A 45885-nucleotide genomic window follows, 5' to 3' on the forward strand; every position below is an offset into this window, starting at 1 on the left:
CCGTTTTCCGCAGGAAAACGGATCTGACCCCTTCTTTCTCCATCCGACATCAGAAACTGCTTTTGCCTTTGCCATCCGCATCACCTCATGAACCTGTCGAGGCCGGGGTGGTGTGGGCTGGCAGGGGTATCCGCGCCATGGATGGCGCGGCTAAGCCCCCAAGGACGGGTTTACGGCGTCCCCTGCCAGCCCACACCACCCCGGCCCAGCCCCAGCATCACAAGGCGCCAGCGCTTTGGCTTCGGCCGTTGCTGTTGCCGTTGCCGTTGCCGTGCGCCTCTGCCTGCCGCAGGCATCGGCCCTCCCACCACCCGCACCCGATACAATGGCCGTCTGCCGTAGCCCGGCATCCCGTCCCTGAGCCAAAGAGTTGCCCATGTCCATCGTCCGCATGACCGACCTCGACCTCTCCGGCAAGCGCGTGCTGATCCGCCAGGATCTGAATGTGCCGATCGAGAATGGCCGCATCACCTCCGAACAGCGCATCACCGCTTCGCTGCCGACGCTCAAGCGCGCGCTGGAGCAGGGCGCGGCGGTGATGGTCACCTCACACCTGGGGCGCCCGAAGGAAGGCGTGTGGAGCGAAGCCGATTCGCTGGCGCCGGTGGCCCAGCGCCTGTCCGAGCTGCTCGGTCGCGAGGTTCCGCTGGTGCGCGACTGGGTCGACGGTGTCGACGTGCAGCCGGGCCAGCTGGTGCTGCTGGAAAACTGCCGCATGAACGTCGGCGAGGGCAAGGACGATGAAGCCCTGTCGAAGAAGTACGCCGCCCTGTGCGATGTGTTCGTGATGGATGCCTTCGGCACTGCGCACCGTGCGCAGGCCTCGACCCATGGCGTCATCCGCTTCGCCCCGGTCGCTGCCGGTGGCCCGCTGCTGATGGCCGAACTGGACGCGCTGGCGCAGGCGCTGGATGCACCGGCCAAGCCGCTGTTGGCCATCGTCGCGGGCAGCAAGGTCAGCACCAAGCTGGAACTGCTGGCCAACCTGGTCGGCAAGGTCGATCAGCTGATCGTCGGTGGTGGCATCGCCAACACCTTCATCGCTGCCGCCGGCTACAACGTCGGCAAGTCGCTGTACGAGCCGGACCTGCTGGACACCGCGAAGAAGATCGTGGCCGATGCCAAGGCGCGTGGCGCCGATATCCCGCTGCCGGTGGACGTGGTCACCGCCAAGCAGTTCATGCCGGACGCGGTTGCCGAAGTGAAGGCGGTCGACGCCGTAGCCGAAGACGACCTGATCCTGGACATCGGCCCGCAGACCGCGGCGCAGTACGCGCAGCTGATCGGGAAGGCCGGTACCGTGGTCTGGAACGGTCCGGTCGGTGTGTTCGAATTCGAGGCCTTCAGCAAGGGCACCGAAGCGCTGGCCCGTGCCATCGCCAGTTCGCCGGCGTTCTCCATCGCCGGTGGCGGCGACACCCTGGCCGCGGTCGACAAGTTCGATATCGCCCAGCAGGTCAGCTACATCTCCACCGGTGGCGGTGCGTTCCTGGAGTTCCTGGAAGGCAAGACCCTGCCGGCGGTGGCTGCACTCGACGCGCGCGGCGCATGAGTGCCGATCGCAGCAAGGATGTCCTGTTCTTCGACCTGGACGGCACGCTGATCGATTCGCAGGTGGGTATCACCGCCTGCATCGCCTATGCGCTGCAGAAGATGGACCATCCGGTGCCACCGCAGGAGACCCTGCTGGGCTGGATCGGTCCGTCGCTACGCACCACCTTCGCGCCGCTGTTCGGTGAACCGGCGCGGGTGGAACAGGCGGTGGGCTACTACCGTGAGCGCTTCGACGTCGAGGGCTGGCGCGAGCACACGGTGTACCCGCAGGTGGAAGACACCCTTCGCACGCTGCATGGTCGTGGCCATCGCCTGGCGGTGGTCACTGCCAAGAACGAGCCGCACGCGCGCCGCATCCTTGCCCACCTGCCGTTCGGTGGGCTGTTCGAGGAGATCGTCGGTTCAACCCTCGATGGCTCGCGCAGCCACAAGCCGGAACTGGTCGGCGAGGCGCTGCGTCGGCTGCAGGTGCAGCCCGCGCAGTGCTGGATGATCGGCGACCGCCGCATGGACATTGAAGGCGCGCGTCACCATGGCCTGCGCAGCGTCGGTGTGCTGTGGGGCTTTGGCGGTGAGGCCGAACTCACCGAAGCCGGTGCCGGGCAGCTGGCCCGTGAGCCGGCGCAGCTGGAAACGCTGCTGGCGTGATGCGCCGTTGATCGGTAACGCCGGGCCATGCCCGGCGGCTTAACCCAGCACCCGCCGGGCATGGCCCGGCGCTACCGCCACCCTGCGCCAGCGTATGTCCGACCGATGTCCGTTCCATGACCCGCGAAGTCAGGCAGCACAAGGCTGTAACCGTATACATGCGGCGTGAAGGATGTGCTAATTTCCGTTCTTTATCGGGAGAGGCCCATTCACCATGTTCGAGCGTCAGCGTCGCACCAAGATCCTTGCCACCCTCGGTCCGGCCACTGATCCGCCGGGCGTGCTGGAGGATCTGTTCCGCGCCGGCGTCAACGTGGTGCGCCTGAACTTCAGCCATGGCGATCCCTCCGGCCAGGCCAAGCGTGCTGCCGAAGTGCGCGCTGCCGCGGCCCGCGTGGGCGTGGAAGTGGGCATCCTGGCCGACCTGCCGGGCCCGAAGATCCGCATCGAGCGCTTCGCCGAAGGCAAGGTACAGCTGAAGGCGGGCAACCGCTTCGACCTGATCGCCAGCACCGGCGCCGGCCCGGGTGACGCCACCCAGGTGGGCGTGAGCTACCTCGGCCTGCCGCAGGACGTGGGTCCGGGCGATGTCCTGCTGCTCGACGACGGCCTGATGCAGCTGCAGGTGGTGGAAGTGCAGGGCGAACGCATCATCAACACCGTACTGAACGACGGTGTGCTGTCCGACCGCAAGGGCCTGAACAAGCAGGGCGGTGGCCTGTCGCTGGGCGCGCTGACCGAGCGCGACAAGGAACTGATCGGCATCGTCGCCAAGATCGGTGTCGACTTCATTGCCGTGTCGTTCTGCCGCAATGCGCAGGACATGAACGACGCGCGTGAGATCGCCCGCTCGCACGGCTGCGATGCCGCGCTGGTGTCGAAGATCGAGCGCACCGAGGCGATCGAGAACCTGGAAGAGATCGTCGAGGCCAGCGACGTGGTGATGGTGGCCCGTGGCGACCTTGGCGTGGAAATCGGCGATGCCGAACTGCCGGGCCTGCAGAAGAAGATCATCAAGGCCTCGCTGGCGCAGAACAAGGTGGTGATCACCGCCACGCAGATGCTGCAGTCGATGGTCGAAAGCCCGATCCCGACCCGTGCCGAAGTGCTGGACGTGGCCAACTCGGTCATCGACGGTACCGACGCGGTGATGCTGTCGGCCGAGACCGCTGCCGGTGCCTGGCCGGTCAAGGCCGTGGAAGCGATGGCGCGCATCTGCCTGGGTGCAGAGCGCCAGTTCCAGACCGAGACCGACTTCAACGCTTCGCCGCGCAACCTGGAACGTGCCGACCAGGCCATTGCCATGGCCACCATGTTCCTGTCGCAGCACGTGGGCGTGCGCGCGATCGTGGCGATGACCGAATCCGGTGGCACTGCTCGCTACCTGTCGCGTTTCCGCGCCAAGGCGCCGGTGTTCGCGGTCACCCGCCACGACGGTGCACGCCGCCAGATGGCGCTGATGCGCGATGTCTACCCGATCAACTTCGACAGCCGTGGCCTGACCCCGCGTGAAGCCGCACGCGGCAGCATCCGCCTGCTGGTGGAAGCCGAACTGCTGCACGCCGGTGACCGCGTCGTGTTCACCAGCGGTGAGCACATGGAAACCCTGGGCGCGACCAACACCCTGCGCCTGCTGGAAGTGGGCGAAGACGGCCGCGCCAGCGGCCTGGGCGATCTGTAAACCCAGGCGGCCCCGGGTCGGAGCCGCTGCGCGGGTCCGACCCGGGGTCAGATCCCCGAAGGGGGCGTGACCCGGCGCAACAGGACATCGCCTGTCCGGTGCGGACATTGGAATCGTTTCCAGACTGCCCTGCACGTCGGTGCAACGGGCGGCGGGGCTATACTTACGTTTTTCCCGCACCCGCCACAGGAAGTACATGAGCATCGAACAGCTGGCTGAAACCGCCCAGGCCATGGTTGCCCCGGGCAAGGGCATCATCGCGATCGACGAATCCACCGCTACCATCGCCAAGCGTTTCGCTGGCGTCGGTATCGAGAACACCGAGGAGAACCGTCGTGCCTACCGCGAACTGCTGCTGACCACGCCGAAGCTCAACGAGCACATTTCCGGCGCCATCCTGTTTGACGAAACCATCCGTCAGTCGACCAAGGACGGCGTGCCGTTCGCCAAGTACATGGCCGACCACGGCATGATTCCGGGCATCAAGGTGGACAAGGGTGCGCACCCGCTGGCCGGCTGCCCGGGCGAGCTGGTGACCGAAGGCCTGGACGGCCTGCGCGAGCGCCTGCAGGAGTACTACAAGCTGGGTGCGCGCTTCGCCAAGTGGCGTGCGGTCATCAACATCGGCGAAAGCATTCCGTCGGGCACCTGCATCGAGTCCAACGCCCACGCGCTGGCCCGCTATGCCGCCCTGTGCCAGGAATGCGGCCTGGTGCCGATGGTCGAGCCGGAAGTGATCATGGACGGCGACCACGACATCGAGACCTGCTACGAAGTCACCGAAGCCACCCTGCGTTCGCTGTTCGATGCCCTGTACCAGCAGAACGTGCTGCTGGAAGGCACCATCCTGAAGGCCTCGATGGTCATCTCGGGCAAGGGCTGCGATGAGCAGGCCGACGTCGAGGAAGTGGCCGAGTCGACCGTGATGTGCCTGAAGAGCACCGTGCCGGCCATCCTGCCGGGCGTGGTGTTCCTGTCCGGTGGCCAGAGCGACGAGCAGTCCACCGAGCATCTGAACGCGATGAACCAGCTGGGCAACCTGCCGTGGCCGCTGAGCTTCTCCTACGGCCGCGCCATGCAGCAGGCCGCGCTGAAGCTGTGGGCCAAGGACATGAAGGGCAACTACGCTGCCGCCCAGAAGACCGTGTACGAGCGCGCCAAGGACAACGGCCTGGCCGCGCTGGGCAAGTGGAACGGTTGATCCGTCCCATCGCAGGATGAACAGGGCAACGCCGGCATCACGCCGGCGTTTGCTTTTGCGGGTATCTTTTCCGCCCCCACGCACCGGGCCGGTGTGCGGGACATACATGGAAGGCCAAGGAGAAAAAACATGCGTTTGGCAGCAATCACACTGGCCGTCGCCACGGTCCTGGTCGCCGGCGGTTGCAACCGTCTCGGCGGCGGTGGTGACGCAGGCAAGGCCGCGTCTCTCGATTTCGACAAGCCGGTGTCCGGCGAGATCACATCGCGCAGCGGCATCAACTACAACGACGGCAGCCACCACCAGCTCTACCAGATCAAGCTGGAAGACAAGCAGCTGGTTGGGTTGAAGCTGACCGGTTCGCTGAGCGGCTCGATCGCCGTGTTCAACAACGGCAGCCTGGTGGCCACCAGCAATACCGGTTACGAACGCGAAGGCGATGTCTCGCTGGCCTTCCGTGCCAACGGTGGCGGCACCTACCAGGTGGCGGTCAACGCCAACGGTCCGAGCGCCTTTGGTCCGTACCGCCTGCGCGCCGAGAAGCTGAAGCCGTACGACGGCAAGCCGCTGGTGGGCAGTGGTGAGATCGTCGATATGCTGGCCAGCAACTCGCAGGACTACACCCTGCAGGTGGAGAAGGCGGGCCTGTACGAGATCCGCCTCGTCTCGGATGTCTTCGATCCGGTGCTGAAGCTGTCCGGCCAGGGCGTGGATGCCGAGAACGATGACGGCGGCGACAGCACCAACTCGCGCCTGAACCTCTCGCTGAAGCCGGGCAAGTACACCCTGACTGCACGCGGCCTCGGCGACGGCGTCAATGGCATGTTCACCCTGTCGGCCACCCGCATCGAACTGCCAGGCAACCTGGTGGATCGCGATGGCACGGCACTGCCGAAGTCGGGCAGCGCGTACACCATGCTCGACAACGAAGGCCGCCGCCGCTTCCTGCTGACCCTGGATCGTCCGGCCGACGTGCGCCTGGACGCGATTTCCAGCCAGGTCGATACCGTGCTGCGCGTGGTCGGCGGCGACGTCGAGCTGACCGACGACGACGGTGGCAATGGCACCAATGCACGCCTGGAAGAGACGCTGCCGGCAGGTCACTACACCGTCGACGTGTCCAGCCTGAACAACGGTGCGGGCCTGGTGGAAGTGCGCGTGCAGGTCGAAGGTGCCAGCGCCGACGGTGCTGCCGCCTCGGCCGCACGCGCCGCTGCGGATGCAGCTGCTGCCGTGGCCGATGACGCCGCTGCTGCGGTGGAAGCAGCCAGCCGTTGAGGTGATCCACACGTAGCGTGGATGACCTCAAGGCCGCAACGGGAAAGGCCGGGCAATGCCCGGCCTTTCCTTTTACCGGAAGCGCTGCGGTTCAGTGCGCAGCGGCGAAGCCCGCATCGCCCAGAGGCGGCAGCATCGATCCACGCGGTTCGTTGTCCGTGCTTTGTCCCGCGGCGCTCAATGCCTGCTGGTAGGCCTTCGCCGTAGCAGTGTTGAACGCCACCAGCACGATGCGCATCGGCTGTGCATGGCTGCGCTGCCACGCCAGTGTTTCCGTCACTGCGATCTGCGCGGCCTGGTACAGCGGATAGCCATACACACCGCAGCTGATCGCCGGGAACGCGATCGACTTCACGCCCAGCGACTCGGCCAACTGCAGCGATTTCCAGTAGCAGTTGGCCAGCAATGCCGGTTCGTCGCGCTGGCCGTCGTGCCAGACCGGGCCCACCGTGTGCAGTACATGCCGCGCAGGCAATGCGTAAGCGTCGGTGGCGCGCACTTCGCCGGTTGGGCAACGCACGCCCGGACGCAGCTCCGGCAACTGCTCGCACTCGGCCAGCAATGCCGGCCCGGCCGCGCGATGGATCGCGCCGTCGACGCCGCCGCCGCCGAGCAGTGTTTCATTGGCCGCGTTGACGATCGCATCCACCGCCAGGGTCGTGATATCGCCCTGCCAAACTTCGATCTTCATGCGTCCGTCTCCTGCCTGTGAGGTGTTCCGCGCAGCATCTGCGCCGGCTGTTCCCACGGTAGGGGACAGGGCATCGATACTGCGTCATGACCGTCTCACGCGCTGCGATCCGACGGACTTCACGCACGATGGCGGGCGACGCCTTCACGCAGGCTGAAGCAGAAAGGGCTCAGAGCTTTTTCCCGCACGGAAAAGGCTCTGACCCCTGCGATCCATGGTTCTGGCAAACCGGGTCAGAGCCCTTTCCCTGCAGGAAAGGGATCCGACCCAATGCATCACGGCAGGCCGGCCAGCCAGTCGTCGTCGGAACCCTCATTCACATCGGCGAACAGCGGTGTGGAGAAATAGCGCTCGCCGGTATCGGGCAGCATTGCCAGGATCACCGAGCCCGGTTCAGCGCGGGCGGCCACGTCCAGCGCGCTCGCCACGGTGGCGCCGGCGGAAATGCCGACGAAGATGCCTTCCTCCGCAGCCAGGCGACGCGCGGTGGCGATCGCGCGGTCATCTTCGACCGAGACCAGTTCGTCCACCACATCGCGGTTGAGCACGTCCGGCACGAAGTCCGGGGTCCAGCCCTGGATCTTGTGCGGCTTCCAGTCATCGCCCTTCAGCAGCGCGGCGCCGGCCGGTTCGGTGGCGATGATGCGGGTCTGCGGGCGCGCGACCTTCAGCACTTCGCCCACGCCGGTAAGCGTGCCACCCGTGCCCCAGCCACTGACGAAGTAGTCCAGCCGCTTGCCGGCGAAGTCGCGCAGGATCTCGGCAGCGGTGGTGTTGCGGTGATAGGCCGGGTTGGCCGGGTTGGCGAACTGGCTGGCCAGGAACCAGCCGTGCTGCTCGGCCAGTTCGGCGGCCTTGCGCACCATGCCGCTGCCGCGCTCGGCGGCCGGGGTCAGGATCACCTTGGCACCATAGGCGCGCATCAGCTTGCGGCGCTCCACCGAGAAGGTCTCGACCATGGTGGCCACGAACTTGTAGCCGCGCGCGGCGGCGACCATCGCCAGTGCCACGCCAGTGTTGCCTGAAGTGGCTTCGACAATGGTGTCGCCCGGCTTGAGCAGGCCGCGTGCCTCGGCGTCGAGGATGATCGCCAGCGCCAGACGGTCCTTCACCGAACCGCCCGGGTTGAACGACTCGACCTTGGCGTAGACGCTGACCTGCGGGGGCGCCAGGCGCTGCAGCCTGACGATGGGGGTGTTGCCGACGGTATCGAGGATGGAGTCGTACAGGGCCATGGAAGCGCTCCGGAAACGGGGCCGCGCCGGGCTTCGGCGGGCGAAGGGGGAGGGCTGGCTGTTCAGGCCAGCGGCTGCCGGCTGACCGTAGCGCCGGCATATGACGCCCGGAAATGACCAGATACCTTTCTTAAACAACCTTTGGTTATAAGCTGGTGACGGCAATTGACCCTAGAGTGGACCTCCGCCCCACGCCGCCTGCCTCCCATGACGCTGACCCAGCTGCGCTACCTGGTTGCCATCGCCGACGCCGAGCTGAACATCACGCTGGCCGCCTCGCGCGTGCACGCCACCCAGCCCGGTCTGTCCAAGCAGCTCAAGCAGCTGGAGGACGAGCTGGGTTTCCTCTTGTTCGTGCGCAAGGGCCGCAGCCTGGAGTCGGTCACCCCGGCCGGCACCGAGGTGATCGCCCGCGCCCGCGCGGTGCTGGCCGAGGCCAACAACATCCGCACCTACGCGGCCAACCAGCGCCGCGAGAGCCAGGGCCAGCTGATCCTGACCACCACCCACACCCAGGCGCGCTTCGTGCTGCCGCCGGCGGTGGCAGCGATCAAGCAGGCCTATCCCCAGGTGAGCGTGCACCTGCAGCAGGCCGGCGAAGCCGACGCGCTGGACCGCTTGAACCAGGGTGATGCCGATATTGCGATCATCAGCACGGCTGGCGGTGAGCCCACCGATGGCATCGCGGTGCCGCTGTTCCGCTGGCGGCGCCTGGTGGTGGTACCGAAGGGCCACCCGCTGGACCGCGCCGGCCGCGCCCCAGACCTGGCCGCGCTTGCCCGCCAGCCATTGATCAGCTACGAATCCTCGACCCGGCCGAATTCCTCGTTGCAGCGCGCCTTCGCTGCGAACGGCCTGGTGCCGGATCTGGCGCTGACCGCGCTGGATGCCGACCTGATCAAGACCTACGTGCGTACCGGTCTGGGCGTGGGCCTGCTGGCGGAGATGGCGGTCAGTTCCAACGACGAAGACCTGAGGTCGTGGCCGGCCCCGGAGCCGATCACTGAGTGCATTGCCTGGGCGGTGCTGCCTCGCGATCGCGTGCTGCGTGATTACGCGCTGGAGCTGGTGCACGTGCTGGCACCGCAGATCGATCCGCGTGATCTGCGCAGGGTGCTGGATGGCAACCAGGCGGCGGCGTGGCCGGTGCCACCGACGTGGGAGTCACTGACCCAGACCATCACGGTGTGAGGGGTTGGTCGAGCAGGGCTTGCAGCCCTGCACCTGCTGCGGACAAAGGCAACAGCAACAGCAGAAGCGGCATTCCGTGGGTTGGCGGGGCGGTGTCGGAGTGCGGGGACGCTGCAAGTACGTCCCTGTAAGCTTGGCAGCCGCATCCATGCGGCTGACACCCCGCACTCCGACACCGCCCCACCTCTGACAGATCCTGGCGGCTGTTGGTAGGTGTCGACCTTGGTCGACACGGTAGATCCACGCCATGCGTGGATGCATTTCGATTCCAATTCGAAATATTCGATTCCGATGGAGATTCATCCACGCATGGCGTGGATCTACTGCAGATCGCAGAAATCTGTCGAAGGCGGGGTGGGGGGGGGGGGGGGGGGGGGGGGGGGGGGGGGGGGGGGGCGCGGGGGGGGGGGGGGGCGTCCGGTTGCGGGGGCGTGAGCCGCATGGATGCGGCGACCGAGCTTACATGGACGTACTTGCAGCGGCCCCCGCAACCGGACCCACCCCACCTACCCACAGGAAGCCAGCTTTTGATGTTGCTTCGGCTCTTGCCGTTGACGTGGCCTCTGCGGGTGCAGGGCGCAGCCCTGCCGAAAAACCCCTCCTGCGACGGTTCGTCGCACGGGCAACCCTGGACCCGGCTCTACACTAGCGGGGTGACCCGCCTGTCCCGCCCGCAGCGCCTCCTGCTCCAGCTCGCCGTCCTGGCGACGCTGCTGATGGTGCTTGCGCCACTGGTCAGCCGCGCGCTGCAGGCGCAGCCGATGGAGCATGCCGCGATGGCAGGCATGGACCACGCCGCCATGGGCCATGACATGCACGACATGGCCATGGCCGGGCACGATCAGCACGGCGCCGCGCCGGCCGCGCCCAGCCGCCCGCCCGACCCCCACGCCATGCACGGCGAAGCCTGCGAATACTGTGTGCTGGCCATGCGCCTGCTGCCGTGGCTGGCGGTGCTGGTGCTGCTGTTGCCGCTGCTGTGGCGGCCGCGGCTGGTGTTCCCGTGGTCGCAGCAGGTGCTGCCGGCGCTGCGTTGGCCGGCGCATGCCGCGCGCGGGCCGCCGCGCCTCTCCTTCGTCCGCTGATATCCCTATCGAATCTGCCGCACGACGCCTGACCGGGCGCCGTGCGCGCGTGCGTACTTTGGAGCTGTTCCGATGAAAATGACTTCCCGCCCCGCGGGCGCCTGCGCGCGCCTGCCGGTTGCCCTTGGCCTGGCCGTGGCCGCGTCACTGGCCCACGCTGCGCCTGCCGAAGAGGCACGTACCCTCGACACGATGGTGGTCACCGCCGCCGCACCGTCGTCCCCGCTGCACTGGGTGACCGACCCGCGCCTGCCGCGGCAGCCGGTGCCGGCCAGCGACGGTGCCGATTACCTGAAGACCGTTCCCGGTTTCTCCGCCATCCGCAACGGCGGCACCAACGGTGACCCGGTGCTGCGCGGCATGTTCGGTTCGCGCCTGAACATCCTCAGCAACGATGGCAACCTGATCGGTGCCTGCCCGTCGCGCATGGACAATCCGCTGTCCTACATCGCGCCGGAAAGCTTCGACCGGCTGACCATCATCAAGGGCCCGCAGAGCGTGCGCTGGGGGGCGGGCGCGTCGGCCGGCACCGTGCGTTTCGAGCGCGATACGCCGCGCTTCGAGGAGCCGGGCCTGCGTGCCGATGCCAGTGCGCTGGTCGGTTCGCGCAACCGCAACGACCAGGTGCTGGACCTGACCCTGGGTAACCCGACAGGCTACGTACGCGCCAGCGGCAACCGTTCCGAAGCCGATGACTACAAGGACGGCCACGGTGACGTGGTGCCATCGAAGTGGCGCAAGTGGAACGGCGACGTGGCCATCGGCTGGACGCCGGATGCCGACACGCTGCTGGAAATTTCCGCCGGTGCCGGTGATGCGATCGCGCGTTACGCGGGCCGTGGCATGGACGGTGCCGCGTTCGAACGCACCAGCTACGCGGCGCGTTTCGAGAAGCGCAACCTGCCGGGGGCATGGGACACGTTGCAGGCCAACGTGTACTACAACAACGCCGACCATGTGATGGACAACTACACGCTGCGCACGCCGAACCCGAACAGCATGATGCCGATGCCGATGGCGTCGAACGTGGATCGCCGTACCCTGGGCGGCCGGGTCAGTTCCGAGTGGCGCTGGCAGGATGTGCAGCTGGTGGCGGGTATGGATGGCGAAGACAGCCGCCATCGTGGCCGCATGGGCATGGGCCGCGACACCTACCGCCAGGCCGCCTGGGAAACCGATGCCAACTTCCGCCGCTATGGCGTGTTCACCGAGTTGACCCTGGGTGCGGGCACCGACCAGCGCTGGATCAGCGGCCTGCGCATCGACCGCGCCAGCGTCCGCGATGAGCGGCAGTCGGTGCGCGGGATGATGGGCAACCGACCCAATCCCACGGCCGGGCAAACGCGCAAGGAATGGCTTGGCAGCGGCTTCCTGCGCTACGAGCAGGACCTGGCCGATGGCCTGACCTGGTACGCCGGCCTCGGCCACAGTGAACGCATGCCCGACTACTGGGAGCTGTTCTCGCCCAACCACGGCCCGGCCGGTGCGGTGAACGCGTTCACCGGCGTGCAGCCCGAGCGCACCACCCAGCTTGATGTGGGCATGCAATACAAGGGGCCCCGTGTGCAGGCCTGGGTCTCGGCGTACGCCGGGCAGATCCAGGACTACATTCTGTTCACCTACCACGGCAGCGGCATGATGGGCATGAGCCAGGCCCGCAACGTTGATGCACGTATCGCTGGTGCCGAGGCGGGCCTGGAAGTGAGCGTGGCCGAGCAGTGGAAGCTGGGCGGCACGCTGGCCTATGCCTGGGGCGAGAACCGCGACCAGCATCGCCCGTTGCCGCAGATGCCACCACTGGAAGCACGCCTGAGCGCGAACTGGGAAGGCCAGCGCTGGAGTGCCGGTGCGCTGCTGCGCGCGGTGACCCACCAGCATCGTGTCGCAAATGGCCAAGGCAATGTGGTCGCGCAGGACCTGGGGCCGAGTGCCGGCTTCGCCACCTTCGCGCTCAACGCTGCTTACCGCTTCAGTTCGCAGCTGCAGCTCAGCGCGGGCGTCGACAACCTGTTCGACCGTGCCTACAGCGAGCACCTGAATCTGGCCGGCAGCGCCGACTTCGGTTTTCCGGCTGACCCGGTGCGCATCAACGAGCCGGGCCGCAGCCTGTGGATGAAGGTGAACTACCGGTATTGATCCGCCGGGTGTAAAAAAAAACCGGGGCCGGATCCCCGCCAGGATCCGCCCCCGCCCGACGCCCTCTGCCGGGCAGCTTCGACTCTACGATGGCAACGCCTGCGGTGCACGGCTGGATACACCTCGACACATGCCGACACCGCTGCGGTCAGCCTTGCACGGAACGGGTTCACGGCGCTATCGCGACGCCGGTTCCACGCCAGTAAACGCTTGGCACATATCGCTTCTGTGGGCGCTTGCCTACACTCGGCGGCCGTGGATCACTCAGGACCGTTCATGTTGGCTCGCATCGCTTCGACCCTGGCCCTTGGCCTCAGCCTGGCCGTGCTGGCCGGGTGCGCGGGCAAACAGGAGGCCGCCGCCCGTCGGCAGGGAGAAGCGGTGCCGGTCACCGCGCAGGTCGTGCAGTCCACGCAGTGGAATGACACGCTGCAGGCACTGGGTACGGCCAAGGCGCGCGAATCGATCAGCGTCACGGCCAAGGTCAGCGAGATCGTCGAGAAGGTGCACTTCGAAAGCGGCCAGCATGTTGCCGCTGGTGCGCCGATCGTGACCCTGCGCGGGCAGGCCCAGGAGGCCGCGCTGGTGCAGGCGCAGGCCACCTTCCATGAGGCCGACCAGCTGTACAGGCGCCAGCGCGAGCTGGCCACGCAGCGGCTGGTGTCCAGCGCCACGCTGGATACGCAGAAATCGATCCGCGATGCCGCCGAGGCGCGTGTGGCGCAGATGCAGTCGGACATCGGTGACCGCCGCGTGCGTGCACCGTTCGCCGGTGTGCTCGGCATCCGCCAGGTCAGCCCGGGCACGTTGCTGACGCCGACCACGGTGATCGCCACGCTCGACGACATCGAACACATGCACATCGATTTCCAGGTGCCGGAAGTGGAACTGGCCGCGCTCGGCGTCGGTGACAAGGTCAGTGCCACCAGCGTGGCGTGGCCGGGCCGTACCTTCGAGGGCGTGGTCAGCACCATCGACGCACGCATCGATCCGGCCACCCGTGCGGTGACCGTACGTGCCGACTTCGCCAACGGCGACCATGCCCTGCGCCCGGGCATGCTGCTGGACGTGCGCCTGTTCCACCCTGAGCGCCCGGCGCTGGTGATTCCGGAAATCGCCGTGGTCCAGGTCGGTCGCGATACCTTCGTGTACCGCATCACCGCCGACGACAGCGTCGAGCGCGTGGATGTGGTCACCGGCGCGCGCCGTGCCGGCGTGGTCGAGATCAGGCAGGGCCTGGAAGCGGGCCAGCGCATCGTGGTCGATGGCACCGGCAAGCTGCGCCCGGGCCTGAAGGTCGCGGCCAAGGACGCCGCACCGGTCACGGGTGCGAAGCCGGCTGATGCACCGGCGCCGGTCGCGGCCGAGGGCCACGGCGGATGAAGCTGTCCGACATCTCCATCCAGCGGCCGGTGTTCGCCGTGGTGATGAGCCTGTTGCTGCTGGTGCTGGGCGTGATGTCCTTCACCCGCCTGACCCTGCGCGAACTGCCCGCCATCGATCCGCCGATCGTTTCGGTATCAGTGGATTACACCGGCGCTTCGGCCGCGGTCATCGAAAGCCGCATTACCCAGGTGCTGGAAGATGCGCTGGCCGGCATCGAAGGCATCGATACGATCAACGCGCGCAGCACCAACGGCCGCTCGCAGGTCAGCATCGAGTTCACCTCCAACCGCGATATCGAAGCGGCGGCCAATGACGTGCGCGATGCGGTCAGCCGCGTCGCCGACCGCATGCCCGAAGAAGCGCGTCCGCCGGAGATCGCCAAGGTCGAGAGCGATGCCGACCCGATCATCTGGTTCAACATGGTCTCCTCGACCATGGACACGCTGGAGCTGAGCGACTACGCCGACCGCTACGTGGTCGATCGTTTCTCCAGCCTCGATGGCGTGGCCCAGGTCCGCATCGGCGGCCGCCAGCGCTATGCGATGCGGATCTGGCTGGACCGTGACCAGCTGGCGGCGCGCGGGCTGACCACCGGCGACGTGGAAACCGCGCTGCGCAACGAGAACGTGGAACTGCCGGCCGGCCGCATCGAGTCGACCGACCGCGATTTCACCCTGCGCGTGGAGCGCAACTACATCAAGCCCGAAGACTTCGCGACCATCCCGCTGGGCAAGGGTCGTGACGGTTACGTGGTGCGTATGGGCGATGTGGCGAAGATCGAGCTGGCCTCGGCCGAGCGCCGCGCGTACTACCGCAGCAACGGCGAGCCGGGCATCGGCCTGGGCATCGTCAAGACCTCCACCGCCAACTCGCTGGACGTGGCGCGTACTGCGCGCGCTGAAGCCGAACGGGTCGCGCTGACCCTGCCCAAGGGCACGCAGATCTTCGTTGCCTTCGACAACACCACCTTCATCGAAGCCGCAGTGGACCGCGTCTACGCCACGCTGGTGGAAGCGATGATCCTCGTGCTGGCGGTGATCTGGCTGTTCCTCGGCAGCTTCCGCGCTGCGCTGATTCCGGCGGTGACGGTGCCGGTCTGCCTGGTCGCGGCATTCATCGCGCTGTATGCGTTCGACTTCTCGATCAACCTGCTGACCCTGCTTGCCCTGGTGCTGTGCATCGGCCTGGTGGTGGACGATGCGATCGTGGTGGTGGAGAACGTGCAGCGCCGCATCGACCTGGGCGAACCCCCGCTGGTGGCGTCCAAGCGCGGTACTGCGCAGGTCGCCTTCGCGGTGATCGCCACCACCGCGGTGCTGGTGGCGGTGTTCCTGCCGGTCGGGTTCCTGGAAGGCAATACCGGGCGCCTGTTCCGCGAACTGGCAGTGGCGCTGGCGGCGGCGGTGGCGTTGTCCGCCTTTGTGGCGCTGACGCTGACGCCGATGATGGCCTCCAAATTGCTCAAGCCGCATACCGGGCAGGCACCGCGTGGCCTGCATGGCTTCATCAACCGCAACCTGGAACGCCTGGCCGGGGCCTATGGGCGGGTGCTCGACCACCACGTGGACCGCACCTGGATCTACCTGCTGGTGATGGTGGCCGCACTGGCCGCCAGCTGGGGCCTGCTCAAGCTGCTGCCGTCGGAACTGGCGCCGGCCGAAGACCGCGGTTCGTTCCAGATCATGATCGACGGCCCGGAAGGCGCCGGCTACGACTACACCGTGCGGCAGGTGCAGCAGGTGGAATCGATGCTGGCACCGCATGTTGGCCCGGACAAACCGATCGTGCGCGCCAATCCACGCGTGCCCGGTGGTTGGGGTGCCAGCGAGGAAATGCACACCGGCCGCGTCAGCATCTTCCTGCAGCCGTGGCGCCAGCGCAGCGAAGGCACGCCGGAAGTGGCCAACGAACTGCAGAAGGAACTGGACACCATCCGCGGCGTGCGCGTGCGTACGCAGGTCGGCGGTGGCCTGGTGCGCAGCGGCGGGCAGCCGTTCCAGATCGTGCTGGGCGGCCCGGAATATGCCGAGATCGCGCAGTGGCGCGACCGTATCCTGCTGCGCATGGCCGACAACCCCGGCCTGGTCGGCCCGGACTCGGATTACAAGGAAACGCGGCCGCAGATGCGGGTCAACATCGACCGCCAGCGTGCGGCCGACCTCGGCGTGCCGGTCACCGCGATCGGTTCGGCACTGGAAACCATGATGGGCTCGCGCCGCGTCACCACCTTTGTCGACAACGGCGAAGAGTACGACGTGCTGGTGCAGGCCGGTCGCGATGGCCGTGCCAGCCCGGCCGACCTGGCCGCCATCCGCGTGCGCGCGACCTCCGGCGAACTGGTGCCGCTGTCCAACCTGGTCACGCTGAGTGAGGTGGCCGAGGCCGGCACCCTGAACCGCTTCAACCGCCTGCGCTCGATCACCATCAACGCGGGCCTGGCGCCGGGCTATCCGCTGGGTGAAGCCATTGCCTGGGCGCAGCAGGTCACGCGCGAGGAGCTGCCGCAGTACGCACAGGTGAACTGGAAGGGCGAATCGCGCGAATACCAGAGTGCCGGTGGCGCGGTGCTGCTGACCTTCGCCATGGCGCTGCTGGTGGTCTACCTGGTGCTGGCCGCGCAGTTCGAGAGCTTCATCCACCCGCTCACCATCATGCTGACCGTGCCGCTGGGCGTGCTCGGCGCGCTGGTCGGGTTGTGGGTGAGTGGCGGTACCGTGAACCTGTTCAGCCAGATCGGCATCGTCATGCTGGTCGGCCTGGCCGCGAAGAACGGCATCCTCATTGTTGAATTCGCCAACCAGCTGCGTGACGACGGAAGAACCGTGCGCGAGGCGATCATCGAATCGGCGATGGTGCGCCTGCGCCCGATCCTGATGACCTCGATCGCCACCGTGGTCGGTGCGATTCCGCTGGTGGTGGCCGGTGGCCCCGGTTCGGCCAGCCGTGGCACCATCGGCATCGTGATCATCTTCGGTGTGACCCTCTCGACGTTCCTGTCGCTGTTCGTGGTGCCGGCATTCTACGCGCGGCTGGCGCCCTACACCCGCTCGCCGGAAGCGGTGAAGCGTGAACTGGAGAAGCAGGAAGCGGAATCGCCCTCGGTGGGTGGTCATGCCTGATCCGACCACCGTGCTGCGAGGCGACGGCTTCCAACTGCGCCCTTGGCGCCCGGATGATCTGGAATCGCTGCTGCGCCATGCCAACGACGGCGAGGTATCGCGGGGCCTGCGCGATCGCTTCCCGTACCCGTACACGCGCGAGGATGGCGAGGCCTTCCTCGCCGGTCGCGTGCTGGCCCCTGGCACCCTGAACCTGGCCATCGAGATCGACGGCCAGGCCTGCGGCAGCGTCGGGGCCCAGCAGGGCAGTGCCGAGCGCGGGCACATGGCGGAACTGGGCTATTGGCTGGGCCAGGCCTACTGGGGCCAGGGCCTGATGACCCGGGTGGTCGGCCTGTTCGCACCGTGGGTGATGGACGAGCTGCGCCTGTTCAGGCTGCAGGCCGGGGTGGTCGATTTCAACCTCGGCTCGGCCCGGGTGCTGGAAAAGAACGGCTTCCAGGAAGAAGGCGTGGACCGCTGCGCGGTCTACAAGCGCGGGGTGCTGCACGACCTGCGCCGCTTCGCCCGGGTGCGCACGCAGCTGCCCTGAACACGCGGGCCGGCCGCGGTAGAGCCGAGGCCGTGCCCGGCCGCCGTCATCACCACGCCGAGCATGGGCTCGGCTCTACAACACAGCGCTACCGCAGCGGCCTTCGATCAGGGAGAATCGACCGGTCCCCTCCAGCCGACGGGACGTCCTCACAACCCGCCGACTGGAGAGAGCGCGCGTGGAAGCTACCGTACATTTCATCAACAGCATCATCTGGAGCAAGGCACTGATCTTCGTGTGCCTGGGCGCCGGCCTGTTCTTCAGCCTGCGCACGCGCTTCATGCAGATCCGCGGCTTCCTCGAGATGTGCCGCCTCACCGTCAAGGGGGAGAAATCCGACGCCGGTGTGTCGTCCTTCCAGGCCCTGGCCATGTCGATGGCCGGGCGCATGGGTATCGGCAACATCGCCGGCGTGGCCACCGCCATCGCCTTCGGCGGCCCCGGTGCGATCTTCTGGATGTGGGTGATGGGCTTCCTCGGCGCCTCCACCTCGTACGTGGAATGTACGCTGGCGCAGATCTACAAGACCAAGGATGCCGAAGGCCGTTACCGTGGCGGCCCGGCGTACTACATCGAAAAGGCCATGGGCCTGAAGTGGTACGCGCTGGTCTTCGCCATTGCCACGATCATTGCCGCCGGTTTCCTGATGCCGGGCGTGCAGGCCAACGCCATCGCCGACAGCATCATCAACGCCTGCCGTGGCACCGCGCTGTGTGGTCCGCTGGATGGCCAGACGATGGGCATGGAGTCGGTGCAGGCGCTGAAGCTGGGCATAGGCATCGTGGTGGCGCTGCTGCTGGGCGTGGTGATCTTCGGCGGCGTCAAGCGCATCGCCAACTTCGCCGAAGTGGTGGTGCCGTTCATGGCGGCAGCCTTCATCCTGACCGCCATCGTCATCATGATCATCAACTACGATCGCGTGCCGGAGATGTTCGGCATCATCTTCAGCAGCGCCTTCGGCACCCACGCCGCGTTCGGCGCGATGATGGGCCTGGCGGTGGAGTGGGGCATCAAGCGAGGCATTTATGCCAACGAAGCCGGCCAGGGCTCGGGCCCGCACGCGGCAGCCGCCTCGGAAGTCTCGCACCCGGCCAAGCAGGGCTACGTGCAGGCCTTCGCCATCTACTTCGACACCATGATGGTGTGCACCGCCACCGCGTTCCTGATCCTGGCCAGCGGCACCTACAACGTGTACTCGCCGGTGCCGGGTGCCGCGCCGATCTTCCAGGGCCTGGCCGGTATTCCGGAAGGCGCGGGCTACGCCCAGGCGGGTGTGGAAGCCGTGCTGCCGGGCTGGGGCTCGGCGTTCGTGTCCATCGCCATCTTCTTCTTCGCCTTCACCACCATCATGGCCTATTACTACATGGCCGAAACCAACCTGACCTACGTCAACCACAACAAGAAGCGCCCGCTGACCGTGCTGGTGCTGCGCCTGGGCATCATCGGCATGGTGGTGTTCGGCGCGTTCCATAATGCAACCCTGGCCTGGGCGCTGGGTGACATCGGCGTGGGCCTGATGGCCTGGCTGAACATCATTGCCATCCTCATCATCCAGAAGCCGGCCATGCTGGCCCTGCGTGATTACGAACGACAGAAGAAGCTCGGCCTCGATCCGATCTTCGACCCCGATGCCCTGGGCATCAAGAACGCCGATTTCTGGCGTCAACGCAAGCTGGAGTTGTCCCGTAGTGAATGATCCCTGGAAGAACGCCCGCCGTCCGTCGTCGCGACCGCCGCGGGCCACCCCGCTGCCACCGCGTGAGGGCGGCACCCCGCCACCGCCGGGGCGTGGCAATGACGAACTGCGCCTGTATGGCTGGAACGCCGTGCAGGCCCTGTTCGCCAAGCGCCCGCAGGCGCTGCGCAAGCTGTACCTGGTGGACGCGCTGATTCCGCGCATGCAGCCGGTGTTGAAGTGGTGCGTGGCCAACCGTGTGGGCTACCGCGTGGTGGAGGAGGGCGACCTCAACAAGCTGGCCGCCACTACCCATCACGAAGGCCTGGTGGCCGACGTGCTGCGCGCGCCCGTCGTGCGGCTGGCGCAGTGGCTGGAGGATCTGGGCGAAGGCCCGGCGCTGGCGTTGTGGCTGGACGGTGTCGGTAATCCGCACAACTTCGGTGCGATCCTGCGCTCGGCCGCGCACTTCGGTGTCAAGGCGCTGCTGCTGCCGTCCGGCAGCACGCTGGCGCTGTCCGGTGCCGCTGCGCGCGTGGCCGAAGGTGGTGCGGAGTCGGTGCCGCTGGTGCAGTTGCCGGAGACCGCCCAGGCGATGGCGCAGCTGCGTGCAGCCGGCTTCGGGCTGGCTGCGACCCTCGTTGATGGTGGCGACGACGTGTTCCGTGCGTCGCTGCCGGAACGGTTGGTGTACGTGATGGGCGCCGAAGGCGAGGGCATGGACCGCGGCCTGGCCAGTCAGTGTGACCAGCAGCTGTCGATTCCCGGCAGCGGCGCGGTGGAAAGCCTGAACGTGGCCTCGGCCACCGCCGTGCTGCTCGCGCAGTGGGCCAGTCGACGCATGAGGTGAGAACGGCAGGGGGCCAGGTCGAGTTGAGCTGAACCCTGGGCCGTTTGAAGTGTCTCGGCTCGGGAAGTGAACGAGCCGGGACGCTATTCCAGCAACGTACGGGCTAGAACTGCACTTTCGTCTGCCAGGAGGTTACGAGCTCCACGTTGGCGCTCAGCAACGCAAGAGCGCACGCCATCTCTCCAGCCTCGAAACATTGTCCGGGCTGGCAAGTGGTGTCGGCGGGATTATGCATGAGCTGGTTTCTCAGATTGCGCAGATAAGTGAGAGCTGGCTTATGCGGGTCGCTAAGCGGTCCTCCTTCACAAAGATTGTCGATGAGCTTCCAGGTTTTGGGAGATTCCGCGCTTCCCGGATTCTTCATCATCCAGTGCCATCGAAGGGAGGATTCGATGACGAACCACGACAGGACGAACGACATTCTGTAGTCGTTGTCGGAGTATGCAGTTTTGGCTTTGAGTAGATAAGAGAGCCAGGTAACGCGATGTTCGTCGCGTGCAATGAGCGCGAACTTCTGAAGCGCAAGACGCGCAACCTCCACGTCAACTACCTCGTGTGGAATCCTCCAGCCGGGTGCTTCGAGAGGAGACGGGGCCAGTGCGCCGTCGGAAACCCATCGCGACATTGCATGCATGACCGTCGTCAAGGTGCGGGCGCTGCCAAAACTGACGTTCACCGGGAAGCCATCGAGAAATCCGATCTTGCAGATGTCGTTAGCACGGGTTGCTGTAGCGGAAACTTCGTAGGAGTCCGGATGCTTTATCGACTCTGATTCCAGGCACAACTGCAGTGCGTTGGCGTAATCCAGATGTCGATCCATCCATAGCGCGGACTGATCAAAATCACCTGCAACGCTCATGTCTGGTGTGGTTCGAGAAAGGTGATGCACGTGCAAAAGCATTAGACCGTTGACGCAGATTGCCGCATCGAATTGATCGGTCTGAAGGCTTGCCCTCACCTCCGGAATAATGCCGCGCAGGCAATCATTCTGTTCGGGATCGTAGATGTCGATGCGTTCTCCCAGCCAGAATGGATGGGCGCTGTGGAATCCCAAGTGGAATTCCATTTTGTCGAGCATTTCGAAACCTTCCATGGGCATTTTCCTTGATGATGGGATGCCTTCATGCGGGAGGGCGGCAGATGAAAGGAAGAGGAGAAGACGCCAAACCTGAAAATTGGCGTCTTCCGTCGTCACCGCATCATTCGTTCGGCGGCGTGGTCGCCTTGGCTTCGCTGCCGAAGTTGCCATCGGCCTCTGCCGCCAGGTACGCGAACACGGTGTATGCAGCCACGTTCTGCGCCAGTGCCTTCGGGTCGATCTTGTCCAGCGTGTCGTCGGCGGTGTGGTGCAGGTGGAAGTAATCCGAGCCGTCCTGCGCCAGCCATGCCCACGCGCCACCCTTGGCGGCCAACGGGCCGACGTCCGGGCCCGGGCCACCCTTGTCGGCCTGGTACTCGATGCCCAGCGGCTTCATCACCTCGGCAATCTGCCTGGTTGCTTCGCGCGAGCCTTCCGGGTTCGGCGAACCGGTGTTGAAGGCATAGATGCGGCCAGCACCGAAGTCGCTCTCGGCGGCCAACTGGTGCAGGGCCACGTCCTTGGCGTGTGCCTCGGCATAGGCCTTGCCGCCGTACAGGCCCTGTTCCTCGTTGGCGAAGGCGATCACGCGGATGGTGCGCTTCGGCGCCTGCTTGAGCTGGCCGATCAGATGGCCCGCAGCCATGGTGATGCCAACGCCGGCACCGTCATCCACTGCGCCGGTGCCCAGGTCCCAGGAATCCAGGTGACCACCGATCACCACCACTTCCTTGGGCAGGCTGCGGCCGGTGATCTCGCCGATCACGTTGTACGAGGTGGCGGTGCCGTCCCAACCGCAGTCCAGCGCGACCTTCACCGTTGTCGCGCCACGGGCCAGCAGGCGGGCCAGCTGATCGGCGTCGGGCACCGACAGTGCTGCCGACGGCACCGGGGTCAGGCCGTCGTCGAAACGGGTGATGCCGGTGTGCGGCACGCGGTGCGAGTCGGTACCGGCCGAGCGCATCAGGAAACCGACCGCGCCCTTGCGGATTGCTTCAGAAGGGCCCTTGCTGCGGATCGCGCCGCCACGGCCGTAGTCGCGGCCATCGCGGAACGGCAGCATCTGGTAATCAACGAACGCGATCTTGCCCTTCAGCGAACCGGCCGGTGCGGCCTGCAGTGCGGCCAGGTCGGCGAAGCGGACCACTTCGGCTTCAACGGTGCCGCCCGGGCTCCCGCCCAGCGCCGTGATCTGCAGCGGCTGCGGGTTCTTGCCGGTCACCGCGGCGTGTTCGCTGCGGCGCTCCCACTTCGGGAACGTCACCGGTTCCTTCCAGACCTTGTCGAAGCCGAGCGACTTGAACTTGGCTTCGGCCCAGGCCACGGCGCGGGCGTCGGCTTCGCTGCCGGCGATGCGCGGGCCGATTTCGGTGGTGAGCGATTCAACCACCTTCCAGCCGGTGTCGTCAGCCAGCGCCTGGTCGCGCAGCTGCGCAGCGGTGGACAGCGACGCCGGGGGCAGGGTGGTGGTGTGCGGCGCTGCGAAGGCCGGGGCGGCCAGCAGGGCGAGGGAGGATGCGATGGCAAGGACGCGGCGACGCATGGACAGCTCCGGGAAGGGACCAAGCCTTGGAGCTTAACAGTCGTTCAGCCCGGCGCATGGGCGGGAGGTCATGGCTGGCGCGAACGCTGTTTTCCGCCACGTCCGGCAAAGCGAAAGCCCCGCCAGGGCGGGGCTTTCGTGCAGTCGCGGGGGGGGGGGGGGGGGGGGGGGGGGGCCCGCGAGGGGGGGGGGGGGGGGGGGGCGGGGGGGGGCCGGGGGGGCGGCCCGGCCGGGGCCCCGCGCCCCCCCGGGCCGGGGGGCCCCCCCCCCCCCCCCCACTACCGGTAGGCGGCCTTACTTCTTCAGGCTGTCGCGGATCTCGCGCAGCAGCACCACTTCCTCGGCCGGTGCGGCCGGGGCGGCGTCCTGCTTGCGCGACAGGCGGTTGATCGTCTTGACCACCAGGAAGATGGCGAAGGCCACGATCACGAACTGGATCAGCGTATTGATGAAGTCGCCGTAGCCGATCACCACGGCCGGGATTTCCTTGCCGTCGGCACCGATGCTGGCCGGTGACAACGTCCAGGCCAGCTGCGAGAAATCCACCTTGCCGATCAGCATGCCCAGCGGCGGCATGATGATCTTCTCGACCAGTGCGGTCACGATCTTGCCGAAGGCCGCGCCGATCACCACGCCGACGGCGAGGTCGATGACGTTGCCGCGCATCGCGAATTCCTTGAACTCGGTGAGCATTCCCATTGTTGTTTTTCTCCGGTGGGGGAAGTGGACAGCGCGCAGGGTAGCGCAGGTGATGTCAGCCGGCGATCACGCCGTGGCGCTCGGCCACGTTTTCCAGGCGGGCACTGAAGCGGTCGCCGGGCTTCAGCGCGGCCACTCCGGACGGGGTACCCATGAACACCAGGTCGCCGGCACGCAGCTGCCACAGCTTGGACAGCTCATGCAGAATCTCCGGCACGTTCCAGATCATCTGGTCCAGCAGCGCCTGCTGGCGCACTTCGCCGTTGACCTCCAGCGACAGGTTCAGCGCGGCCAGGTCGCCGACTTCCTCGGCATGGACAATCTCGCTGATCGGTGCCGAGGCATCGAAGCCCTTGGCTGCATCCCACGGATGGCCCTTGTCCTTGGCGGCGGCCTGCAGGTCGCGGCGGGTCAAATCCAGTCCGACGGCATAGCCGTAGACCAGAGCGTCGGCATCGGCCACGGCCAGCTCGCCGGCCGGCGCATCACGGCCGATCGCCACCACCAGCTCCACTTCGTGGTGCAGGTTGGCGGTTGCCGGGGGATAGGGAATGGCATCGTCGTGGCCGACCACGATCGCATCGGCCGGCTTGCTGAAGAACATCGGACGGCCGCGATCGTCGGCCGCCGGCACTGCTGCGCCCATTTCGCGGGCATGGTCGGCGAAGTTGCGGCCGACGCAGTAGATACGGTGCACGGGGAAACTGCCGCCACCGGCTACCGGCACACGCGGCACGGCTACGGCAGGGATCACATCGGAGACATCGGACATGCGGGCATCCAGGAAGGGCGTGCCCGCAGTCTAGAACGCATGGCGCCCGCCGTCAGCGGGCGCGGAGGCCGTGGATCAACGCGAGGCCGGCAGCACCGGCTTGCGCACCACGCGGTACTCGCCTTCGACCACGGTCGGATCGACCGGACGGGCAACGCCCGGCTTGCGCGAGGCCAGCAGCTTCCACGCCAGGCCGACCAGGATCATCGCCGCACCGACGAACACGCCGATGAACACCATCGCGGCCAGGATCGCCAGACCGAGCAGGCCCACGGCAACACGCACCAGCGGGTGACGCGGCTTGCGCGGCGCGAACAGGGTGCGGAACTGGTTGAAGGCGGATGCGCGATTGAACATGGCGGCTCGATAGGCTGGGATCAGCGAAACCAGAGTATCGGGAGGTGCCACTGTCATTGAGTGAAAAACTCGTTAAATATAGCCTGTGCTTATTACGAATCAATGACTTGTGTTCATGTTGCAGCCAGTCACCTGAGCGGGCGTGCGACAATGCGCGTTTACTGTCCGAGCCTTCGCCATGACTGCCGCCGCTGCCCTGATCGCCCTTGATGCCATTGCCGATGGCGCGTTTGCCGAGGTCGAAGCGGTGGTTGATGGCGATGCCGAATCGCTGGTGCTGTACCGCGATGGCGCGCAGGTGCGCGCGTTCCTGAACATCTGCCCGCACGCCGGCCGTCGCCTGGACTGGGCGCCGGGCCAGTTCCTGAAGAGCCGCGAAGGCCACCTGGTGTGCGCCGCCCACGGCGCCTCGTTCGCGCTGGACAGCGGCGATTGCATCGCTGGTCCCTGCAAGGGCGACCGCCTGCGCGCGGTGCCGGTGGATGTGCGCGACGGGCAAATCTACCTGGCCTGACCCATCGGTGTGCGGACCAACGGTCCGCACCCACCGGATCAACAGATATCCAGAGATCCATCCACGCATGGCGTGGATCTACCGTGTCGACCAAGGTCGACACCTACCAAAGCGGTGCACGACGCCGTTCTGGCAGATCGCGGCAATCTGTCGAAGGCGGGGTGGGGGCCGGGGGGGGGGGCGCGCCCCCCATGGCGGCGCCCCCCGCGCTACCGGGGCCCTAGGCGCCGCGCCCCCCCCACCCGCCCCCGCCCCGCCATCCCCCAGGAAACCAGCTTTTGACGTTGACGTTGCTTCTGCAGGTGCAGGGCGCAGCCCTGCCAACAAACCCAACCCTCAGAACATCAGGTTGATCATCAGCACCACCACGCAGGTGTAGATCAGCGACAGCGGGCCGCCGACCCGCCACATCTCGCGCGGGGTGTAGTTGGCCGGGCCGGTGATCATCGAAATCACCGGGTTGGAGGCCGTCATCAGGTTGTTGGACGCCGACAGCGCCACGATCAGCGCGAACGCCGTCGGGTTGCCGCCCGCCGCCAGCGCCAGGTTCACCGCAATGGGCACCATCACGATGGTGGCGCCCACATGGCTGATGACCAGCGAGAACGCCGTGGTCAGCAGCGCCAGCGCCACTTCCAGTACCCATACCGGAATACCGGTGGGCAGCTTGTCGATGGTATGGCCGGCCACCCATGCCGCCGCGCCACTGGAATCCATCGCCCAGCCGAGCGGGATCAGCCCGGCCATCATGAACACCGTCTTCCAGTTGATCGAGGCGTAGGCCTCGTCCATGCGCAGCACGCCGGTCAGCAGCATGCCGGCCACGCCGGTCATCAGCGTCAGCGCCACCGGCAGCTTGCTGGTCAGCGCGATCAGGATGGTCAAGGCGAAGATCGCCATGGCGATCTTGAACTTGTGCGGGCGCTGCTCGCCGGTCGGGTAGTCGGTCACCACCACGAAGTCACGGCTGCGGGCGGCCTGCGCCAGGTCGGTCCAGATGCTGTGGAAGACCAGCATGTCGCCGGCGCGCAGCTGCACGTCGCGCACGTCCTCGCGGATCACCTGCTTGTCGCGGTTGATCGCCAGCAGGCTGATGCCGCGCTCCTTGCGCAGGCGCAGATCGGCCGCGCTCTTGCCGATCACGTTCGAGGTAGGCGGCACCACCGCTTCGGAAATACCTGCACGGCTCGGGTTGAACAGGTCGCCCAGGTGCTTCAGTCGCGAAGACATGCGCAGGAACTGGTTCTGCGCGAAATCGTTGATCTGCTCACGCGGGCCCATCGCGCCGAGCACGCTGCCGACCCAGATGCGCATCTCCGCCGGTGGCGCCAGGCGAGTGTCATTGCCGGTTTTCAGGGCCAGCAGCAGCGGGGCATCGTGCAGGTTCTCGGCCTCGCCCAGGGTCATGCCCACCAGCGGGCTTTCGGCACTGACCACCAGCTCGAACACATCGCCTTCGATGCCATAGGTCTTGGCGAAGTAGCTCTCGGTGCGCGCGGGCGTGACCCCGTCGTTGACCAGGTTCTCTTCCTCGATCAGCTTGCGGTCGCCGTAGTAGCGGAAATACAGCAGCGAAGCGATCAGCAGCGCCACGCCGATCGGCAGCGGCGCGAACATGCGCAGCGGCTCGATCGTGGCCAGGCCGGAAGGCAGGTTGTTGTTGGCCGAGGCCAGCAGATCGTTCAGCAGGATCAACGGTGAATTGCCGACCATGGTCAGCGCACCACCCATCACGATTGCCGCCGAAATGGGCAGCAGCAGGCGCTGCAGGGTCAACCCGGTGCGCGCTGCCAGTCGCGAGGCGACCGGCAGGTACAGCGCCATCACCGACGGGTTCTGCATGAAAGAGGAATTCAGGCCGGCAATGGCCGTGGTCATCATCAGCAGCCGCTGCTCGACACCATGGCCGCGCCGCAACAGCCAGGCGGCCAGCCGGTTCAGCGCCCCGGTGCGGTCCAGGCCCGCACCGAGGATGGTGGTGGCGATGATGCTCATCACCGCGTTACCGGAGAAGCCGCCGAAGATTTCCTCCGGCGCGATCAGCCCGGTGACACCGAGCACCACCAGGACCACCAGCGCGACCACGTCGGCGCGGATGCGCTCGAACAGGAACATCGCCATCGTGAAGCCGACCAGCCCGAGCACGAGCTTCATGTCGTTGGTCAGCGTCAGCGCGGTATCCATGTGGGGCGCGGTGTCCTCAGGCGATCGTCAGGTGCGGTCGTACAGCAGGTCCCAGACGCCGTGACCGAGCTTCTGGCCGCGGGTCTCGAAGTGCGTCTGCGGCCGCCAGTCCGGGCGCGGCACGCTGCCACGTGGGCCGGCGCGGTTGACCAGGCCAGCGGTGGCGTCGAGCACGTCCCACATCTGCTCGGCGTAGTCTTCCCAGTCGGTGGCGCAGTGCAGGCGGCCGCCCGGGCGCAGCTTGCGCACCAGCAGCTCGGCAAATGCAGGCTGCAGCAGGCGGCGCTTGTTGTGGCGCTTCTTGTGCCACGGGTCCGGGAAGTAGATGCGCACTTCATCCAGCGCGCCATCGGCGATCTCGTTCTGCAGTACTTCCACCGCATCGTGGTGGTACAGGCGCACGTGGTCGGCGTTGTCGTCGGCCAGCGCGTTCAGCAGCCGGCCCACGCCGGGCGCGTGCACTTCGATGCCGATGTAGTCACGCGACGGATCATGCTGGGCGGCGAAGCGCAGCGCGGCACCGTTGCCGAAGCCGATTTCCAGCACCTTGTGCGCCGGGCGGCCGAAGGTGGCGTCCAGATCACGCGGCTGGCCGTTGTAGTCGATGCCGAAGCGCGGCCAGCGTTCGTCGAACGCGCGCTGCTGGGCGGGGGTGAAGCGGCCCTGGCGCAACACGAAGCTGCGCACCTCGCGGCGGCCCTCGCTCACGGTGAAGGGCTTGGGCGGGGCCTTGGAACCGGCGCTGTCGAAGGGATTGGTCATCAGCCGATCAACCCATCCACCGGGGAGGAGGCGCTGGCGTAGCGCTTGCGCGGGATGCGCCCGGCCAGGAAGGCCTCGCGGCCGGCCTCGACCGCCTTGCGCATCGCACTGGCCATCAGCACCGGGCTGCGCGCACCGGCAATGGCGGTGTTCATCAGCACGCCGTCGCAGCCCAGCTCCATCGCGATCGCCGCATCCGACGCGGTGCCCACGCCGGCGTCGACGATGATCGGCACCTTGGCGTCTTCGATGATCTGCAGCAGGTTGTACTTGTTCTGGATGCCCAGGCCCGAACCGATCGGCGCGGCCAGCGGCATCACCGCAGCGCAGCCGATCTCTTCCAGGCGCTTGGCCAGGATCGGGTCGTCGGAGGTGTAGACCATCACCTCGAAGCCGTCCTTGACCAGCTGTTCGGCGGCCTTGAGGGTCTGCACCACGTCCGGGTACAGCGACTTCTGGTCGCCCAGCACTTCCAGCTTGGTCAGGTTGTGGCCGTCCAGCAGTTCGCGCGCCAGCCGGCAGGTGCGCACCGCGTCTTCGGCGGTGTAGCAGCCGGCGGTGTTGGGCAGGATGGTGTAGCGCTCCGGCGGCAGCACGTCGAGCAGGTTCGGCTCGCCCGGGTTCTGCCCGATGTTGGTGCGGCGGATGGCCACGGTGACGATCTGGGCGCCTGCAGCCTCGGTGGCCAGGCGGGTTTCTTCCAGATCCTTGAACTTGCCGGTGCCGGTGAGCAGCCGCGAGCCATAGGTCTTGCCGGCGATCACCAGCGAATCGGGGGAGACATGAACGTTCATGGCGCGATTATCGCTTATCCGCCTGAAGATGGGATCACGCAATGGCGTGCAGGCCGTGGATGGGTAGGGTTTGTGCCGGCCGCTGGCCGGCAGATGCAGGGTGCCTGACAACGTCGGATTGCCGGCCAGTGGCCGGCACTACCCGGGATGGCCTCAGCCCCCGCCCAGCGCGTGCACGATCTCCACCACGTCGCCTTCGGCCAGGACATGCTCGCCATGGCGGCTGCGGCTGACGATCTCGCCGTTGACCTCCACCGCCACCCGGCGCTGCAGCAGCTGCTCGGCCTCAAGCAGGTCGTGGAGGGTCGCCGAGGCGGGCAGGGTGCGGGGTTCGCCGTTGAGCTGGATGTTCATCCCTGCATTGTCGCTGATAGCCCGTCGGGATCGGAACGTTTGTAATTTGAACCGGGCGCCAGCTCCGGCACAGCAGGTTTCGGCGTGGTCAGGCGACAATCCATGCGGCGGCGCAGCGTGAGCAAACGGCGGCGCGGTGAAACCATTGACCGTGCGCCGGCGTACGTGCGCCGGATTCCAACTTGTTTACCCCACAGGAGTTCCTAGATGCAGCTCAGCAAACACCCGATCCGCTCCCTCATGGCGGCTGCGATCGCACTGGCCGCGCTGCCGGCCATGGCAGGCGAAAATCCGTACTCCAAGGCGGTGTTCTTCGGTGACAGCCTCACCGACGCCGGCTACTTCCGCCCGCTGCTGCCCGAGTCCACGCAGGGGCTCTCCGGCCAGTTCACCACCAACCCGGGCTGGGTGTGGTCGCAGCAGGTCGCCAATTACTACGGCCTCAACAAGGACCCCAACGGCAACGGCCAGAACGGCGACAACTACGCTGTCGGCGGCGCCCGCGTGTCGGTCGAAGGCAGCGGTGCCCTCGGCGCGATCCCGTCTCTGAAGTCGCAGGCGGCCCGCTACCTGGCGGCAAACGGCGGCAAGGCTGACCGTAACGCCCTGTATACCGTCTGGGGTGGCGCAAACGACCTGTTTGCCGCCGCCGGCGCTGCCGGTGCGGGTGCGCCGCCGGCCCAGGTCCAGGGCATCATCGGCGCGGCGGTCACCGACCAGATCGCGCTGGTCGGTGCCCTGAAGCAGGCCGGTGCCCAGTACGTGCTGGTGCCGAACCTGCCGGACGTGGGCATCACCCCGCAGTTCCGCGGCCCCAATGCAGCAGCCGCCACCGCCATGTCGGTCGGCTACAACAAGGCGCTGTATGGCGGCCTGAAGCAGGCGGGCATCGAGTTCATTCCGCTCGATACCTTCAGCATCCTGCGTGAAGTGACCGCCAACCCGGGCATGTACGGTTTCACCAACGTCACCGGCACCGCCTGCAAGATCAACCCGGCCAACACCACGGGCAGCATCATCGGCTGCAACCCGACCACCTACGTCAGCCCCGATGCGTACCAGACCTATCTGTTCGCCGATGGCGTGCATCCCACCGTTACCGGTCACCAGCTGCTGGGCCAGTACGCCGTCTCGGTGCTGGAGGCTCCGCGCCTGCAGCAGGTGCTGAGCCACTCGGCACAGACCGTCGGCCGTTCGCGTGCCGACCAGGTCAGCAACCACCTCGGCGCCCGTCCGGCCGATGGCCTGTCGTGGTGGGGTGGCGTGCGCGGTGACCTGCAGCGCTATGACCACGCCGACCTGTACGACGGCGTGGCGCCGGCCGGCCTGTTCGGTGTCGACTGGGCACGCAACGGCGTGGTGGTCGGCGGCTTCGCCGGCTTCGGTCGCATGAGTGCCGACTTCGGCAACAGCCGTGGCGACTTCACCCAGAAGGACACCACCGCCGGCCTGTTCGCTGCCTGGTATGGCGACCGCGTCTGGGTCAACGGCCAGGTCAGCTACACCTGGTTGTCGTATGACGTGAACCGCAAGGTCCAGCTGGGCCCGGCTACCCGCGAACACGGTGGCTCGCCGGACGGCAGCAACCTGACCGCTGCACTGAATGCCGGTTACGAGTTCGGCACCGAAGGTGGCTTCCGCCACGGCCCGATCGCTGCGGTGATCTGGCAGAAGGTCAAGATCGACGGTTACAGCGAAAGCGCTGCTGCGGGCACGCTGGCCACCGCCCTGGGCTACGACCGCCAGAACGTCGACTCGACCGTCGGCCGCATCGGCTGGCAGGCCCGCTTCGATGGCGGCACCGTCAAGCCGTACGTGCAGGTGACCTACGACCACGAATTCGAGGACACCAAGCAGGCCAGCGCGTGGCTGCAGACCCTGCCGGAACTGGGCAGCTACCGCGTGCCGGGCCTGGACTTCGACAAGAACTACGCCACCGCTGTTCTGGGTGCGCGCATGGACCTGTTCGGCCTGCAGGGCAACGTTGGCCTGAGCACCACGGCCGCGCAGAAGCGCGCCCGTGACGCGACGATCTTCGCCACCGTGGGTGGCAGCTTCTGATCCAGAACGGGGTCGGAGCCCCTTCCGCAAGGAAAGGGCTCCGACCCCGTCGTTGAATGGCGGGATGCACAGGCCACCATTGCGCAACACCGGCCGCTCCGCATAGACTTTCACCCGCAATGCGGGCGTAGCTCAATGGTAGAGCTGTAGCTTCCCAAGCTACTGACGTGGGTTCGATTCCCATCGCCCGCTCCATGTCTCCAGGGGATTCACCCCAAGCGAACGCGGCGCAATCGCTGAACCACGCCGAAGTCCAGCGTGTGGCTGCAGCGCCCTGATTGCTCTCTTCAATGCGTTGGACTGTGGCTTCTCCGAACCGCAGCCCAAGTGACTTGTTTACAAGGCGCATTGCAATCGCGTTCGAATCGTCGACGCTGGCTCCTGCAACCTCCGCTGTCTGCTGGGTCCGCCGGGCCGCGGGGTTCAGTTGGTGCTGGGCTTGGGGATGCTAAAAGATCGTTAACCCTTGCCTCCCATCGTCCGCTGCCCGGAGCGCGAATGATCCCCGCACTTTTGCCCCTCAGGCGTTGCTTTGATTTTTCAGGGCGATCCAACCGGAAGGAGTTCTGGTCGTACTCCCTGTCTGCTGCCCTTGTGGTGGCAGTGGGCTACACCTTGATGGACGGCGGATACTGGCTGACGGGCACCGTGCTGCTCGATGGGGAGGCCTTCGAGCCGTTCCGGACGCTGGGGTGGGTCATGACGGTCTGCGCGGTCATCGTCCTCCTTCCGCCGATGCTGGCCCTGGCCGTTCGACGACTGCACGACATCGACGAGTCTGGCTGGTACGTCGTGATTGCCTTCATCCCGTTGGGCGTATTCGTCCTCTTCCCGGTCATGCTTCTGCCGGGCAACGAGGAAGAGAATCGATTCGGCGGTGTTTCCGGCCTGCCAGGTGCCTGACTCAACGCCGGGCGAAGTCCACCAGGTCGGAAGGGTAGTGGGGGCAGGTGCGTAGCGTGGCGTCGTCACCGCCATACAGCACCACCAGCGCAGCCACTTCAAATGCCCAGTAGCCCCACGCGTTCGGCCCGATCAGGCGCCGGGTCCGCTTCTGAGCCTTTGGCGGCAGCAGGAAGAAGTCGCGGTACTGCACCTGCAGGTAGCCGGCCAGCAGTGAAGGGTCGAACGCTTCACCGTCGCGCAGCGGCGCGAACAGCTCGGCGAACGGTCGCGGATGAAAGACCTCATCACTGGCTTCCACCAGGCCCAGCGCCGGCGCGCTGAGGTAGTCCAGCACGCGGTCGGTGTCGAAACAGAGCACTTTCTCCACCAGCGCCGGCAGGCGTTCCTGCGCATCCAGCAGCACGCCCAGTGACAACAGCTGCAGTGCGTATTCGTAGTGCTGCGTTGTACGCGATTGCAACGACGCAGCCAGCGCGATGTCGTGGCCTTGCTGTTGCAGGCTGTCCCGGGCAAGGGCCAGCAAACGCGCATGCTCGAGCCAGAGATCTGCTACGTCGGCATGCATCTGCTGCAACGCCGTGGGGGCGAAGCCGCGGTCGATGCCTTTCAGCAGCAGGTTGCTGCCGGTCTGTGCAACCGTCTCCCAGCCGTAGGCATGCTCCAGGGCCGCATGTCCCTGCAGCGGTTCCTCCACAGATTCACCGCCATTGCGCGCATGGCGTGCAAGCAAGGCCATGCCTGCGTTCCAGTCCGCCTGCCAATCCGGCAGGCGAAGCGTGCGGCGCGGCTGGCCCGGGGCCTTGGCCAGTGCTCTCCATCGCGGCAGCATGTCCTGCAGCAGATTCCGGCGATTCACGGCAGTCATCGATTCCATCATCAGCGAGAGTCTAGCGGCATTGCCGGCTCGAACCCCATTGCCTGGCACAGCGTTGAAGGTTTGAATGGTGCACAGTCGCCGCCACCCAGCCTGCATGACCGTTGATCGAATCGCCCTCCGCCGTTTCACCCAGTGGCTGCCGTTCCTGATATGGGTAGCGATCTGCGTGGTGTGGTGGTCGCCTTGGGGCGTGGTCGTTGGCCTGGCCGCATGCCTTGCCCTGGGCGGCGTGCTGCAGCACTTCGATCTGGTCGGCGATGCTGTAGGGGGCGCACTGCTGCGCTCGCGGGCGAAGCTGCCCTTCGCCACCCGGCCGCCCACGCATGATGTCCTGTTGGATTGGGGCGAGCTGGGCATGGGCGGGCCGGCCTACGGCACCCTGATGCTGCGCGATGGCGCCATTGTCGAGGGCGTATCCACCGCAGGCAGCCACGATGCCAGCGGCGAGTGGCTGGCGCTGGCGGGTAGTGCGCTGCGTGTGGCCAGTGGCTACAGTGATCGCAGCGAAGCGGTGATCGTCTATGACGAAGCGGACAAGAGGGTGATGCACCTGCTGGCGATTGTTCCCAGCCTGTTCTGGCAGGAGCTGCACGAGCGCCGGCAGCTTGGCGGGGATGCCGAAGCCGCGATGTGGTTGCGGGATATTCCCAGTCGATCGACCACGCTGCGCCCCTGCCGGGGTCTATGGCTGGAACAGGAGCATCCGGCGCTGGCCGCCGGGGTGCCGCAGGTGTTGCGGCATGTCCTGCCTGATGCCCGGGTGCTGCAGGTCATCCCGCTGCTTCCCGACGACCTGCGCCTGACTGCGCATCCGACCTTGTTCGCGCGCATCTGCCCGTACGCGCTCTGTCTTGATGGCGAGCCCAGTGACCGTCACGTCTGCGATCTGGAGACGGTCATTGCCAGCCCGTCCGGACGATGCGTGGTGGTGGCGGGCAGCGTGCTTGATGGGGATCTGCGTCCCATCGAGGGCGTATGGCTCGTTCACTGGCAGGGGCGTTGGCAGGCCATTGGCCGCCGTGCGATGGGCGGCACTGGCAAGACCCGGAGTGGGGCCTGGATCGATGTGATCGCGGTCGGCGATGACGGAACGCTTCGCTGCGAAGCCTATGAGGAACACTGGACGTTCGAGGCGATCACACGCGTCCCCACGCCACACACGGCATTGGCGCTGCCTGTGGAATGGCGGGAAACCGCATTGGCCGTGCGTGTCCGCGATGGGGGCTTCTCGCTGCGCCTGCCCCGCGCGGATCAGCGGCCCTCAGTCACAGGTTAGACTGCGTCGAATCAAGCAGGGAGGTTCCGGCATGCGTCGTCGATGCAGGCCGGGAAAGCGCTGGAAAAGCTGAAGAAATGGGCTGCGGGCAGTACCGGGTGCGGATGACCGGCCTTCCGTATGGCTCATGCGTCTGCCGCCTGCACCTGTTGCGCATACTCCTCGGTAAACAGCCCTGACAATGCCCGGCGCTGCTCTGCATCGATGGCGCGCGAGGCGTTGGTTGTGTAGTCGAAATGCACCATCACGCAGCGCCCGCTGGCCACCAGGGCCTCGAACTGGAACGCCTGCTGCACGATCGATAGCGAGGAGCGGCCGATGTTTTCGATGCGGGTCTCGATGCGCACTTCGTGTCCCGGCTGTATCTGCTGCAGGAAGTCGATTTCGTAGCGGCGCAGGATCAGCGTCAGGTCGCGCATGCTGGCCTCGCGGCTGAAATGACGGAAGATCTCCTGGCGACCTTCCTCGAACCAGACGGGCAGGGCGGTGTTGGTGACGTGGCCGAGTACATCCACTTCGGAGAAACGCGGAAGGATCGTCAACGGCATGAAGTCTCCGGGGTGTAGTGGGTGGGGTCTCCGGCGACGATGCTGCCATCGCCGGAGACAGTGCGGCGACTACCGGCTGTCAGTCTGAGTAGAAGCCGTTGCCGAGGGTGCCGGGCAGGCCGGGTTCCGGCCACGGCATCAGTGACGTGCAGGCGTCATACAGCGTGCAGAAGTCCTGCCGCAGTTGTGCAGGCACCCAGCTGCCATAGGAAACGTCGGTCGAGTCGCCCTGGCAGGCGTAGGAAACATCGATCCAGCGGGTATTGGCGTGTGAGGCAACGCCCTGGTGCTGTGTCTTGCCCGTGCAGTAGCGCAGGCCCTGGCCGATCAGGGTGTTGTTGGCATCGAAGTAGAGCCGGGAGACTGCGTGGGTTGGCGCAGCCTGTACGTGTGCGGCGCTCCCCATCAGGCCAAACAGCAACAACAGCGGAATTCCCATTCGCATCTGTGGTTCTCCTTGGGTTGTGTAAGCCGGCCGTGTCCTGTCCTGTAGCCGGCAACAGCCATCTTCGCACAGCCCCGGCAGGCACGCAGATGCGGCGGCCTGCAGGGCATCATCCGCCCGCCACACGCCCGCGCTATGCTGCGCGCCTGCCGTCCGATCCTGCCGCGATGAAGCTCGCCATCCTGTCCCGCAACAGCTCCCTGTACTCCACCCGCCGGCTGGTCGAGGCGGCCCGCGCGCGCGGCCACACCGTTCGCATCCTCGACCCGCTGCGCTGCTACATGCGCATCGCCGCCGATGGTTTTTCGATGCACTACAAGGGCCGGCCGATGACCGGCGTGGACATGGTCATCCCGCGCATCGGCGCCTCGATCACCCGCTATGGCACCGCCGTGCTGCGCCAGTTCGAGCTGATGGGTGCGCGCACTCCCAACCCGTCCGATGCGATCCTGCGTTCGCGCGACAAGCTGCGCGCGCACCAGCTGCTGGCAGCCAAGGGCATCGACATGCCGGTCACCGTGTTCGGCGACAACCCCGATGACACCGTCGACCTGCTGTCGATGCTCGGTCCGCCGCCGCACGTGGTGAAACTCAACGAGGGCACCCAGGGACGGGGCGTGATCCTCACCGAGAAGGCCAGCGCTTCGCGTGGCATCGTCGAGGCCCTGCGGGGCCTGTACGCCAACTTCCTGATGCAGGAGTTCATCGGGGAAGCCAAGGGCGCCGACCTGCGCTGCTTCGTGGTCGGTGACCAGGTGGTGGCGTCGATGCAGCGCCAGGCGCCGGAGGGTGACTTCCGCTCCAACCTGCATGCCGGCGGCACCGCGGTGGCGGCCAAGGCCAGCCGCGCCGAACAGCAGGTGGCGGTGCGTTCGGCCAAGGCGCTGGGCCTGTCGGTCTGTGGCGTGGACCTGATCCGCTCCGCGCGTGGGCCGCTGGTGCTGGAGGTCAACTCCACGCCAGGGCTGGAGGGCATCGAAGCCGCCTGCGGGGTGGATGTGGCCACGCGTATCATCGAGCATGTCGAGAAGTTAAAAAAACCTTGATTAATCAATGGCTTGAAATTCTCATGGGCAAATGGGGCCAGCTTTAACGCGCCTTTAATCGGCGCCGGCGTAGCCTTCAGCGAACCGCAGCTCTGCCTCTCAGCAGGATCGGTATCGGGATACGACTTCAGACCCAGGCGGGGCACCGTCTGGGTCTTTTTTATGCCGCCGGAAGTCCCTTGTGGAGGCAGCGTGACGGCCGTAGAGTGGCGCCCATCGTTCCTGGATGGATCCGGAGGCTGGCGATGTACCGCATCACGATGATCGCGTTGTTGCTGGGGCTGTCTGGTGCTGTCTCCGCCAAGCCGGAGAAGACCGCCATACAGATGGATGGGCAGGCCCCGGTGGCCGAGCAGGTCCGGCGGGTTGAGAAGGCCCTCGATGACGGCGAGTACAGCGAGATTTCCGCCGATGACCGCGCCCAGGTGCAGCAGGCACTGGCGCGCATCACCCAGCGCATGGGCGACCACCGCACGCTTCAGGAGCTCCCGCCGCAGGTCCAGGCGGAGGTGTTCAACGACCAGGAGCGTATCAATACCGTTCTTGTCCGCGCCCACGAGGACAGCCGCCAGATCTGCCAGCACACCCGCACCACCGGCAGCAACATGCCTAAAAGCGGCTGCCTGACCGTGGCCGAGCGCCGCCGGATCGAGGAAAAGGGCAAGGCACTGCTCAACGACCAGCGCACCTTCAACAACTTCAACCCCGCCACCAACCACTAGGCCGTCCGATGCCCCTGCGCATGGCACTTGCTGGCGTGAAGGTGGTGCGAATACAGTCAACACTCAACTCAAACAAGGATTCGTTTGTCATGAAGTCCCTCCTGATGTCGGCGGTCCTGATCTCGGGCCTGACCCTGGCCACCGCCGCCTCTGCATCGAACCAGTCCGGTGAGGTCTTTATCCCCGGCAAGCCGCTGCAGCAGCAGATCGAGCGCATCGAAATCGAACTCAACGATGGCGAGACCTACAGCGAACTGAAGCAGACCGACCGCAGCCGCGTACGCGAGGCGCTGGTGCGCATGCGCACGGCCGTCGAGCAGCATCCTGACCGCGATTCCATGCCTGAACAGGTACGAACCGATGTCTTCAACGACCAGCAGATCGTGAACACGGTTTTGACACAGGCACGTGAAGATAGTCGTCTAATATGCCAACGTGAAAAGGCCACGGGTTCGAACCGGTCCACGACGCAGTGCACTACCGTTGCCGAGCGCGCCCGGCGGAAGGACAAGGCACAGCGTGATATGGGCCAGGCCCAGCGCATCGGCAAATTCGTAAATTAGAGGTGACAGTGAGAATCCTGGTAATCGAAGACAACAGCGACATTGCGGCCAACCTGGGCGACTACCTGGAGGACCGGGGCCACACCGTGGACTTCGCGGCTGACGGGGTTACCGGTCTGCACCTGGCCGTGGTGCACGAGTTCGACGCGATCGTGCTGGATCTCAATCTGCCAGGCATGGACGGCATCGAGGTCTGCCGCAAGTTACGCAATGAAGCGCGCAAGCAGACCCCGGTACTGATGCTCACCGCCCGCGATTCGCTGGACAACAAGCTGGCCGGCTTCGATTCCGGCGCGGACGACTACCTGATCAAGCCGTTCGCGCTGCAGGAAGTGGAAGTGCGTCTGAACGCCCTGTCGCGACGCGGCAAGGGCGTGCAGACCCGCGTGCTGGAAACCGGCGATCTGGAATACAACCTGGATACGCTGGAAGTGCGCCGCCAGGGCAAGCTGCTGCAGCTCAACCCGACCGCACTGAAGATCCTGCAGGCGCTGATGGAAGCGGCCCCGGCCGTAGTGACCCGCCAGGAGCTGGAAACCCGTGTGTGGGGTGAAGAACTGCCCGATTCGGATTCCCTGCGCGTGCACATCCATGGCCTGCGTGCGGTGGTCGACAAGCCGTTTGAAGTGCCGCTGATCCAGACCCGCCATGGCATCGGATACCGCATCGCCACCCCGGAAGCCTGATTCGGTGGCAACCAAGGGGGAGCGCCGGCGCACGCCTTATCGGCGGCGCCTGCGCAGCCGCATCATCGTTTCGTTCGTGTTGTTGGGCTTCTGCCTGACGACACTGTTCGCGTTCGCCACCAACTGGGCCCGCCTGCGCGTGGAAAACCAGCTGGTGGAAGAGCTGATGAACCGCAACATCGACGAGTATGCGCGCCGCTATTACGAGCACCCCGGGCATAACCCGGACGCACCGGTGCTGCAGATCAAGGCCTATGCCTATTCGAAGGACAAGTTCGACCGGGTGCGCGAAGAGCGCGCGCAGTGGGCGGGCTTCTCCGATGGCATCCACAGCGTCAGCGGCGATGAGCACGGCGAGCCGTACTCCTACAAGCTGGCCGTGCGCAAGACGCCCGACGCCTGGTTCTTCCTCGCCTATGACATGACCGACAGCGTGCGCGGCGGCAAGCAGCTCAACCGCGCGCTGGTGCTGTCGGTGCTGGTGTTCAGCGTGCTGTCGCTGGTGCTGGGCTGGTGGTCGGCCTCGAAGGTGATGAAGCCGGTGTCGGATCTGGCCGCGCGGCTACGTGCCTATCGCGGCGGCACCAGTGACCCCGAACCCCTGGCGCCACGCTTCCCCGACGACGAAGTGGGGCAGCTGGCACAGGCGCTGGACGACTATTCCTCGCGGCTGACCGAAGTGGTGCAGCGCGACCGTGAGTTCAACGCCGACGTCAGCCACGAACTGCGCACGCCGCTGGCGGTGATCCGTGGCGCTACCGAACTGTTGCTGACCCGGCCCGGCCTGGACGAAAAGGTGCTGCAGCGCCTGCAGCGCATCCAGCGCGCCGAACAGCAGTGCAGTGATCTGATCGGCGCGCTGTTGCTGCTGTCGCGCAACGAGCGCGGGCAGGGCACCAGCAATGTGGCCCGCGTGGCCGAGCAGCTGCTGGACGCGCATCGCGCGCAGCTGGGCGGCAAGCCGCTGGAGCTGCTGCTGGAAGGCGAGCGCAACCTGGTCATCGACGCACCCGAAGCCGCCTTGTCGGTGGCACTGGGCAACCTGATCGGCAACGCGGTGAAGTACTCGCAGGACGGCGAGGTGCGCGTGTTCGTCGGCACCAACTCGGTGTCGGTAACCGACAGTGGCCCGGGCCTGAGCGAGGAAGACGCGGCCAAGCTGTTCCAGCGTGGCTACCGCGGCACGCATGCCGGCCACTCGCAGGGCGGCGGCATCGGCCTGTCGATCGTCAGCCGCCTGTGCGACCTGTACGGCTGGCAGGTAAGCGTGCGCCCCGGCGGCCAGCGAGGCGTGATCGCCACCCTGACGTTCTCGCCGAAGCCGTTGTAAGGGCCCCTGCTTTGGTGGGTGCCGACCTTGGTCGGCACGAACCCCGCCGACCCTGCATCGCGCCCTGTGCCGCTTGTGCCGCCACCGTGATCGCTGCCGCGCCCCGCGCGTGTAGATCCACGCCATGCGTGGATGCACTTCGGTAGTGCCGGCCGCTGGCCGGCAACCAGGCCTCACCCCCCGGCCAACCCCAGATACCGCGCATGCAGCTGTTCCACCTGCACCTGCAGGTCCTCCGGCTGCCCATCATTGACCACCACGTCATCGGCCAGCGCCATCCGCTGTGCGCGGCTGGCCTGCGCAGCAATCATCCGGTCGGCCAGCACGGCATCAATGCCATCGCGCTGCATCAGCCGCGCATGCTGCACGGCTTCGGGCGCATCCACCAGCAACACCCGGTCCAGCCACGGGTAGGCTTTCCGCCCACCCACCTCGGTCAGCAGCGGAATCGCGGCAATCGCATAGGGGCTCTCAGCCTGCTCGCACTGCTGCTGCATCAGCCGACGGATGGCGGGGTGGGTGATGGCTTCCAGCGCCGTCCGCTCGGCCGGGTCGGCAAACACGTGGGCGCGCAGGCGCCCCCGGTCCAGGCTGCCATCGGCCAGCAGCATGTCGGCGCCGAAACGCTCGGCGATACGGGCCAGCGCCGGGCTGCCGGCAGCCACCACGGCCCGTGCGGCCAGATCAGCGTCGGCCACCACGATCCCCAGCGCCTCGAAGCGCCGGGTCACCTCACTCTTGCCCGAGGCGATGCCACCGGTCAGGCCAACCACATAGCGGCTCATGGGGACTCCCCTCAGCGCAGCCCGCTCATCACCAGGTACTGCTCCACCAGTGGCGCACCCCACATGAAGTACAGCCAGCCGGCGATGGCCAGGTACGGCCCGAACGGGATGGGCGTGGCGCGGTCACGGCCGCGGCTGTACAGCCAGATCGAGCCGATGATGGCGCCCAGCACCGACGACAGCAGGATGATCGGCAGGATGCCCTTCAGACCACACCAGGCGCCCAGTGCCGCCAGCAGCTTGAAGTCGCCGTGGCCCATGCCTTCCTTGCCGGTCAGCTGCTTGAACAGCCACCAGACCGTCCACAGCGACAGGTAACCCACCGCCGCGCCCACCAGGGCGGGCTTGGCCGGCATGTACAGATTGTCGATGCTGCCTATCAGCCCCAGCCACATCAACGGCAGGGTCAACTGGTCGGGCAGCAGCTGCGTTCGCAGGTCGATACCGGACAGGGCGATCAGGAAGCAGGTCAGCACGATGGCGCCGAAGCCCTGCCAGCCGAAGCCGAATTGCCAGACGCAGGCCAGCACCAGCACCGAGGTCAGCGCCTCCACCAGCGGGTACTGCAGCGAGATCGGCGCCTTGCAGTGGCGGCACTTGCCGCCCTGGATGATCCAGCTGAACAGCGGGATGTTCTCGTACCAGCTCAGCTTGTGCTTGCAGTGCGGGCAGTGCGACGGCTCGACCACGATCCCCGGTGGGGGTGGTTCATAGAAGTCCGGTTCCTCCAGGACCTCGCGCGCATCGCGCTTCCACTGCCACTCCAGCCGCTTGGGCAGCCGCAGGATGACCACGTTCAGGAAACTGCCCAGCAGCAGTCCCAGGGCGGCCGCGGCGGGGTAGCCGAGGCCGGGGTGCTGGTCGAGAAATGCCATGTATGTTTTATCCGACGACAGAAGCGAGCTTGAAGATCGGCAGGTACATGCCGACGACCATGCCGCCCACGACCACACCAATGAACACCATGATCATCGGTTCGAGCAGGCTGCTCAAGGCGTCAACGGCATTGTTGACCTCCTGCTCATAATACTCGGCAACCTTGAACAGCATGGTATCCAACGCGCCCGCCTCTTCGCCGATGCCGGTCATCTGGATGACCATGTGCGGGAACAGGTTGGTCTGCTTCATGGCCATGTTGACCGGGTAGCCCACCGAGACGTCGTCCCGCATCCGCAGCACAGCCTCTTCATAGACCTTATTGCCGGTCGCGCCAGCCACGATGCCCAGGGCCTCCACCAGCGGGACGCCAGCCTTGAAGGTCACGGCGGTGGTCCGCGCGAAGCGGGCAATCGAGCTGTTGTGCATGATCTGGCCGATTACCGGCACCTTCAGTATCAGCCGATCCATTTTGTGCTGCATGGCTGGTGAGCGCTTGTAGGCCGTCACGAAGCCGACGATGCTGCCGACAACAATGATCGCAATCAGCCACCACCACGAGACCATGAAACGCGAGCAGGACACGATGATCTGGGTGAAAGCCGGCAGGTCGGCGCCGAAACTCTTGAACACGTCTTCGAACTGCGGCACCACGAAGATCAGCAGGATCGCGCTGACCAGCAGCGCCACAGCGATGACCATTGCCGGGTAGAACAGGGCCTTCTTGATCTTGCCCTTCAGCGCTTCGATGTTCTCCTTGTAGTTGGCCACCGTGTCCAGCACGGTCTCCAGTACGCCGGCGCCTTCACCTGCCCGCACCAGGTTGCGATACAGCTCATCGAACTGCACCGGGTGCTTGCTGATCGCCTCGTGCAGCGATGAGCCGCCCTCGATGTCGGTGCGCACGCCATCGACCATCTTCTTCATGCGCGGGTTCTTGTGCCCGCTGCCGATGATCTCCAGCGCCGAGACGATCGGCACACCGGATTTCATCATCGTGGCCATCTGCCGGCTGAAGAAGGCGATGTCCTTGGTGCTGATCGCCTTGCCGGCCGCGCCGAACAGCGGTTTAGGCTTCGGTTTCACCTGGCCGGGATTGATGCCCTGCCGGCGTAATTCGGCCCTGAGCAGATTGGCATTCTTGGCCAATTGCTCGCCCTTCATCTTCACGCCCCGCTTGTCGGTCCCCTCCCAGACAAACGGCTGCAGTTCCATCGTGGCGCGGGCCACGGGCTCCTTCTTGATCGCACTGCGACTGACAGACATGTTGGCTCCCCAAGACCCGCCATCCCCAGGCGGGTAACTAGCCATTGATGGTAGCGGGTTCAAGGCCGGATGGGCAGTTGGTAGGCGGCCCAGCGTGCGATTTCGTGCCGGGTGCCGACCAAAGGTGACGCACTGCGTCACATTGCCGCGTCCATCGCAGATTCGCATGCCGGGGGTTCCCATCCGCGAAATTGCTGCCATCATGGGCGCGGGGAAATCCAGGGGGAGGCGTGCCGGGGTTGGCACGCAACCTGCGTTGATCCACCCGCAGGGTGCAGGACCCGCTCAACCGGTCGATGGCCGGCCCGATCCTGTGCGCTGACTCAACCACCACTTATCTTGGGGATGTATCAAATGAAGAACCAGAAGGGCTTCACCCTTATCGAACTGATGATCGTTGTTGCGATCATTGCGATTCTGGCCGCCATCGCGCTGCCGCAGTATCGCAACTACACCGCACGCGCCAAGATCACGCAGGCTATCGGCTCGGTGGCTGGCGAAAAGATCAAGGTTGCTGAGAATCACAGCTCCGAGCGTCCGTTGTGCAGCGACGTGGCTACCAATGCCAACTGCAATGCCGGTACTGGTGCGCTTGCAGGGAGCTCGAAGGACAATAGTGCGACTGTGTCCATTGTTCCGACCATTCCGGCCAACGGCGTTGACGAGATCACCTGGGTCTGCACGGTTACTAAGTCTAGTGTCACGGCCTACAAGGACAAGCCCTGTGAAGCGCTGAACTAAGTTCCCGCCCCTGTTCCGGCAGGTAGGTTGGTTTAGTTCTTGAAAAAAATGCCCGCGATGTCATCGCGGGCATTTTTTGTTTATTCCTTGGAGCTGGCTTGTTGCTACCCTAAGTCTGTCCTGATTGAGTCGCCGCCATGAACGCAGTCACCACCGCCAACCTGGTTGGCATCACCGGGCTGGCCCGCCGCCTGGTCCAGGATGGAGCGCTGGACGAGGCCTCCGCCCGCGACGCGATGGCCAAGGCCGCCGCTGCCCGCCAGCCACTGCCAACGTGGTTCGCGCAGAACAAGCTGGTCAATGCCGCGCAGCTCGCTGCCGCCAACGCGGTCGAGTTCGGCATGCCGCTGTTCGACGTGTCCACCTTCGACGCCAGTCAGAACGCGATGAATCTGGTGAGCGAGGAGCTGCTGCGCAAACACAACGTGCTACCGCTATTCAAACGGGGTGGCAAGCTGTTCGTCGGCACCAGCAATCCGACCCACTCGCTGGATGAAATCAAGTTCCACACCAATCTTGTGGTGGAGCCGATCCTGGTCGACGAAGACCAGATCCGACGCACCCTGGAGCAGTGGCATACCAGCCATGACAGCCTGGGCGACTCGCTGGGTGGGGACGATGAAGGGCTCGCTAACCTGGATATATCCAGCGGCGACGAAGACAACGCAGGGGGCGACTCCGGCATCGATGCCAAGGGCGACGACACCCCGGTGGTGAAGTTCGTCAACAAGGTGCTGGTCGATGCCATCCGCAAGGGCGCATCGGACATCCACTTCGAGCCCTACGAAGACGATTACCGCGTGCGCCTGCGCATCGACGGTCTGCTGAAGATGGTGGCGCGGGCGCCGGTGAAGTTGAACCAGCGCATCGCCGCGCGCCTGAAGGTGATGGCGCAGCTGGACATCGCTGAGAAGCGGGTGCCACAGGACGGGCGCATCAAGCTGAACCTGTCCAAGTCCAAGCAGATCGACTTCCGCGTGAGCACGCTGCCGACCCTGTTCGGTGAAAAGGTGGTTCTGCGTATCCTGGATGGCAGCGCGGCCAAGCTGGGCATCGACAAGCTGGGCTACGAGCCGGACCAGCAGAAGCTGTTCCACGACGCCATCCACAAGCCGTACGGCATGGTGCTGGTGACCGGCCCAACCGGCTCCGGCAAGACGGTGTCGCTGTATACCGCGCTGGGCATCCTCAACGATGAGACGCGCAACATCTCCACCGCCGAAGACCCGGTGGAAATTCGCTTGCCCGGCGTCAACCAGGTGCAGCAGAACAACAAGCGCGGCATGACCTTCGCTGCGGCGCTGCGCTCGTTCCTGCGACAGGATCCGGACATCATCATGGTCGGCGAAATCCGCGACCTGGAGACGGCCGAGATTGCGATCAAGGCGGCGCAGACCGGCCACATGGTGCTGTCCACGCTGCATACCAACGATGCGCCGCAGACCATCGCGCGTCTGATGAACATGGGTATCGCCCCATACAACATCACCAGCTCGGTGACGCTGGTGATCGCCCAGCGCCTGGCACGCCGGTTGTGCGGCAACTGCAAGCGACCGGCCAACCTGCCGGAGCACGCGCTGCTGGCCGAGGGCTTCACCCAGGCGCAGCTGGATGCGGGTATCCAGTTGTACGAGGCGGTGGGCTGCGATGAGTGCACCGAGGGCTACAAGGGCCGAACCGGTATCTACCAGGTGATGCCGATGACCGATGAGATCGCCACGATCGTGCTGGCCGGCGGCAACGCACTGCAGATTGCCGAGGCGGCGCAGCAGATCGGGGTGAATGACCTGCGGCAGTCGGCGTTGAAGAAGGCGGCAGCGGGTGTGACCAGCCTGGCCGAGATCAATCGCGTTACCAAGGATTGAGGTAGATCCACGCCATGCGTGGATGAAGCGATGCATGGGGGTTGCCGGCCAGCGGCCGGCACTACCACGTTGGTGGGTAGATCCACGCCATGCGTGGATGCCGCGATGCATGAGGTTGCCGGCCAGCGGCCGGCACTACCACGTTGGTGGGTAGATCCACGCCATGCGTGGATGACGCGATGCATGGGGGTTGCCGGCCAGCGGCCGGCACTACCACGTTGGTGGGTAGATCCACGCCATGCGTGGATGGCGCGATGCATGAGGTTGCCGGCCAGCGGCCGGCACTACCACGTTGGTGGGTGGATCCACGACATGCGTGGATGACGTGATGCATGAGGTTGCCGGCCAGCGGCCGGCACTACCGCGTTGGTGGGTAGATCCACTCCATGCGTGGATGCCGCGATGCATGAGGTTGCCGGCCAGCGGCCGGCACTACCGCGTTGGTGGGTAGATCCACGCCATGCGTGGATGACGCGATGCATTGGGTTGCCGGCCCGCGGCCGGCACTACCACGGTGGTGGGTAGATCCACGCCATGCGTGGATGGCGCGGCGGCGCACGCCAACCAAGGTTG

41 protein-coding genes and 1 tRNA gene are annotated in these 45885 nt (G+C 66.1%); 25 read left to right on the top strand and 17 right to left on the bottom strand.

The window, feature by feature from the left end; all coding sequences use genetic code 11:
• Positions 1 to 376: 376 nt before the first annotated feature.
• The 5 genes from V3B25_RS19650 (at position 377) to V3B25_RS19670 (ending at position 6362) form a co-directional block, all read left to right on the top strand.
• Complete coding sequence (locus V3B25_RS19650) at positions 377 to 1552, top strand: phosphoglycerate kinase (RefSeq protein ID WP_032127869.1); 1176 nt, start codon at positions 377 to 379, stop codon at positions 1550 to 1552.
• Positions 1549 to 2202 (top strand): HAD hydrolase-like protein, encoded by a 654-nt coding sequence (locus tag V3B25_RS19655; protein ID WP_049463104.1) that lies wholly within the window; start codon positions 1549 to 1551, stop codon positions 2200 to 2202. Before V3B25_RS19650 ends, V3B25_RS19655 begins: the two co-directional genes overlap by 4 nt.
• A 214-nt stretch (positions 2203 to 2416) precedes the next feature.
• Positions 2417 to 3883, top strand: a complete 1467-nt coding sequence (pyk, locus tag V3B25_RS19660) for a pyruvate kinase (RefSeq protein WP_329811424.1) — start codon at positions 2417 to 2419, stop codon at positions 3881 to 3883.
• 196 nt (positions 3884 to 4079) lie between these two features.
• Entirely contained in the window at positions 4080 to 5084 is a 1005-nt protein-coding gene (locus V3B25_RS19665) for a class I fructose-bisphosphate aldolase (RefSeq protein WP_010481439.1), read from the top strand.
• A gap of 129 nt (positions 5085 to 5213) precedes the next feature.
• Entirely contained in the window at positions 5214 to 6362 is a 1149-nt protein-coding gene (locus V3B25_RS19670; RefSeq protein ID WP_329811425.1) for an ABC transporter substrate-binding protein, read from the top strand.
• A 91-nt stretch (positions 6363 to 6453) separates the two neighbouring features.
• Here the strand turns inward: V3B25_RS19670 and V3B25_RS19675 are convergent, their stop codons facing one another.
• Both V3B25_RS19675 and cysK read right to left on the bottom strand, forming a co-directional pair.
• Positions 6454 to 7053, bottom strand: a complete 600-nt coding sequence (locus tag V3B25_RS19675; RefSeq protein ID WP_032127873.1) for an O-acetyl-ADP-ribose deacetylase — start codon at positions 7051 to 7053, stop codon at positions 6454 to 6456.
• Positions 7054 to 7328: 275 nt separating this feature from the next.
• Complete coding sequence (gene cysK, locus V3B25_RS19680; protein ID WP_014038293.1) at positions 7329 to 8288, bottom strand: cysteine synthase A; 960 nt, start codon at positions 8286 to 8288, stop codon at positions 7329 to 7331.
• A 207-nt stretch (positions 8289 to 8495) separates the two neighbouring features.
• Between cysK and V3B25_RS19685 the strand changes: the two genes are divergently transcribed.
• The 8 genes from V3B25_RS19685 (at position 8496) to V3B25_RS19720 (ending at position 20262) form a co-directional block, all read left to right on the top strand.
• Positions 8496 to 9479, top strand: a complete 984-nt coding sequence (locus V3B25_RS19685; RefSeq protein WP_043403003.1) for a LysR family transcriptional regulator — start codon at positions 8496 to 8498, stop codon at positions 9477 to 9479.
• A 653-nt stretch (positions 9480 to 10132) separates the two neighbouring features.
• Positions 10133 to 10564 carry a DUF2946 domain-containing protein gene (locus tag V3B25_RS19690; protein WP_032130216.1) on the top strand — a complete coding sequence of 144 codons (432 nt, stop codon included), beginning with the start codon at positions 10133 to 10135 and terminating at the stop codon, positions 10562 to 10564.
• A gap of 72 nt (positions 10565 to 10636) precedes the next feature.
• Positions 10637 to 12700: a TonB-dependent copper receptor gene (locus tag V3B25_RS19695; protein ID WP_329811426.1), complete on the top strand. Its 2064-nt coding sequence runs from the start codon at positions 10637 to 10639 to the stop codon at positions 12698 to 12700.
• A 276-nt stretch (positions 12701 to 12976) separates the two neighbouring features.
• On the top strand, positions 12977 to 14083 hold the full coding sequence (locus V3B25_RS19700; RefSeq protein WP_154264276.1) for an efflux RND transporter periplasmic adaptor subunit: 1107 nt from the start codon (positions 12977 to 12979) through the stop codon (positions 14081 to 14083).
• On the top strand, positions 14080 to 17205 hold the full coding sequence (locus V3B25_RS19705; RefSeq protein ID WP_329811427.1) for an efflux RND transporter permease subunit: 3126 nt from the start codon (positions 14080 to 14082) through the stop codon (positions 17203 to 17205). Before V3B25_RS19700 ends, V3B25_RS19705 begins: the two co-directional genes overlap by 4 nt.
• The gene (locus V3B25_RS19710) at positions 17198 to 17737 is read left to right on the top strand and encodes a GNAT family protein (RefSeq protein ID WP_049425134.1); all 540 of its coding nucleotides are present in this window, start codon (positions 17198 to 17200) and stop codon (positions 17735 to 17737) included. The genes V3B25_RS19705 and V3B25_RS19710 overlap by 8 nt, the downstream gene beginning before the upstream one ends.
• 178 nt (positions 17738 to 17915) lie before the next feature.
• Positions 17916 to 19433, top strand: coding sequence for an alanine/glycine:cation symporter family protein (locus V3B25_RS19715; RefSeq protein WP_049425132.1), 1518 nt, complete (start codon positions 17916 to 17918; stop codon positions 19431 to 19433).
• A gap of 52 nt (positions 19434 to 19485) precedes the next feature.
• Positions 19486 to 20262 (top strand): TrmH family RNA methyltransferase, encoded by a 777-nt coding sequence (locus tag V3B25_RS19720; protein WP_329811436.1) that lies wholly within the window; start codon positions 19486 to 19488, stop codon positions 20260 to 20262.
• A gap of 103 nt (positions 20263 to 20365) precedes the next feature.
• Here the strand turns inward: V3B25_RS19720 and V3B25_RS19725 are convergent, their stop codons facing one another.
• The 5 genes from V3B25_RS19725 to V3B25_RS19745 form a co-directional block, all read right to left on the bottom strand.
• Positions 20366 to 21355, bottom strand: coding sequence for a hypothetical protein (locus tag V3B25_RS19725; RefSeq protein ID WP_154353261.1), 990 nt, complete (start codon positions 21353 to 21355; stop codon positions 20366 to 20368).
• Between the two features lie 106 nt (positions 21356 to 21461).
• Entirely contained in the window at positions 21462 to 22883 is a 1422-nt protein-coding gene (locus V3B25_RS19730; protein WP_329811428.1) for a M28 family peptidase, read from the bottom strand.
• A 294-nt stretch (positions 22884 to 23177) separates the two neighbouring features.
• Positions 23178 to 23582 carry a large-conductance mechanosensitive channel protein MscL gene (gene mscL, locus V3B25_RS19735; protein ID WP_107432151.1) on the bottom strand — a complete coding sequence of 135 codons (405 nt, stop codon included), beginning with the start codon at positions 23580 to 23582 and terminating at the stop codon, positions 23178 to 23180.
• 55 nt (positions 23583 to 23637) lie between these two features.
• Positions 23638 to 24354, bottom strand: coding sequence for a fumarylacetoacetate hydrolase family protein (locus tag V3B25_RS19740; protein ID WP_201117192.1), 717 nt, complete (start codon positions 24352 to 24354; stop codon positions 23638 to 23640).
• A gap of 75 nt (positions 24355 to 24429) precedes the next feature.
• Positions 24430 to 24711 carry a hypothetical protein gene (locus V3B25_RS19745; RefSeq protein ID WP_005410817.1) on the bottom strand — a complete coding sequence of 94 codons (282 nt, stop codon included), beginning with the start codon at positions 24709 to 24711 and terminating at the stop codon, positions 24430 to 24432.
• A 178-nt stretch (positions 24712 to 24889) separates the two neighbouring features.
• On the opposite strand from V3B25_RS19745, the gene V3B25_RS19750 reads away from it, so the two are divergent.
• On the top strand, positions 24890 to 25225 hold the full coding sequence (locus V3B25_RS19750) for a Rieske (2Fe-2S) protein (protein WP_049401603.1): 336 nt from the start codon (positions 24890 to 24892) through the stop codon (positions 25223 to 25225).
• A gap of 336 nt (positions 25226 to 25561) precedes the next feature.
• Here V3B25_RS19750 and V3B25_RS19755 read toward each other — a convergent pair whose 3' ends face one another.
• From V3B25_RS19755 to thiS, 4 genes are all read right to left on the bottom strand, one after another.
• Positions 25562 to 27409: an SLC13 family permease gene (locus V3B25_RS19755; RefSeq protein WP_010481466.1), complete on the bottom strand. Its 1848-nt coding sequence runs from the start codon at positions 27407 to 27409 to the stop codon at positions 25562 to 25564.
• Between the two features lie 27 nt (positions 27410 to 27436).
• Positions 27437 to 28171: a tRNA (guanosine(46)-N7)-methyltransferase TrmB gene (gene trmB, locus V3B25_RS19760; protein ID WP_010481468.1), complete on the bottom strand. Its 735-nt coding sequence runs from the start codon at positions 28169 to 28171 to the stop codon at positions 27437 to 27439.
• Positions 28171 to 28965, bottom strand: a complete 795-nt coding sequence (locus V3B25_RS19765) for a thiazole synthase (RefSeq protein WP_010481470.1) — start codon at positions 28963 to 28965, stop codon at positions 28171 to 28173. Before V3B25_RS19765 ends, trmB begins: the two co-directional genes overlap by 1 nt.
• 153 nt (positions 28966 to 29118) lie before the next feature.
• Positions 29119 to 29319, bottom strand: a complete 201-nt coding sequence (gene thiS, locus V3B25_RS19770; RefSeq protein ID WP_008265079.1) for a sulfur carrier protein ThiS — start codon at positions 29317 to 29319, stop codon at positions 29119 to 29121.
• 207 nt (positions 29320 to 29526) lie between these two features.
• Here thiS and V3B25_RS19775 point away from each other — a divergent pair, with 207 nt between their 5' ends.
• The 3 genes from V3B25_RS19775 (at position 29527) to V3B25_RS19785 (ending at position 32283) form a co-directional block, all read left to right on the top strand.
• On the top strand, positions 29527 to 31380 hold the full coding sequence (locus tag V3B25_RS19775; protein ID WP_329811429.1) for an autotransporter domain-containing protein: 1854 nt from the start codon (positions 29527 to 29529) through the stop codon (positions 31378 to 31380).
• Positions 31381 to 31501: 121 nt separating this feature from the next.
• Positions 31502 to 31575: transfer RNA gene (locus V3B25_RS19780), tRNA-Gly, on the top strand.
• 303 nt (positions 31576 to 31878) lie between these two features.
• Entirely contained in the window at positions 31879 to 32283 is a 405-nt protein-coding gene (locus V3B25_RS19785) for a DUF805 domain-containing protein (protein WP_049425112.1), read from the top strand.
• Between the two features lies 1 nt (position 32284).
• Here the strand turns inward: V3B25_RS19785 and V3B25_RS19790 are convergent, their stop codons facing one another.
• A complete protein-coding gene (locus V3B25_RS19790; RefSeq protein WP_329811430.1) occupies positions 32285 to 33142 on the bottom strand; it encodes a PoNe immunity protein domain-containing protein in 858 nt (285 codons plus the stop codon).
• A gap of 115 nt (positions 33143 to 33257) precedes the next feature.
• On the opposite strand from V3B25_RS19790, the gene V3B25_RS19795 reads away from it, so the two are divergent.
• Positions 33258 to 34439 (top strand): hypothetical protein, encoded by a 1182-nt coding sequence (locus tag V3B25_RS19795; protein WP_329811431.1) that lies wholly within the window; start codon positions 33258 to 33260, stop codon positions 34437 to 34439.
• Between the two features lie 125 nt (positions 34440 to 34564).
• On the opposite strand, the gene V3B25_RS19800 is transcribed toward V3B25_RS19795, so the two are convergent.
• Both V3B25_RS19800 and V3B25_RS19805 read right to left on the bottom strand, forming a co-directional pair.
• Complete coding sequence (locus V3B25_RS19800) at positions 34565 to 34987, bottom strand: thioesterase family protein (RefSeq protein ID WP_049425109.1); 423 nt, start codon at positions 34985 to 34987, stop codon at positions 34565 to 34567.
• Between the two features lie 79 nt (positions 34988 to 35066).
• On the bottom strand, positions 35067 to 35432 hold the full coding sequence (locus V3B25_RS19805) for a hypothetical protein (RefSeq protein ID WP_223224661.1): 366 nt from the start codon (positions 35430 to 35432) through the stop codon (positions 35067 to 35069).
• 167 nt (positions 35433 to 35599) lie between these two features.
• On the opposite strand from V3B25_RS19805, the gene rimK reads away from it, so the two are divergent.
• The 5 genes from rimK (at position 35600) to V3B25_RS19830 (ending at position 39779) form a co-directional block, all read left to right on the top strand.
• On the top strand, positions 35600 to 36478 hold the full coding sequence (gene rimK / locus V3B25_RS19810) for a 30S ribosomal protein S6--L-glutamate ligase (RefSeq protein WP_005410807.1): 879 nt from the start codon (positions 35600 to 35602) through the stop codon (positions 36476 to 36478).
• Between the two features lie 245 nt (positions 36479 to 36723).
• Positions 36724 to 37200 (top strand): hypothetical protein, encoded by a 477-nt coding sequence (locus tag V3B25_RS19815; RefSeq protein WP_329811432.1) that lies wholly within the window; start codon positions 36724 to 36726, stop codon positions 37198 to 37200.
• Between the two features lie 89 nt (positions 37201 to 37289).
• Positions 37290 to 37763, top strand: coding sequence for a hypothetical protein (locus tag V3B25_RS19820; RefSeq protein WP_071229642.1), 474 nt, complete (start codon positions 37290 to 37292; stop codon positions 37761 to 37763).
• Positions 37764 to 37771: 8 nt separating this feature from the next.
• The gene (locus tag V3B25_RS19825; protein ID WP_005410804.1) at positions 37772 to 38449 is read left to right on the top strand and encodes a response regulator transcription factor; all 678 of its coding nucleotides are present in this window, start codon (positions 37772 to 37774) and stop codon (positions 38447 to 38449) included.
• Positions 38412 to 39779 carry a HAMP domain-containing sensor histidine kinase gene (locus V3B25_RS19830; RefSeq protein WP_032128829.1) on the top strand — a complete coding sequence of 456 codons (1368 nt, stop codon included), beginning with the start codon at positions 38412 to 38414 and terminating at the stop codon, positions 39777 to 39779. The genes V3B25_RS19825 and V3B25_RS19830 overlap by 38 nt, the downstream gene beginning before the upstream one ends.
• Positions 39780 to 39952: 173 nt before the next feature.
• On the opposite strand, the gene coaE is transcribed toward V3B25_RS19830, so the two are convergent.
• From coaE to V3B25_RS19845, 3 genes are read right to left on the bottom strand one after another with little or no spacing between them, the layout of a single operon-like run.
• Entirely contained in the window at positions 39953 to 40564 is a 612-nt protein-coding gene (gene coaE / locus V3B25_RS19835) for a dephospho-CoA kinase (RefSeq protein WP_329811433.1), read from the bottom strand.
• Between the two features lie 11 nt (positions 40565 to 40575).
• Positions 40576 to 41439: an A24 family peptidase gene (locus V3B25_RS19840; RefSeq protein WP_032128827.1), complete on the bottom strand. Its 864-nt coding sequence runs from the start codon at positions 41437 to 41439 to the stop codon at positions 40576 to 40578.
• Positions 41440 to 41446: 7 nt separating this feature from the next.
• Positions 41447 to 42706 carry a type II secretion system F family protein gene (locus V3B25_RS19845; RefSeq protein WP_329811437.1) on the bottom strand — a complete coding sequence of 420 codons (1260 nt, stop codon included), beginning with the start codon at positions 42704 to 42706 and terminating at the stop codon, positions 41447 to 41449.
• Between the two features lie 354 nt (positions 42707 to 43060).
• Between V3B25_RS19845 and V3B25_RS19850 the strand changes: the two genes are divergently transcribed.
• Both V3B25_RS19850 and pilB read left to right on the top strand, forming a co-directional pair.
• On the top strand, positions 43061 to 43447 hold the full coding sequence (locus V3B25_RS19850; protein WP_329811434.1) for a prepilin-type N-terminal cleavage/methylation domain-containing protein: 387 nt from the start codon (positions 43061 to 43063) through the stop codon (positions 43445 to 43447).
• 137 nt (positions 43448 to 43584) lie between these two features.
• Positions 43585 to 45312: a type IV-A pilus assembly ATPase PilB gene (gene pilB / locus V3B25_RS19855; protein ID WP_329811435.1), complete on the top strand. Its 1728-nt coding sequence runs from the start codon at positions 43585 to 43587 to the stop codon at positions 45310 to 45312.
• Positions 45313 to 45885 lie beyond the last annotated feature (573 nt).

Origin of the sequence: Stenotrophomonas sp. SMYL8 (assembly GCF_036320065.1) — a bacterium.
Lineage (GTDB): Bacteria > Pseudomonadota > Gammaproteobacteria > Xanthomonadales > Xanthomonadaceae > Stenotrophomonas > Stenotrophomonas maltophilia_A.

Excerpts from the sequence above, each read along its gene's own strand:
- V3B25_RS19665 (WP_010481439.1), top strand. The coding sequence starts at position 4,080 with ATGAGCATCGAACAGCTGGCTGAAACCGCCCAGGCCATGGTTGCCCCG.
- V3B25_RS19705 (WP_329811427.1), top strand. The coding sequence starts at position 14,080 with ATGAAGCTGTCCGACATCTCCATCCAGCGGCCGGTGTTCGCCGTGGTG.
- V3B25_RS19775 (WP_329811429.1), top strand. The coding sequence starts at position 29,527 with ATGCAGCTCAGCAAACACCCGATCCGCTCCCTCATGGCGGCTGCGATC.
- V3B25_RS19785 (WP_049425112.1), top strand. The coding sequence starts at position 31,879 with ATGATCCCCGCACTTTTGCCCCTCAGGCGTTGCTTTGATTTTTCAGGG.
- V3B25_RS19805 (WP_223224661.1), bottom strand. The coding sequence starts at position 35,432 with ATGCGAATGGGAATTCCGCTGTTGTTGCTGTTTGGCCTGATGGGGAGC.
- V3B25_RS19755 (WP_010481466.1), bottom strand. The coding sequence starts at position 27,409 with ATGGATACCGCGCTGACGCTGACCAACGACATGAAGCTCGTGCTCGGG.
- V3B25_RS19795 (WP_329811431.1), top strand. The coding sequence starts at position 33,258 with ATGACCGTTGATCGAATCGCCCTCCGCCGTTTCACCCAGTGGCTGCCG.
- coaE (WP_329811433.1), bottom strand. The coding sequence starts at position 40,564 with ATGAGCCGCTATGTGGTTGGCCTGACCGGTGGCATCGCCTCGGGCAAG.
- V3B25_RS19850 (WP_329811434.1), top strand. The coding sequence starts at position 43,061 with ATGAAGAACCAGAAGGGCTTCACCCTTATCGAACTGATGATCGTTGTT.
- V3B25_RS19675 (WP_032127873.1), bottom strand. The coding sequence starts at position 7,053 with ATGAAGATCGAAGTTTGGCAGGGCGATATCACGACCCTGGCGGTGGAT.
- V3B25_RS19670 (WP_329811425.1), top strand. The coding sequence starts at position 5,214 with ATGCGTTTGGCAGCAATCACACTGGCCGTCGCCACGGTCCTGGTCGCC.
- V3B25_RS19750 (WP_049401603.1), top strand. The coding sequence starts at position 24,890 with ATGACTGCCGCCGCTGCCCTGATCGCCCTTGATGCCATTGCCGATGGC.
- V3B25_RS19765 (WP_010481470.1), bottom strand. The coding sequence starts at position 28,965 with ATGAACGTTCATGTCTCCCCCGATTCGCTGGTGATCGCCGGCAAGACC.
- V3B25_RS19740 (WP_201117192.1), bottom strand. The coding sequence starts at position 24,354 with ATGTCCGATGTCTCCGATGTGATCCCTGCCGTAGCCGTGCCGCGTGTG.
- V3B25_RS19655 (WP_049463104.1), top strand. The coding sequence starts at position 1,549 with ATGAGTGCCGATCGCAGCAAGGATGTCCTGTTCTTCGACCTGGACGGC.
- pilB (WP_329811435.1), top strand. The coding sequence starts at position 43,585 with ATGAACGCAGTCACCACCGCCAACCTGGTTGGCATCACCGGGCTGGCC.
- V3B25_RS19840 (WP_032128827.1), bottom strand. The coding sequence starts at position 41,439 with ATGGCATTTCTCGACCAGCACCCCGGCCTCGGCTACCCCGCCGCGGCC.
- pyk (WP_329811424.1), top strand. The coding sequence starts at position 2,417 with ATGTTCGAGCGTCAGCGTCGCACCAAGATCCTTGCCACCCTCGGTCCG.
- V3B25_RS19815 (WP_329811432.1), top strand. The coding sequence starts at position 36,724 with ATGTACCGCATCACGATGATCGCGTTGTTGCTGGGGCTGTCTGGTGCT.
- V3B25_RS19650 (WP_032127869.1), top strand. The coding sequence starts at position 377 with ATGTCCATCGTCCGCATGACCGACCTCGACCTCTCCGGCAAGCGCGTG.
- thiS (WP_008265079.1), bottom strand. The coding sequence starts at position 29,319 with ATGAACATCCAGCTCAACGGCGAACCCCGCACCCTGCCCGCCTCGGCG.
- V3B25_RS19700 (WP_154264276.1), top strand. The coding sequence starts at position 12,977 with ATGTTGGCTCGCATCGCTTCGACCCTGGCCCTTGGCCTCAGCCTGGCC.
- V3B25_RS19745 (WP_005410817.1), bottom strand. The coding sequence starts at position 24,711 with ATGTTCAATCGCGCATCCGCCTTCAACCAGTTCCGCACCCTGTTCGCG.
- cysK (WP_014038293.1), bottom strand. The coding sequence starts at position 8,288 with ATGGCCCTGTACGACTCCATCCTCGATACCGTCGGCAACACCCCCATC.
- V3B25_RS19800 (WP_049425109.1), bottom strand. The coding sequence starts at position 34,987 with ATGCCGTTGACGATCCTTCCGCGTTTCTCCGAAGTGGATGTACTCGGC.
- V3B25_RS19730 (WP_329811428.1), bottom strand. The coding sequence starts at position 22,883 with ATGCGTCGCCGCGTCCTTGCCATCGCATCCTCCCTCGCCCTGCTGGCC.
- V3B25_RS19845 (WP_329811437.1), bottom strand. The coding sequence starts at position 42,706 with ATGTCTGTCAGTCGCAGTGCGATCAAGAAGGAGCCCGTGGCCCGCGCC.
- V3B25_RS19685 (WP_043403003.1), top strand. The coding sequence starts at position 8,496 with ATGACGCTGACCCAGCTGCGCTACCTGGTTGCCATCGCCGACGCCGAG.
- mscL (WP_107432151.1), bottom strand. The coding sequence starts at position 23,582 with ATGGGAATGCTCACCGAGTTCAAGGAATTCGCGATGCGCGGCAACGTC.
- rimK (WP_005410807.1), top strand. The coding sequence starts at position 35,600 with ATGAAGCTCGCCATCCTGTCCCGCAACAGCTCCCTGTACTCCACCCGC.
- V3B25_RS19725 (WP_154353261.1), bottom strand. The coding sequence starts at position 21,355 with ATGGAAGGTTTCGAAATGCTCGACAAAATGGAATTCCACTTGGGATTC.
- trmB (WP_010481468.1), bottom strand. The coding sequence starts at position 28,171 with ATGACCAATCCCTTCGACAGCGCCGGTTCCAAGGCCCCGCCCAAGCCC.
- V3B25_RS19820 (WP_071229642.1), top strand. The coding sequence starts at position 37,290 with ATGAAGTCCCTCCTGATGTCGGCGGTCCTGATCTCGGGCCTGACCCTG.
- V3B25_RS19830 (WP_032128829.1), top strand. The coding sequence starts at position 38,412 with ATGGCATCGGATACCGCATCGCCACCCCGGAAGCCTGATTCGGTGGCA.
- V3B25_RS19710 (WP_049425134.1), top strand. The coding sequence starts at position 17,198 with ATGCCTGATCCGACCACCGTGCTGCGAGGCGACGGCTTCCAACTGCGC.
- V3B25_RS19695 (WP_329811426.1), top strand. The coding sequence starts at position 10,637 with ATGAAAATGACTTCCCGCCCCGCGGGCGCCTGCGCGCGCCTGCCGGTT.